A 57671-nucleotide genomic window follows, 5' to 3' on the forward strand; every position below is an offset into this window, starting at 1 on the left:
GTGCGTGTTGACGGTTTTCGCACTCAGGCTCAGGCGCTTGGCGATGTCTTCCTGGCGCAGGCCCTGGGTGAGCAGCAGCGCCACTTCCAGTTCGCGTGGGGACAGGGTGTCGAATGGCGAATGGTTGCCTTCCACGTTCGACAACGCCAGGTTCTGCGCGATGCTGTTGCCCAGGTAACGGCGGCCGAGTGCGGCATCACGCACCGCGCGCAGCAGTTCCTGTGCATCGCAGGCCTTGCCGATGTAACCGGACGCGCCGGCTTCGAGCAGGCGCTTGGGCATCGGGCCATCTTCAAGCACGGAGACGATCACCACGCGGGTGCCGTGATCGCCACGGACCACGCGCTCGGTGACTTCCATGCCACTCACGCCCGGCAGGTGCAGATCGCACAGCACGACGTCGGGCCGCAGGCGGCGGATATCCGGCAGCGCATCTTCACCGCTCTCCGCCTCACCGACTACCTCGATGTCGGTCTCGTTGGAGAGGATCATCTTCATGCCCGTACGCACCAGAGCATGATCGTCCACCAGATACACTCGAATCGTCATCCGCCAACCTCGTCAAACACTGTGAACGGGGGCAAGCCTAGCCGCGGGATGTGTCGATCACAAGGAACCGGGTTCCCCATCATCGCGTTCTGGTCCGCGCATCACAGACATGCTGTCCTGCCCCTCCCCCTGCGCCTCTCATCCTAGCCTGTTCCAAAGGGACAGCCTATCGATGCGGCCGGCCTTCATGCCGTTTTCGGCCAGTTTACCGCCGTAATGCCCTCAGTGGCGGTGCCGCCACGGATGCCGGCGGCGGAACATGACCAGGAAGCACCCTACCACCCACACCAGGGCAGCACACCAGCCGGCCAGGATGTCGGAGGGGTAATGCACCCCCAGGTACATGCGCGAGACGCTCACCAGGACCGCAAAGGTAAGCGCGGCAAGGGCCACCGGCCAGCGCCAGCGGGTGTTCCAGGCCAACAGCATCAGCGTGACGGCCAAGGTCATCGAGCCCATGGCGTGGCCGCTGGGGAAGCTGAAGGTGCTCTCCGGGGCGATGGACTCCCACAGGCTGGGCCGGTCGCGCTGGAAGAAGCGCTTGCTGCCCAGGTTCAACAGGGCCGAGCCGGCAAAGCAGATCGCGACGAAACTGGCCTCGCGCCAGCGTCTGCGCCAGGCAAGCAGGCCCACGATCAGCACGTCGGCCGGAATCAGGAACCACTCGTAGCCCAGCTTGGACAGCAGCACGAAGAAGCGGTCCAGGCCCGGCGAATGCAGCGCGTGCAGCTTCCACAACAACAGGTCGTCGAAGTAGATCGCCTCCAGCTCGTGCACTTCATCGGCCAGGGCCACGAAGCCGGCCAACGGCAGCAACACGCCCACAAACAGCAGCACGAAGCGCCATGCGTTGCGGCCCATCCAGTGGCGGACGCCGGCGGCCGGCTCCGGCGCGGCCAGCACCGCCGGCTTATCCAACGCGTCGGACATAGGTGCGTTCGACGTACTCATCGATCAGCGTGACGAAGTCCTGGGCAATGTTCTCGCCGCGCAGGGTGACCGTCTTCTCGCCATCCACGAACACCGGCGCGGCCGGCGTTTCACCCGTGCCCGGCAGCGAGATGCCGATGTTGGCATGGCGCGATTCGCCCGGCCCGTTGACGATGCAGCCCATGACCGCCAGGGTCATGTTCTCCGCACCCGGGTGGCTCACCTTCCAGACCGGCATTTTCTCGCGCACGTGGTTCTGCACGACCTTGGCCAGCTCCTGGAAGAACTCCGAGGTGGTCCGGCCGCAGCCGGGGCAGGCCGTGACCAGTGGGGTGAAAGCCCGCTGCCCGGTGGTCTGCAGCAGCTCCTGCGCAACGATCACTTCGGCCGTGCGCGACTGGCCCGGTTCGGGGGTCAGCGAAATACGGATGGTGTCGCCGATACCCTCCTGCAGCAGCACCGCCAGCGCCGCCGAGGAGGCGACGATGCCCTTGCTGCCGATGCCGGCTTCGGTCAGGCCCAGGTGGAGGGCGAAATCCGAGCGCTGGGCCAGGTCGCGGTACACCGCGATCAGCTCCTGCACGCCACTGACCTTGGCCGACAGCACGATGCGGTCGCGCGGCAGGCCCAGCTCCACGGCGGTCTCCGCCGAATCCAGCGCCGAGCGGATCAGCGCTTCACGCAGTACCCGACCGGCATCCCAGGGCTGCGCGAGCTTGCTGTTCTCGTCCATCAGGCGCGCGGCCAGGGACTGGTCCAGCGAGCCCCAGTTGGCGCCGATGCGGACCGGCTTGTTGTAGCGGATCGCAAACTCGATCAGCTGCGCGAACTGGGTGTCTTTCTTCTTGCCGAAGCCGACGTTGCCCGGATTGATCCGGTACTTGGCCAGGGCCTCGGCGCAGGCCGGTTCCTGGGTCAGCAGCTGATGGCCGTTGTAATGGAAGTCGCCGATCAGGGGGACATCAATCCCCATCATCTGCAGCTTTTCCACGATCCGCGGGATGGCCGCGGCCGACTCAGGATTGTTGACGGTCAACCGCACCATCTCCGAGCCCGCACGCCACAGTTCAGCGACCTGCTTCACGCTGGAGGCGACATCGGCGGTGTCGGTGTTGGTCATGGACTGCACCACCACGGGATGGCCCCCACCCACGACCACGCCGCCGATACGGACGGGCTGGGTCTGGCGGCGGGCCCACACGGCGGAGTCGGCGGGTTGGGTCGGTCGGGTCACGGCGTCATGCATCCGCCTATTTTAGCGCGCCCAGCGTGCGGGTAGGTGTCCACCGTTGCTTGGCACTCATGTTCAGTGCCGCCCTCGCACCGCCCACCCCGGATGCGGCCTATTGTCGCAGGCAGCTCCTGCCCGGAGCGCATACGATGTGCGGACATGACCGGTACCGACGCCCCCTTTCTCCGCACCCTGTGCAGCCTGCGCTGGCTGGCCGTGGCCGGCCAGGCCGCTACCATCCTGGTCGCTACCTGGGTGCTGGGCCTGGCGCTGCCACAGCTGCCGCTCTGGGCTGGCGTCGCTGCGCTGACCCTGTTCAACCTGTACGCGCAGCTGCGCGTGCAGGACCCGGACACCGCCCCGGTGACGGCCTTCGGCCACATCCTGGTGGATGTCATCGTGTTGACCTGGATGGTCGGCTGGAGTGGTGGCATCGCCAATCCGTTCGGCTCGCTGTTCCTGATCCTGATCGCACTGGCCGCGCTCGCCCTGCCCCTGCGCTGGACCCTCGCCGTGGCGGCCGCCTGCCTGATCGGCTATGCGGCAAGCGGCGTGTTCGGCCTGCCGCTGCCGAGCGGCTATTTCACCGGCGCGCAGATGCAGCAGTGGGGCGTGGTCTGCAACTTCCTGCTGTCGGCCACGGTGGTGCTCGTGTTCGCAACGCGGCTGGCGATCGCCCTGCGCCAGCGCGAACACGAGCTGGCCATGCTGCGCGAACGCTTCGTGCGCAACGAGGGCATCGTCGCGCTGGCCACCCACGCCGCCTCGGTGGCGCATGAACTCAATACCCCACTGGCGACCATGACCCTGCTCGCCGACGATATCGCCGACCAGACTGAAAGCAGCGAGGTCCGCGATGACGTGGAAACCCTGCGCGAGCTGCTGGTGCAGTGCCGGGAGCGCGTGCTCGCCCTCGCCCGCCCGGCCGCCGGCGACGCCCCCGGCCGCGATCCGGTGACGTTGCCGCAGGTGCTGGAACAATGGCGGCTGGTGCGTCCGACCATCGCGCTGAAGCGCAATGAGGACGCCCCGCTCACCCTGCCGCTGGACCCGGGTATCGGGCACCTGCTGATGGTGCTGCTCAACAATGCCGCCGACGCCGGCGAGAAAGCCGACCGCCCACAGGTGGATCTGTCGCTGCGTATCGAAGGCGATGACCTGATCGGCGAAGTGCGCGATTACGGCCACGGCTTCGATGCCCGCCAGGCGGTACTGCCCGGCACCTTGTTCAACAGTGGCAAGACCGACGGCATGGGCGTGGGCCTGGCCCTGTCCCACGCCACCATCGAACGCTTGGACGGCGAGCTGTGGATGCGCCCGGCCAATGGCGCCGGCACGCGCGTCGGCTTCCGCCTGCCCTTGTCCCCACGGGAGACTTCCGCATGACCGCTTTCACCCCCACGCCCGGCCAGGCCAGCCATGGCCTGCTGGTCGACGACGACGAACTGTACCTGCGCACGCTGCAGCGCAGCCTGGCCCGCAAAGGGTTGGAAACCGTCACCGCCAGCGACACCGCATCAGCCCTGCTGCTGGCCCGGCAGCAGCCGCCGGCCTACGCGCTGATCGACCTCAAGCTCGGTACCGAATCCGGCCTTGCGCTGATCCAGCCGCTGCGCGCCCTGCGCGAAGACATGCGGATCCTGCTGGTGACCGGCTATGCCAGCATCGCCACTGCGGTGGAAGCGATCAAGCTTGGCGCCGATGACTACCTGCCCAAGCCGGCCACGGTGCCGATGATCCTGCGCGCGCTCGGCGAGGAAGACGATGGCCCGGCCGATGATGGTGACATGGAGCCACCGGATGCGATGACTCCGATCAGCAGGCTGCAGTGGGAACACATCCAGCAGGCGATGCATGAGACCGGCGGCAACGTGTCCGCCGCGGCGCGGCTGCTCGGCATGCACCGCCGCTCGCTGCAGCGCAAGCTGGCCAAGCGGCCCAGCCCGGAGCGTGATCCAAGCCGGTGAAGCATCATTCGCACCACACGGCATGAGACAGAAACGGCGACCCGAAGGTCGCCGTTTTGGTTTGCCGCATGCAGGTGATCGCGGTTACCAGAACACCGTGTACAACGCGATCAGAATCGCGATCACCGCCGCACCGCCGATGTTGAAACTCATCGGCGTGGCGTAGCGCACGTCATCGGTACGGATCAGATCCTGCCCGGTGCGCGCCGGCTTCCACAGCGAGATCAGCACGGCCAGCACCAGCGCCAGCAGGAACACCAGGCCGACACGGTCGATGAACGGCAGCGACGGCCATGCCAGCTTCAGCGCGATCGACAAGGCGAACGAGCCGATCGCCGCCGCCAGTGCACCGGCTTCGCTGGCCTTCTTCCAGAACAGGCCCAGCAGGAAGATCACCGTGATGCCCGGGGTGAAGAAGCCGGTGAATTCCTGGATGTACTGGAAGCCCTGGTCGAAGCTGCCCAGCAAGGGACGCGCCGTGACGATCGCCACCAGCACCGCCACCGTCGCCGCGATGCGGCCCACGCGCACCAGCGTGGTCTGACTGCTCTGCGGGCGTGCCTTGGCGTAGAAATCCAGGGTGAAGATGGTCGCCACCGAATTGATCTTCGACGCCAGCGACGCCACGATCGCGGCCACCAGCGCGGCGAAGACGAGGCCGAGGATGCCGCTGGGCAACAGGCTCATCATCGCCGGGTAGGCACGGTCCGGCTTGCCCAGATCCGGCGCCAGCACCACCGCCGCGATGCCCGGCACCACGACCACCAGCGGCACCAACAGCTTCAGGAAGGCCGCGAACAGCACACCCTTCTGCGCTTCGCCGATGTCCTTGGCCGCCAGCGCGCGCTGGATGATGTACTGGTTGAAGCCCCAGTAGCTCAGATTCATGATCCACAGCCCGCCGATCAGCACGCTCAGACCCGGCAGGTCTTTGTAGAACGGGTTGTCCGGGTGCAGGATCATCTGGAAGTGCTCCGGATGCTGATCCCACAGTTTCTGGAAGCCGCCGAGGATGCCGGCCTCGCCCCCCACCGCATTGAGGGTCAGCGCGGTCACCAGCAGACCCCCGAGGATCAGCAGCGAGACCTGCACGATGTCCGTCAGCGCCACTGCCTTCAGCCCACCGTACAACTGGTAGAGCAGCGCGAACACGCCGATCAGCACCAGCGCCAGCATCTGGTCCATGCCGGTGACCTCGGTCACCGCGATCGAGCCCAGCCACAGGATCGAGGTCAGGTTGACGAAGACATACAGCCCCAACCAGAACACCGCCATCAGCGTGCGGATGCGGTTGCCGTACCGCTGCTGCAGGAATTGCGGCATCGTGTAGATGCCGTTGCGCAGGAAGATCGGCAGGAAGTACTTGCCGACGATCAGCAGGGTGAGCGCGGCCATCCATTCGTAGGACGCGATGGCCAGGCCGATCGCATAGCCGGAGCCGGACATGCCGATGATCTGCTCGGCCGAGATGTTGGCCGCGATCAGCGAGGCACCGATGGCCCACCACGGCAGCGAGCGCCCGGCCAGGAAATAGTCTTCGGCACTTTTGCTGTGCCCGGCCTTCTCGCGCGAGACCCATTGCGCCAGCACGAAGATGCCGGCCAGGTACACCAGCACGATTGCCACATCGAGTGTTGCCAATCCCACGTCATGCTCCTTATGCAACATTGCACCGTCCCGCGCGCCGGCAAACGCAGCGCGCGGTGGCGATCAGCCCCTGCCGCGGCGGCAGGAGCCCGTGTGGCTCATCGGGTCGCGCAGGCGACCACGGTCTTGGCGTCGTTGCCGGTGCCCAGCGCGATCCGCGACACCGACAGGTCCAGCGCGTTGGAAGACTCCAGCACCGGCAGGCGCTCGACCTTCGACAGGTCCGCGCCGGCCGTGGCGAAACACTTCAACGGCACGCCGATCGTCTGCCATTCGCCCTCGGCGATGCCGCCCAGCGTGGGGGCCAGATCGACCCTGCCTTCGCAGCCCTGGCCGCAGCCGATCGCCAGCCCCACCGGCCCGGCGATCGCGCCGCTCCGGCGCACGGTCAGCAGCAGCTGCACATCGCCATTGCTTTCGCGGGTGAGGTCCAGCGGCCGCGTGGACAGCAGCGCCATGTTCGCCTTGCCACTGCCCGACCACTGCAGGCGACGCGCATCTTCCTGCGCCTTGTGATCGATCGCGGACACCTTGAGGCTGGCGTCGCTGAGCACGGCCGGGAACGTCACTGCCGGCAGTTCCGACTGCTTGACCCCGCTCAGGCGCATGGCCAGACCGGCGGTCGGCTTGCCTTTGTTGAAGTACACACCGGCATCGCCCTGCTCACCGGTGATGCCCGAGACCTCCGGCAGTGCGGCGAGGTTGCCGTTGTCGGCATAGTGCAGGCCGAAGCCGAAGGCGAACTGCGGGTCGTAGTCCTTCTGGCCGACGTTGTTCTGGTACTGCACGGCGGTGCGCGGCCAGGAGAAGCTGAGCGTTCCCTTGAAGTCGTGCTGCACGCTGCCGTCGGGCCTGCGCAGCAGCACATCGGCGATGCCTGCCCCTTCCGAGCCCGGCAGCCATGCTGCAACGAAGGCATCGGACGCATTGATCTCGCGGTTCACCCACAGCGGGCGGCCGCTGAGGAACACCGTGACCACCTTGATGCCCTCGCTCCTGAGCCGCTTGATCAACTGCAGATCGCTGTCATCGCCCGGCTTGTAGGCCAGCGTGGCGATGTCGCCCTGGAACTCGGCGTACGGGTTCTCGCCCACCACCACCACCGCGACATCCGGCTTGGTGCGGTACCTGCCGTCGATCGCCAGCTCGGCACTGCCACCGGCGGCGGTGACCTGCTGCTTCAGCCCATCCCAGATGCTGTCCGCATTCGGGTAATCGGAACGCTTGGTGCCGGTGCCCTGCCAATTGAGCGTCCAGCCACCGGACTGCTTGCCCAGATCATCGGCACCGTCACCGGCGACCAGCACGCGCTGCTTCGGCGCCAGCGGCAGGACGCCGTCCTGGTTCTTCAGCAGCACCAGCGATTCGCGTACCGCCTGGCGCGCGATCGCGCGATGTTCGGGCGCGCCGAGCAGCTCGAACTTGCCACCCAGCGGGCGCGTGGACGGCTTGCCGGCCTCGAACAGGCCCAGCCGCAGCTTGACCCGCAGGATGCGACGCACCGCTTCATCCAGGCGCGCCATGCTGATCACGCCAGACTTCACCGCAGCGACATTGCTCTCATAGATGCCCTTCCAGCTGTCGGGCGCCATCAGCATGTCCACGCCGGCATTGAACGAGGCCGGGCAGTTGTCGTTGGTGCAGCCGGCCACTTTGCCGTGGCCGTTCCAGTCGCCGACCACGAAGCCGCCGAAGTGCATGCGCCCCTTCAACACGTCGGTCAGCATCGGCTTGTGGCCGTGCATGGAGACGCCATTGAAGCTGTTGAACGAGGCCATCACGGTCTGCGCACCGGCCTGGATGGCGGGCGGATACCCGGCGGCGTGCACGTCGCGCATCACCGCTTCGCTGACCTGGGTGTCACCCTGGTCCTTGCCGTGCGTGGTGCCACCGTCGCCGGCGTAATGCTTGACCGAGGCGATCACGTGATGGCCATCGAGGAAGCCCGGCTGGCCCGGCACGCCCTGCAGGCCTTCCACGACCTTGCCGGCGAAGCTGGCCACCACCTCCGGCGCTTCAGAATAGCCTTCGTAGGTGCGGCCCCAGCGATCATCCTGCGGCACCGCCACGGTGGGTGCGAAGGTCCACTCCATGCCGGTGGTACGCGTTTCGACCGCGGTGACCTGGCCGATCTGGCGCATCAGGTCGGGATTGCGGGTCGCGCCCAGACCGATGTTGTGCGGGAACAGCGTGGCGCCGACGATGTTGCTCTGGCCGTGCACCGCATCGATACCGAAGATGATCGGGATGCCGGGGCCGCCGCTGGCGGGATCCATCGAGGCCGCGTAGTAGGCATCGGCAAGCTTCAGCCACGCCGAGGGCGGCGCATCGTACTTGCCATCCGGATCCGAGTTGCCGCCGGCCAGCACCGAGCCGATGTGATACCGGCGCACGTCATCGGGGGTCATGCTGGCGATGTCGCCCTGCACGGTCTGCCCGACTTTCTGCTCCACGCTCATGCCCGCCATCAGCGCATCGATGCGCTTCTCCAGCGCCGGGTCGTCGGCCAGCGGCCAGGTCAGTTCCGGCCAGTCCTGCGGGTGGATGGCGTTGGCATCGGCCTCAGCAGCCGGCGCCGGAGCCTGCGCGGTCGTGGCCGGCGTGTCGCCGCCGCAGCCGGCCAGCAGCAACACCGTGGCCGAGGTGGCCAGCGCAAGGGCGTGGCGGATCGACCGCCGGTTGGAACGAAGCGAAAGCAACGGCATGTACCCTCCCAGGTATTGCACAGGCAGCAGACGGATGGCACGACTCCCCGCGCCATGACGGCCTACCTTTGGCGTTGCGGGCCACGCTGTCAATCCACCGCGCGGCTATGCCGTCGGCGCAGGCTGGTATGGGATTGGGCTATAGCCAAAACCGATGGCCCACCCTGCAATCACGGCGGTTTACGGCATACCTGGGCCGAGTGGCACGGCAATCCGTGTTGCGCTGCAGTATCCCCTGCCGCGTGTACTGCGCAGAACGCGATGCGATCCGGCGGCCACAACGCAGAACCGCCGGACAGGCCGGCGGTTCGTGATGGCACGGCATGAGCCGATGCTCAGCCCTTGAGCCGGCCCAGCAGTTCCAGAGTCACCGGATCGGTGATGGCATGCGCCTGGCCCTGCAGCGCGGGCAGCAACTGGCTGGCCAGCTGCTTGCCCAGCTCCACGCCGAACTGGTCGAAGGCGTTGATGTTCCAGATCAGCGACTGCACGTACACGGCGTGTTCGTACATGGCGATCAGCGCGCCGAGCGACTGCGGGGTCAGCGCATCGAGCAGGATCAGGGTGCTCGGACGGCCACCGGGATACTCGCGATGGGGATCCTCGCTGCCCTGGCCATTGGCCAGCGCCTCGGTCTGCGCCAGCAGGTTGGCCATCAGCGCCTGGTGGTTGACCACGTAGGGATCATCGTTGTGCACGCAGCCGATGAAATCGGCCGGGATCACGCTGGTGCCCTGGTGCAGCGCCTGGAAGAAGCTGTGCTGCACGTCCGTGCCCGCCCCACCCCACCACACCGGTACGGTGTCACTGGCGACCGGACTGCCATCGAGCTGCACGCGCTTGCCCAGGCTTTCCATCACCAGCTGCTGCAGGTAGGCCGGCAGCAGCGCCAGGCGCTGGTCATAGGTCATCACCGCATGCGTGGCATGGCCGAGCAGGTTGCGGTTCCAGATATCGGTCAGTGCATGCAGCACCGGCAGGTTCTGCGCCAGCGGTGCGGTCAGGGCGTGTTCGTCCATCTGCGCCGCGCCCTCGAGCAGCTGCTCGAAACGCGTGAAGCCGATCGCCAACGCGATCGGGAAACCGACTGCCGACCACAGCGAGTAGCGCCCGCCCACCCAGTCCCACATCGGCAGCACGCGGCCGGCGGCGATCGAGAAGGCCTTGGCCGCACGCTCCGGGTTGGCACTGACCGCATACAGGCGCTCGCTGCCGCCCAACCAGTCGTGCAGGATCTGCCCGTTGAGCAGGGTTTCCTGGGTGCCGAAGGTCTTGGAGATCAGGATGCCGGCCGTGGTCGCCGGGTCCAGCGTGGCGAGCGTGCGCTGCATCGCGGCACCGTCCACGTTCGACACGAAATGCACACGGAAGCGCGCCCCGGAGACCGGACGCAGCGCATCGGCGACCAGCCGCGGACCCAGGTCCGACCCGCCGATGCCGACGCTGACGATATCGGTGATGTTGGTTGCTTCCAGCGCGGCGATCAGCTCGCCCATCTGCTGGCGCACCTGCGCGGCGGTGGCGAAGGCCTCACCGGCCACCGGCGCGCCGCTGGCATCGCCGCGCAGCGCGGTGTGCAGCGCCGCACGGCCTTCGGTCACATTGACCGTTTCACCACGGAACAACCGCTGGAAACCGCCGGCGACATCGCGCTCGGCAGCCAGCTGCAGCAGTGCGTCCAACGCCGCGCGGTCGTACTTCTGCCGCGCGAAATTGACGTACAACGGACCGACCCGCAGCCCCAGCGATTGTGCGCGGCCCGGTTCGGCGGCGATCAACGAAGGGATGCTCGCGCCACGCAGGCGCTGGGCATGGGAATGAAGCGGGTCGAATCCGTTGTGCTGTGTCATGCGGCCTGTGTCGGGATCGTGTCGTTGGTGTGGGAGATCTGGTTCTTGCCGTCCACATATACCAACTTCGGCTTGAAGCTGTCAGCTTCTTCTTCGCTCATGCTGGCGAAGGCGGCGATGATGATGATGTCGCCGACCTGCACGTGACGCGCGGCGCCACCGTTGAGCGAGACCACGCCGCTGCCGGCTTCGGCGCGGATGGCATAGGTCGAGAAACGCGCACCGTTGGTGACGTCCCAGATGTGCACCTGTTCGAACTCACGAATGCCGGTCGCAGCCAGCAGGTTGTCATCGATGGCGATGGAACCTTCGTAGTTCAGCTCGGAATGCGTGACGGTGGCGCGGTGGATCTTGGTCTTCAGCAGGGACAGATGCATGGCAACGGGACAACGGTAAAGGAAAGGGAAATTCTAGCACCCGGGGGGCGGACGGCAGCGGCTGGCGCGCGCGCCCATGCCGGGGGCTGCCGGCGGTTCAGCATCGTCACGACCCCACCCGGCCCGGCGTAGAGCCACCCCATGGGTGGCTGCACGTCCGGCATCGCCCAGCAGCCACCCACGGGGCGGCCCTACCCGGCGGGGCGCAGCCCTCAGAACTCCAGGTTGTCGATCAACCGGGTGTTGCCGATCCGTGCGGCGATCAGCGCCACGCGGGTGCCGTCATTGGCATCGGCCGGCTCGGACAGGTCCGGCAGGCGGACCACGGCGTAGTCCACCTGGAAGCCGGCGGCCTGCAGCGCTGCGGCCGCTTCGGCCTCGATCAGGCTGCGGGTCTTGCCGGCGATGAAGCCTTCTCGCATGCCCAGCAGCACCTGGTGGATGGTGGTCGAGACGCTGCGCTGCTCGGCGTTGAGGTACTGGTTGCGCGAGCTCATCGCCAGGCCGTCGTCTTCGCGCACGATGTCGCCGCCGACGATCTGGATCGGGAAGGCCAGGTCTTCCACCATCTGGCGGATCACCGCCAGCTGCTGGAAGTCCTTCTTGCCAAAGGCCGCCACGTCCGGCTGGACCTGGTTGAACAGGCGCGACACCACGGTGCAGACCCCATCGAAATGGCCCGGGCGGTGCGCGCCTTCGAGCAGACCGCTGATGCCCGGCACGTTGACGCTGGCCGCCAGCGCCACGCCGAACGGGTACATCGATTCAACGGTAGGCAGCCACAGCACATCACAGCCGGCCTGCTCCAGCCCGGTGGTGTCGGCTTCCGGCGTGCGCGGGTAACGGGTGAAATCTTCATTCGGGCCGAACTGGGTCGGATTGACGAAGACGCTGGAGACCACGCGGTCGGCGTACTGCCGCGCCAGCGTAACCAGCGAGTAGTGCCCGGCGTGCAGGTTGCCCATGGTCGGGACCAGCGCGACGCGCAGCCCCTCCCGCTTCCAGCCATTGACGACGGCGCGCAGGCGGGACAGTTCGGTGACGGTATCGATCATGAGGCGTAGGCGTGTTCTGCGTCGGGGAAGGAGCCGTCGCGCACGGCGTCGGCGTAGGCACGGACCGCACCGGCAACCGACCCGCCGTCGGCAAGGAAATCCTTGACGAACTTGGGACGGCGATGGCCGCTGTCCAGACCGAGGAAATCATGCAGCACCAGCACCTGGCCATCGCACTGCGGGCCGGCACCGATGCCGATGGTGGGCACGCTGATGTCCGCGGTGACCTGGGCAGCCACCGGCGTGGGCACGCATTCGAGCACGACCAGGCTGGCGCCGGCGGCGACCGCGGCCTTGGCGTCATCGCGCAGCTGCTGGGCGGCATCGCCACGGCCCTGCACGCGATAACCGCCCAGGCGGAGCACCGACTGCGGGGTCAGGCCCAGGTGCGAGCAGACCGGAATCTCGCGCTCGACCAGGTAACGGATGATGTCCAGCTTGAAGCCGGCACCTTCGATCTTGACCATCTCGGCACCGGCCTGGAGCAGCCGCAGCGAGGCATCCAGTGCGCGCTCCGGGGTGGCATCGGCGCCGAACGGCAGATCGGCCACCAGCAGCGCACGCTCCAGCACCCGGGCCACGGCGCGGGTGTGATAGACCATGTCGTCGGTGGTCACCGGCAGGGTCGAGTCGTGTCCCTGCACCACCATGCCCAGCGAGTCGCCGATCAGGATCAGGTCCACGCCGTTGGCATCGAAGCTGCGGGCGAACCCGGCATCGTAGGCGGTCAACATCACCAGCTTCTGCCCCGTGCGCTTGGCCTCCGCCAATGCGGGGACGGTCCAGGGCTTGCTGTCTGCGTGGGTACTCATGAGCTGATAACCGGTGGCGATAAGCCCCCCATTATCCTCCTAATGGGGAGATCCCGCAGGGGTCGACCCGCATCACAGCATCCCGCACGCGGCCATGGCCGGGAATCGCGGCCTCTGGCGCGATCTCGGCCAGGGGCAGCAACGCGAACGCACGTGCATGCAGATACGGGTGCGGCACCTGCAGCTGCGGCAGATCGATCACCTCTTCGCCATACAGCAGCACGTCCAGATCGAGTGCACGCGGCCCCCAGTGCACGGCCGGATCGCGTACGCGGCCGAAGCGGCGTTCGATCTCCAGCAGGGCCGCCAGCAGATCCGGTGCGGGCAACGCGGTCTCCAGCACGGCGGCGGCGTTGACGAACGCCGGCTGGTCTTCGTTGCCCCAGGCCGGCGTGCTGTACAGCTGCGAGCGCGCCCGCAGTGTGGTCTGCGGCAGGGCCGCCAGCGCCTGGAACGCCTCACGCAGGGTCTGCGCGGCGTCCCCCAGATTGGCGCCCAATCCAATACAGGCCAGGGTCACGGCTTACTCGCCTGCCACTCCACCCGGACGACGGCGGCGGCGGCGACGCTTGCGCGGTGCACCGTCTTCGCCCTCACCGTCGGCCTGGGCGGCATCCAGCGCCGAATCCAGCTCGGTGCCGGACTGCAGCTGGGCCTCGCGCCAGAACGCCACGTCGGCCTCATGCTCGCTGGAGGCGACCTGGCGCAGGACCAGGAAGTCGTAGGCGGCGCGGAAGCGCGGATGGGTCAGGGTCCGGATCACGCGCTTGCGCTGGCGCGAGCTGAAGCGGCCCTGCAGCAGCCAGATTTCCTGCATCGGCAGCGAGAAGCGGCGCGGCAGGGCGATCGTGCTCAACTGGTGCAGGGTCACGCGGTCCGCGGCGCGGCGCTGCGCCTCTTCCAGTGCGACGCCCTGCTTCTGCAGGCTGGCCAGGGCGCGGCAGAAGGCCGGCCACAGCAGCAGCGCGAACAGGAACGACGGCGACACCGGTTCATCATTGGCCACGCGCAGATCGGTGTTGTGCAGGCCTTCGATCACCATGCGGCGCAACGCGCCACTGCGGTTGCTGCGCAGGGCGGCGGCACTCTCGGGGAACATGACGTCGAGCAGGCCATACCGCTCCAGGCCCTCGAAGCTGGCCACGCCGTGCCCGGACAGGAACAGCTTGAGCACTTCCTCGAACAGGCGCGCCGGGGCGGCCTCAGCCAGCAGATTGGCCAGGCGCGGCAGCGGTTCGGCGGTCGCGTCTTCGATCTGGAAGCCCAGCTTGGCCGCCAGACGCACCGCGCGCAGCATGCGCACCGGGTCTTCGCGGTAGCGCTGCTCGGGCTCACCGATCAGCTTCATCAGGCGCGCCTGCACATCTTCAAAGCCACCGGTGTAATCGCGGACCGAGAAATCCTCGATCGCGTAGTACAGGGCGTTGCAGGTGAAGTCGCGGCGGATCGCGTCGTCTTCGATGCTGCCGTACACGTTGTCGCGCACGAGCATGCCGTTTTCCATCTCACGGTCGCCGCTGCCATCGTCGATGTTGGCGCGGAAGGTGGCGACCTCGATGATCTCGCGGCCGAACACCACGTGCGCCAGGCGGAAGCGGCGGCCGATCAGCCGGCAGTTGCGGAACAACTGCTTGACCTGCTCGGGCGTCGCATCGGTGGCGACGTCGAAATCCTTGGGGTGGCCGTTCACCAGCAGATCGCGGACGGCGCCGCCGACCAGGTAGCCGGCAAACCCGGAATCACGCAGCCGGTACAGAACGCGCAGGGCGTTGGGGCTGATGTCCTTGCGGGAGATGTTGTGCTGATCGCGCGGGATCACGCGCAGGCTGAACGGTGATGTAGCAGAGGAATTGATGTTGGCGCTTCCGGTTGAGTTTTCGGGATTGCCCAATGGCATCTAGGTCCATATACTAGCGCGCTGCGCAGTTCGCGACAAAGCATGCTCCCTTCGTCTAATGGTTAGGACGTGGCCCTCTCAAGGCTAAAACAGGGGTTCGAGTCCCCTAGGGAGCACCAGTCGCGGTGCAGAAAGTCAAAAACCCCGCCACGGCGGGGTTTTTTGCGTTCAGGGCCCAGAGCCTGCGGCGCCTGCCCTGCCCTGCCAGGCCCGGACCGGGGAGCGCACTCCCCGACCCGGCCCCTGCCCTGCGCGCGGGGCCGTCCGGAGCGGCTCAGCCCTCCATCTGCTCCAGTTCCTTGCCCTTGGTCTCCTTGACGAAGCGCAGCACGAAGAACACCGAGATCACCGCCGCCACCGTATAGATGCCGTAGGCGCCGGCCAGGCCGATGCTGCCCAGCAGGATCGGGAAGGACACGGTGATGGCGAAGTTGGAGGTCCACTGCGCCGCGCCGGCCACCGCCAGCCCCGAGCCGCGGATCTGGTTGGGGAACATCTCGCCCAGCATCACCCACATCACCGGGCCCCAGGACATGTTGAAGAAGATCACGTAGACGTTGGCCGCCACCAGCGCCAGCACGCCCATGTTGTCAGTGAGCTGAAGCTTCCCGGCGGCATCCAGCGAGCCACTGGCGAAGGCAATGGTGACCAGGGCCAGCGAGATCGCCATGCCGACCGAGCCGACCCACAGCAGCGGCTTGCGGCCGATGCGGTCGATCAGCACCACGGTGATCAGGCAGGCACCGATGCTCAGCGCGCCGGACAGCACGTTGATCAGCAGCGCGTCATTCTCCGAGAAGCCGACCGCCTGCCACAGCACCGCGCCGTAATAGAAGACGACGTTGATGCCGACCAGCTGCTGGAACACCGCCAGGCCGATGCCGATCCAGACGATCGGGCGCAGCTTGCCGGTGGTCTTGCTGATCAGATCCGAGAAGGTCGGGCGGTGCTGGTCCTGGGACAGCGAGCCTTCGATCTCGGTGATCTTGGCCTGCGCCTCGGCCGCGCCGTACAGACGGGTCAGCACCGCCAGGGCCTGGTCACGGCGCCCTTTGACCACCAGGAAGCGCGGGCTCTCCGGGATCACCAGCAGCAGGCCCAGGAACAGCAGCGAGGGAATGGCCTGCATCCAGAACATCCAGCGCCACGCCGCCTGCCCCAGCCACAGCTCCTGGGTGGAGGCACCGGCGGCCTTGGCCAGCAGGAAGTTGCTCAGGAAGGCGCAGAACAGGCCGCTGATGATCGCGATCTGCTGCACCGTGGCCAGCCGGCCGCGGTACCGGGCCGACGCCACCTCGGCGATGTAGGCCGGCGACATCACGCTGGCCGCACCGACCGCGAAGCCACCGATCACCCGGGCGATGATGAACACCGTGGAGCTGTGTGCCGCCCCTGCCCCCAGGGCGGAGAACAGGAACATCACCGCGGCGATGATCAGCACGCCGCGACGGCCGAGCCGGTCACCGAGGCGGCCGGCGAAGAACGCACCGATCGCACAGCCGAGCAGCATCGAGGCGACCTCGAAGCCGATCCCGGCCGAACTGGACTGGAACGTGTCCTTCAGGCCGTCGACGGTGCCGTTGATCACGCCACTGTCGAAGCCGAACAGGAAGCCACCGATGGTGGCCACGCAGCTGATCAGGACGATGAAGCCGGTGTTCTCGCCGCTGCCGGCGCGGGTACTGCTGAGCGAAGCACTGGACATGGGAACCCCTGGGTTGAAGGGAAGCTGCTGATCAGCGCAGCAGGTACTGGTTGATCAGGTTCTCATACCTTTCCTGGCGGCCGCTGCGCTGCTGCGGCTCGCCCTGGGCAAGGGCCAGGCTGCGCAGGGCCTCCAGGCTGCTGCGACCGGCGGCGAACTCGGCACCGGCGCCACTGCTGAAGCTGGCATAGCGGTCCTGGCGCCAGCCTTCCAGCGGCGAGCTCTCGATCAGGGCGTGGGCCACTTCCAGCCCGCGCGCGAACGCATCCATGCCGCCGATATGGGCCTCGAACAGGTCTTCCGGCGCGGACGACTCGCGGCGCACCTTGGCATCGAAGTTGAACCCGCCCGGGGCCAGGCCGCCCTGGCGCAGCACCACCAGCATCGCGCCGACCGTGTCGTACAGGTCGGTCGGGAACTGATCGGTGTCCCAGCCATTCTGCGGGTTGCCGCGGTTGGCATCGATGCTGCCGAGCAGGCCGGCATCGGAGGCCACCTGCAGGTCATGGGCAAAGGTGTGCCCGGACAGCGTGGCGTGGTTGGCCTCGATGTTGAGCTTGAAGTCCTTGTCCAGGCCATGCTCGCGCAGGAAGCCGACCACCGTGGCGCTGTCGAAATCGTACTGGTGGTTCATCGGCTCCATCGGTTTGGGCTCGATCAGGAAGTTGCCCTTGAAGCCGATGCTGCGCCCATGGTCGCGGGCCAGTGTGAGGAAGCGCGCCATGTTGTCCTTCTCGCGCTTCATGTCGGTGTTGTACAGGCAGGCATAGCCCTCGCGGCCGCCCCAGAACACGTAGTTCTCGCCGCCCAGGGCCACGGTGGCCTCGAGCGCGGCCTTGACCTGCACCGCGGCGCGGGCGACCACGGCGAAGTCCGGGTTGGTCGAGGCACCGTTCATGTAGCGCGGGTGCGAGAACAGGTTGGCGGTGCCCCACAGCAGCTTGACCCCGGTAGCCTTCTGGCGCTCGCCGGCGATGCCGACCATGTGCTGCAGGTTGGCCTCGTACTCGGCGATGTCGTCGGCGTCCGGCGCCAGATCGATGTCATGGAAGCAGTAATACGGCACGCCCAGCTTGGTGATGAACTCGAACGCGGCATCGGCCTTGGCCTCGGCACGCGCCAGCGGCGTGTTGCCGGCATCCCACGGGTACACCCGGGTGCCCGGGCCGAACGGATCGTGGCCGGTCGCGCAGAAGCTGTGCCAGTAAGCCACGGCGAAGCGCAGGTGCTCGGCCATGGTCTTGCCGCCGACGCGCTTGTCCGCGTCATAGACCTTGTAGGCCAGCGGATTGTCCGAGTCGCGTCCCTCGAACGGGATGCGGCCGATGCCGGGGAAGTATTCCTTTGCGCCGATGTAAACGGAGGTGCTCATTGCTCGGATCCTTGCGGTGGTGACGGGTCGGTACGCAGCAGCGGACCAACCTCGGATAGATGGTGGAGGAAACGCCGGTACTGTTCTGCGTAGCGCGGCACAGTGCGGGGATCGGGTGTGGCCGACAGCGCGTCGTCGAAGCGCACGTGCGCATCGACCGTCGCCGCCAGGCTCGGTTCGCCGCCCTGCCCGCGCTGCGCCGCCCAAAGCGCCTGCAGGGCCGCGCCGAAGGCCGCGCCTTCGGCCTGGGTGGGCACCTTGACCGGCAGATCGAAGACGTCGGCGATCAATTGCCGCCACGCGGCACTGTTGCTTCCGCCGCCGGTAAGCAACACGGTGTCGAACGACAGGCCGGCACTGGTGAAGGCGTCGTAGCCGTTGCGCAGGCTGTACGTGGCGCCTTCCATCGCGGCCCGATAGAAGTGCGCCGGGGTGGTGTTGTGCAGGTCCATGCCGTGCAGGCAGGCACGCGCGTCGGGCAGGTCCGGGGTCCGTTCGCCATTGAAGTACGGCAGCATCACCAGGCCGCCCGCGCCTGGCTCGGTCTGCGCCATCAGCGCCTCGCCACCGCCGCGCGGGATGTTGAACAGTGCGGCCATGCGCTCGGTGGCGACGGTGCAGTTCATCGTGCAGATCAGCGGCAGCCAGCCGCCACTGGAGGAACAGAACGCGGCCCAGCGGCCATCGTCGTCCACCACCGGGTGATCGGCATACGCGAACAGCGTGCCGGACGTACCCAGGCTCATGGTCAACCGCCCCGCGGCCACGTTGCCGGTGCCCAGCGCGGCCATCATGTTGTCGCCGCCGCCGGTGGAGACCTGTACGTCGGCCGGCAGGTCCAGCAGCGCGGCGATCCGCGGATGCAGCGTGAAGGTGGATTCCAGCGGCACCAGCGGCGGCAGCAGCGCGGACAGATCGCGCTCCGGGTCGATCGCCTGCAGCAGCTCGCGCGACCAGCAGCGGTTGCGCACGTCCAGCCAGCCGGTGCCGGAGGCATCACCGTACTCGGCGTAGCGCTGCCCGGTCAGCCAGAAGTTGATGTAGTCATGCGGCAGCAGGATGCCGTCCAGTTCTGCATACGCCTGCGCGCGATGGCGGCGCGTCCACGGCAGCTTGGAGGCGGTGTACCCGGCGAGGATGGGATTGCCGGCCAGCGCGATGCAGGCCGCGGCCCCCCCCACCGCGGCCATGATCGGCGCGCAGTCGGCCGCGGTGCTGGTATCGCACCACAGCTTCACCGGCGCGATCACCTCCCCGCGTGCGTTGATCGGCACGAAACCGTGCTGCTGACCGGAGACGCCGATCGCACGGATGCGGCCGCGCAGTGCCGGGTCCAGTTCTGCAAAGCAGGCGATGATGCCGTCGATCCACCACTGCGCCTCCTGCTCCCGGGTGCCATCGTCGTGGCTGACCAGCTGCATCGGCCGGGCGACCGTGGCGACCACTTCGCCGAGCGACGGGTCATAGGCCAGCAGCTTGACGCTTTGCGTCCCGACATCCAGCCCTACGTACAGACTCATTGCTTCACCAGTTGATTGCCGCGCAGGCCGATGCGCTGCTGGCCACCGGCGCGCAGCGCCACGGTCAGCGTGCTCTCGCCATGCACGAGTTGATAGGTGCCCCCGCGCTCACTGCGCAGCAGGGCCGAGTGCAGCTGGCCATCGCGCCATTGCAGATCCACGCCGGCGGCATTGCGTACGCGCAGGCCGCGCACCTCGCCGTCAGGCCACGCCGACGGCAACGCCGGCAAGAGGAAGATCGACCCGCCCCAGCTCTGCAGCAGCATCTCGGTGATACCGGCGGTGCCGCCGAAGTTGCCATCGATCTGGAACGGCGGATGTGCGTCGAACAGGTTCGGATACGTGCGCTCGGGCGAGAGCAGCATCTTCAGGATCTGCAGCGCATGCTCGCCATCGCCCAGCCGGGCCCACAGGTTCAGGCGCCAGCCGATACCCCAGCCGGTAGCTTCATCACCACGTATCTGCAGCGAGCGTTTGGCGGCTGCCGCCAGTGCGGGAGTATCGCGGAGGTTGATCTGGCTGGAGGGGTGCAGCGCATACAGATGCGAGACGTGCCGGTGATGCATTTCCGGTGCCTCCATGTCCCAGTCCTGCTGCCACTCCTGCAACTGCCCGGCCTTGCCGATCCGGTCCGGCGGCAGTTGCGCGCGCAGCGTCTTCAGCTGCGCGGCGAACGCGGTATCAACGCCGAGCGCCGCGCTGATCTGGATGCACTGTGCGAACAGATCGCGCAGCAGCTGCGAGTCCATCGCCGGCCCGGCGCAGACCGCCGCACCGAACGGATGCTGGTTCTCCGGCGAGATCGAGGGATTGGTGACCATCGCGCCGGTGGTCGGGTCGCGCTGCAGGGTGGCCACGAAAAACTCGGCCGCGCCCTTGAACAGCGGATGGATGCGGCGCAGATAGGCCGGATCGCGGCCATAGTCCCAGCGGTCCCACAGCTGCTGCAGGAGCCAGACGCCGCCCATCGGCCACAGGCTCCACTGGGCACCGTCGATCGGCCCGGCCTGCCGCCAGAGGTCGGTGTTGTTGTGTACCACCCAACCCGGCGCATCGTAGATCCGCCGCGCGGTGACCGCGCCGGTACGGGACAGATCGAACAGCATGTCTTCCAGCGGCTGCACGCATTCGTGCAGCGCATTGGCCTCGCTGGGCCAGTAGTTCATTTCGGTGTTGATGTTGATCGTGTACTTGCTCTCCCACGGCGGGGCCATGAGGTCGTTCCACACGCCCTGCAGGTTGGCCGGCTGCGAGCCGGGCCGCGAACTGCAGATCAACAGGTAGCGCCCGTACTGGTGATACAGCGCCGCCAGCGCCGGATCGTTGCCGCTGGCAAAATCCCGCACGCGTTGATCGGTGGGCAGCTGCGCGGCCGGCGTGCTGCCGAGATCGATCGACACACGACGGAACAGCGTCTGGTGCGCGGCCAGATGGCGCGCCAGCAGCGCCGGATAATCGTGGGCATCGGCCTGCGCCTGGTGCGCCGCGGTGAGCGCCTGCGGATCCCCACTGACATCATCGAAGCGGCGGAAGCTGGTGGCGGCCGTCAGCACCAGCACCAGCTCGTCGGCACCTTCCACATGCAGGCGATCACGCGCCACCCGCAGCGCGCCACCGTGCAGACGCGGCTGCACCCGCAGCGCGAAGCGGAGCTTGCCCTCGATACCGGCAAAGCCCGCGTTGCGCCCTTCAAACAGCAGCCCGTCCGCGTCCGCATGCACCGTCCCCTGCTGCGGGCTGTCCACGCCCAGCCGCAGCGAAATCCGCCCCGGCAGGTCGGCACTGAGCCGCACCACGATGCACTGGTCCGGTTCGGACACGAACACCTCGCGGCGGTGCCAGGCGCCGCCGCTGCGGAATTCAGTGGTCGCCACGGCCGTGTCCAGATCCAGCGACCGGCGATACCCGTCGATGTGATCGGCGCGGTCGAAATCCAGCAGCAGATCGGCCAGCGGCTGGTACGGCATCTGCTTGGCCGGCCGCGACAGCAGCTTGGCGTCGGCCAGTGCTTCGGCCTCGGCGTAGCGTCCGGCGAAGATCAGCGCGCGCACCTCCGGCAGCGCCGCGAGCGCGTCCGGACTGGTGGGGTCATACGGCCCCCCGGCATAAAGCGTGTCTTCGTTGAGGCCGATCCGTTCATGCGCAACCCCGCCCCAGACCATTGCGCCCAACCGGCCGTTGCCGGTCGGCAGGGCCTGCACCCATTCGGTGGCGGGCGCGCGGTACCAGAGCTGCGGGGCGTCCCCCGGCGCCGCAGCCGCGTCGCCCCGCCCTGCAGCCGCTGGCACCGCACCGGCCTGGGACGACCAGCCGGTGGCGGACAGGGTCAGCCCGGCCCCAAGTGCCTTGAACAGCCCGCGGCGGCTCAGCTCCACGGCATTCCCCTGCGCTGCATTGGCGTGCCTGTGCTGCCTGCTGCCACTTCAACGCCCTCCAAGGCGAAATGTCCACCGGTAGTCATCATCATCCTAGGCGATCAGCGCGCGGCTGCCATCTTGCGCTGCGGCACGACTACCGCCTTGCCGTCATAGCGCACGGTCTGATCGATGGCCGGGGCCAGCGCACCGGCGTCGGCACGCGGTCCCTCCACGAAGCGGACCTGGATCGTGCGCTGCGCCTGCATGCCCTTCCACTGACCTTCGCGCTTGCCGATGCGCAGTTCACGTGTGGCCTCGTTCCACTCCAGCGGGATGCGGCTGAACTGCCCCTTCTCATAGCCGTAGCTGCGGCCGTCGTCCTCGTACAGCGAGAACGTGCCGTCGGCACCGGTATAGACCACCACGGTCAGCGGCGCGTCCGGCTGTTCATCCACGTACTGCTGGACCGGGCCGATCGGCATGATCGCGCCGGCCCGCACGTACAACGGGATGCGTTCCAGCGGCGCGGCGGCATCGATGGTCTGGCCGCCCTGCAGGCGCTGGCCGGTGTAGTAATCCAGCCAGGTGGTGCCGGCCGGCAGATACACCTTGCGCGAGGTCGCGCCGAACGTGGTGACCGGGGCGACCAGCAGCGAGGGACCGAACAGGTACTGGTCGTTGATGTCACGGACCGCCGGATCGGACGGGAAGTCCATCGGCAGGCCGCGCATGATGCTGCCGTCGTGGTGCCAGGTGTCGGCGGCCAGGGTGTAGATGTAGGGCAGCAGCGTGTAACGCAGGCGGCTGTAGTACACCATGCTGTCGTAGTACGGCGTTCCTTCCGGCGCGATGTTCCAGATCTCGCGGAACGGGTACTGCCCATGCGAGCGGAACAGCGGTACGAACGCACCGAACTGGAACCAGCGGGTGTTGAGTTCGCGCCACTCCTGCAGGTGCGCCGGATCTTCTTCGGAATAGCGCTTCTCGGTGGAGAAGCCGCCGATGTCGAAGGTCCAGTTGGGCAGGCCGGACATGGCGGTATTCACGCCGGCCGAGATCTGCTCGAGCATGTCGTCCCACCGCGACACGATGTCGCCGCTCCACACCGCCACCGCATTGCGCTGCGTGCCGGCATAGCCTTTGCGCGAAAGGATGAAGACACGCTGGCCATCAGCCGCGCGATCCCCCTCGTACACGCCTTGTGTGTGCGGCAGCGGATAGGAATTGAAGAACTCGGTGGACGGGCCCAGTGCGGTCGGCGTGGTACGTGCCTTGCGCTCGCCGATATCCAGGTTGGAGTGCACATCCGGCTCGTCGGCGTCCATCCACCAGGCATCGAAGCCCTTGCTGTTCAACTTCTCGTTGATCTGGCGCCAGTAGATCTGCTGCGCTTTTGCCGCATAGGGATCGTAGAACGAGTTCTTGTAGCCCTTGCCGATCCAGTCCAGCTCGCCCACCTCGACGTTGCGCTGGTACATGAAGCCGGCCGCGTCCAGTTCCTTGTAGTTGGCCGTGGTCGGGTAGAACTTCGGCCACACCGAAATCATGACCTGCGCGTGCTGGTCATGAATGTGCTTGACCATGCCGTCCGGATCGGGGAAGTGGGTGGAATCGAAGTCGTGCGAGCCCCAGGCATCTTCGGGCCAGTACGACCAGTCCAGCACGATGTTGTCGATCGGCAGCTTGCGGCGGCGGTACTCGTCCAGCACGCCGAGCAGTTCATCCTGGCTCTTGTAACGCTCGCGGCTCTGCCAGAAACCGTAGGCCCACTTGGGCAGCATCACGGCCTTGCCGGTCAGTTCGCGATAGCCGGCGATCACCTCATCGGCATTGCCACCGGCGACCACGTAATAGTCCACCATCTGCCCGGCTTCGGACCACAGCGAGAGATCGGCGGCTTCGGCCTGCGGCAGCGGATCACGGTGCAGCAGCGCGATGTAGCTGGGGTCGATCAGGTCCCACTCGACCTTGATCTGGTGGCGGGTGCCGGGCGTGAGTTCCAGCGCGAATTCGTGATGCCACGGGTTCCAGTTCTGGCGCCAGCGGTCGATCACCAGCTTGCCGTCCACATACAGCTTGATGTACTCGCTGCCGTACAGGGAGAAGGTATGGCGACCGGCGGTCTTCGCCTCGATCGCACCTTCCCAGACCACCTGCGAGCGCCCCCCTTCAGCTCCGTTCTTGCCCTTGGCCGGAAACGCGGTGAGGTCCTTGATGTACTGGTAGTTCACCTCCGGCTCGCGGCGCTCGACGCGGGTCTTGCCATCGACGATGTAGCGGGCGGTCAAGGCGCCGGCCTTGCCCTTGGCATCGAACACCTGCAGCGAGGCCTGCAGCGGCTGCAGCCCGCGCGGGTCGCCCAGCCGGGTGATCGCGTTGTTGTCCCAGAGCAGACCGTAATTGCGGCTGGAGACGATGAACGGCACCGCCATGTCGATGTTGCCCTGGAGCAGCTCGACGTCGCGGCCCTTCTGGTTCATCCAGCCCTGCTGATGCTGACCGAACCCGTAGATCGCTTCATCGCCGGGCGACTGGAAGCGCTGGCGCACGCTGTAGTACGCCTTGCCCTCCACCGTGAGCGGGCTGAAGCTGCGGCCACCGGCGCGCTCGGCCAGCAGCGGCTTGCCTTGGGCGTCACGGAAGCTGACATGGCCATCGGCTTCGGAGATCTCTGCGCTGATGCCGGCCGCGACCAGCCGCACGTTGCCACCGCCCTGCTCCACCGTGAAGCGCGGCTTGCCCTGTACGGGGACGCGCATCAGGCTCGGGGTGCGCGTGAAGTCGCCGTCGGGGTCGGCGCTGACCCGCACGATGTTGTCGTCCACCAGTTCCAGCCGGACCTGGGCCGCGCCGGCCTGGGCCGGCACCACCACCACACCGTTGTCCAGCACGCGGTGGCTCTGGGCCATCGCCGGTGACGCCAGCAATGCCAGCAGCGGCACGCTCAGTACGCTCTTGTAACGCATTCAGTGCTCCCTTTTTACTCGTTGCTCGGGTGCGGACACCCCCGGTTCAATACGTCGCGAGCGTGACCTTGAGCAGCTGCGGCGCAGTGGTGAAGTTCAAGCCGTAGTCGGTCTGGTCGCCGTTCCAGTTGCGCTGGAACTGCCACTGGCCGTCCTTGTAGAACCCCTCTTCGACACGGTCGAGCACCATGTTCGCGGTGGCCTCTCCGGCCGGGTGCAGGGTGACCCGTGCGTGCTGGGCGGTGATCAGGAATTCGTCCGGGCCAAGCTCGGCGATCAGCGCGCTGCCGATCGGCTCGGGATTGCCCGGCGGCTGGCCCTGGAACCAGAACTGCGGCACGCCATAGGTGACGGTGGCGCGCCAGCGCGCGTTGAGCGGCACGTCCTGCACGGCCTGGCCGGCTTCTTCGGCCACGCCATGCAGCTTGCCTTCGGCCGAGGCCTTGGCGAACGGGCGCATGCCCAGGCTGACCAGCTGGAAGCCGGTGGCAAACGGCGCCAATGTTTCCTCGTCGACCTTTTTCGCGCCCAGCGGGTAGTTGCTGTAATGGCTGAAATCGATGCCGAACGTGGACCAGCCGATGCCGTCGTGCCCCAGGGTCGGGAACAGGTAGCGCGCATACGGCGGTGCGTTGCCGGTCTCGGCGACGAACAGCGCGTTGTCCGGCCGCGCATAGCGCTCCAGCACCGTGGTGTACATGCGGTACTCGGGCATGTAGATGTCCGGCGCCAGGAAATCGATGTGCGGACCTGCGGCCTTCCACACATCGAGCACGTTGTCGGTCGGGCCGCCACTGGCGTACTGGCCGGGCTGACCGGGATTGAACGGCCCGCGCAGCGCGCCGTTGACGTACATCGGCAGCGGATACACCGCCTTGCCCGCCTCGGTGACCTGATCGATGAAGCGCCCGATCGACCAGGCGTGGAAGAACTCATCGGCATCGGCGCCGAACACCTGTGCCCAGGTGCCGGGTGACTTGCCGAGTTTCTGCAGCAGTTCGGCCGGCACCGGGCCGTCGAACAGTTGCTGCGCCATCGGCGAGAAATCGCGCACGCTGCCGTAGGTGCCCGGCTCGTTCTCCGGCTGCACCATGATCACCGTCCGCTGGGGGTCAGCCGCTTTGAGGTGCTGCATGAAGGCAACGAACGCCTTGCGGTCCGCCTCCAGCGTGGCCGGCGCATGCGGCGACAGCGAGCCGATACTGCGCCCGTCGCGGGTCACCACCCGCGGGAAACGGGTGTTGTCGGTCTTCACCCAGCGCGGCGCGTAGGCCGGACCGTTGTTCTTCCAGGTCGCGAACCACAGCAGCACCAGCCGCACGTCATGCTCGCGTGCCTGCTGGAGCAGCGTATCGACGAAGGAAAAATCAAACGTGCCCTCCTCCGGCTCGATCTGCTCCCAGGCGATCGGCACCTGCACGGTGTTGGCGCCGATGATCTTCACCGCCGGCCACACCGCCTCCAGCGCGGCCGCGTAGTTGCTGGAGTTGTTGACCTGTGCGCCCAGCACCAGGAACGGCTCGCCATCCACCAACAGCGCGTGCCTGCCGTCCTTGCTGATGAACTGCGGGATCGGCGCCTGCCTGGCGGCGTCGGGCGTCCCCGGTTTGCCGGCCGCGGCCGTAGCCGGCGGCGTGGAGCCCTCGGCCGGTGTCGGTGCCGGTGCCTGCCCACACCCAGCCAGCAGGCAGAGCAAGGCGGCCGGCAGCAGCAGGCGGCGCGGGAACAGCGGAAGCGGGTATGTGGTCGGAGACATGCACGGGGTCCTTGTGGTCACCAGGTATCGCTGCGGAACGGCGAGGCCGGCAGCTGTTGCGAATTGATCAGGTCGGCGTCGGCCGGATTCTCGCGCCAGGCATAGCGCACGGCGACCGGCGTGGCGACCGCCTCGCTGTGGACGATCACGCGATCACCGTCGATCCGCGCCTTCGCCGGGTGGAAGCGCCGGTCGGCACCGGCCACGGTGAAGCCCTGCGGCTGCGTGCCACCGCCGCGTACCGCCAGCGTGCTGCCCATCAGGTCGAAGGTGATCACAGCCTGGCCGTGATCGAAGCGGACGGCACGCTGCACCGGACCGCTGTAGTCCAGCGTTTCGCCATACGCCGCGTGCCGGGCGGCCAGCGCCAGCCGTGCGCCGACATCGCGCTTGTTGCGCGGATGGATATCCGTCGCATTGCCCAGGTCGATGCTGACCGCCTGCGCGGTGTGCGGCAGCGACAGCGCCGCCGATTGCGATTCGCGCAGCACCGCCCATGGGCTCTGGTCTCCGTGATCGGCGCCCGCGCCGAAGCTGGCCAGCTGCACCCAGACAAACGGCAGCGCCGGTGCGCTCCAGTCCTGCCGCCACTGCTGGATCAAGGCCTTGAACTGGTCGCGGTAAGCGAACGCCCCGGTGTCGGTCGCATTGCTCTCGCCCTGGTACCAGATCACGCCCTTGATCGGGAACGGCGGCAGCGGATGGATCATGCGGTTGTACAGCAGCGTCGGGGTCTGGTTCTTGTCATCGTCCAGCGCGACCGTGACCGCGGCGGGGCGGAACCGCCAGCGCTGCAGCGGCAGCTGGCTGCCATCGGCCAGGCGGACGAACAGCTCGGCCGCCTCGCCGTGGATGCCGCCGCCACCGCCCAGGTCCTCGACCCGCACCGCGACCACGTTGCGACCGGCGTGCAGCTGGCCGGCCGCCAGCGGATACACCCGGGGCGTGTTCCAGGCCATGGTCGTCGCGCCGACCTGCACGCCATTGACGAAGGTGCGGTCCGAATCATCGATCCGCCCGACCCCGAGGCTGCCGGACTGCGCTGCCTGCGCGGCACTCAGGGTGAATTCGGCGCGGTACCAGCCGATACCGTCCATGCCGGCATAGCCGCCGGTTTCCCACAGGCCGGGAAGCGTGGCGGCCTCCCAGTCCTTGTCATCGAACGGCGCCGCCGACCACTGCGGCTGCTCATCGAACGTGGTCCAGTGGGCAAGGCGCTGCCGTACCTGCACCAGCGTGCGGGCATCGCGCTCACGCTGCGCCTGCATCCGCGTGGCCAACGTGGCGGCGTCGATGCCCTGGATCGCCGCCGGCATCCAGGCCTCGATGGCGCTGCCGCCCCAGCTGCTGTCGATGATGCCGATCGGCACCCCGGTGTGCTGCCGCAGCTCGCGCGCGAAGTAGTAGGCGACCGCGGAGAAGTTGCCCGCGTTGGCAGGGGTCGCCGGCAGCCAGTGGCCACCGGCCAGCGCCGTCTCCGGCTGCCCGGACCAGGATTTGGGAATCTTGAAATGCCGCAGCTGCGTGTCGTTCGCCGCGGCGATGGCCACCGCGGCGCCCTGCGTATCGTGCAGCGGCCACTCCATGTTGGATTGACCGCTGGCCAGCCAGACATCGCCGAACAGGACGTCGCGCACCTGCAGCGCGCGCCCGTCGCCCGCGATCTCCAGCTGGAACGGGCCGCCGGCCGCGTGCGGCGGTAACACGACGTTCCAGCTGCCGTCCGTACCGACCGTGGTACTGGCGCGCAGGCCGTCGATGCCGACCTGCAGGCGTGCGCCGGGCGTGGCAGTGCCCCACACCGGCAGCGGCTGGTCGCGCTGCAGCACCATGCCATCGGCAAACAACCGCGGCAGGACCGGCTCGGCCTGCACGGCCGCGGTGAACATCGACAGCGATACCGCCAGCGCACATGCTCGTTTCATTGTGGATCTCCATAGACGATGCCGCGTCCACCGGTCGCGAAGTAGACACGCCCGTGCAGGCGCGGATCACCGGTGACGCGTTGAATCTGACCGAACTGGTGCGCGGCGTCATCGATGCGCAGCCACCGGGCACCGCCGTCATCGGAACGGAACAGCCCCTGGATGCCATCGATGGTGCCGGCAATGAACACGCTGGCAACCTCACCACCGGGGGTGCCCTTGCCGACGCCAAGGCTGTGAACCACGTCCACACCCGCCACGCGTTGCAGCTCTCCTTTGCGCCAGCGCAGCAGCCCCTGCGGACCGGCACCGACATACACCAGCCCAGGCCGCCGCGGATCGGCGCGCAGCTCGGCCGTCAGCGCCGGGGCCGGCGCCAGGCGTACGTGGTCGGCCACGAACGAGGCACCCCCATCGTCGCTGCCCAGCAACGCGCCACTGGCGGCGTCGTACGCATACCAGTGCGCAGGCGTGCGGGTGTCCGCGATCACCACGGCACTGTCGGGCAGGCCGCGCACGGCGCGCCAGTGCCGGCCATGGTCATCGGTGTACCAATGGCGGCCGCGCAGCGTGTGCCACAGCACCCGGCCGCCATCGCTGGCGATGCGGATGCGGCCGGCGCCCTCGCCGTCCGGCGGTTCACTCACGAACGTCTGCCACGTGCGCCCGCCATCCTCCGACCAGGCTGCACGGACCTCGTTGTGCAGGCGATGCCGCACGGTGCCGCTACGCACCACGTGCGAGGGTGCCAGCGCCGCAGCGTCGATGCTCTCGCCGTTGGTCAGACGGGGGCCGGCGTACTGCAACGGCGACACCGCCAGGTCATCGTGGCGGAAGCCATCAATGTCGCCCAGTGCGCTGAGCAGGTGCGCGCCCTGCATCGGGCTGACCAGATCCAACGGCACCGTTTCCTCCAGCCCATCATTCTGGAACCACCACTGCACCGGCTGGCCATCGTCGGCGGCGCGGATATCGCGGCTCGCCCAGAGTCCGTAACCAGTGACGAACAGCACCCGGCGCGGGTCGAACGGATCGATCTGCACATCGGCGATCCAGTGCGGGGAGGCGTGCGCGGTCCAGGGCGCGTTGTCGTGTTCGAACCTCGCCCCTGCGATGACCGGCGCCCAGCTGCGGCCACCATCGGTACTGCGGAAGATATCGTCGTGCGGGCCGAAGCGATTGAAGGTGCTGGCCATCACCACGTCCGGATTGCCGGCCTCCACGCTGACGCCGCCCCAGCCGAAACCATCGCCCTGGATGTCACTGGACTGTGGGACCGGCGTGATGTCCTGCCAGCGCCCCTGCGCGGGATCGAACCGCCACAGCGCGCCGTTGCCCATGCTGTCCGGGCCCGGCAGATCCGCATAGGCGATATACAGGCGTCCGTCACTGCCCTGCGCCATGCGGGTGGGGCGCAGGCCACGCGGCTGCCCGGGCAGTGGCTGCCAGGTCTGTCCCGCATCGTCAGAGCGGTACAGCGCGGGGCCGGTCGTGGTCGACACACCGGCATGGATCACCGGCGTGGCATGTCCGGCACGGCCGCTGCGCGCATCGAACTGCACGAATACGATGCCGATCTGCTGCGTGCCGTTCCATGCCGGCGCACTGGCCTGCGCACTGCGCGCGATCGCCGGGAAGCTCGTCACTTCCCGCCAGTGGGCGCCATGGTCGTCGCTGCGCCACAGGCCGTTGCTGCGCGTGCCCAGCAGCAGGATGCGGCCTTGATGCGGATCCACCGCCAACCGTTCGCCATTGCCGCGCGAAAGCTCGTTGCCACCGAGCTTGAACGGAAGATCGGTGCGGGTGAAGGTGGTCCCGCGGTCGGACGAGCGCAGGATCGCGCCGTTGCCGACGCGAGGAGTGGTATAGGTGCCCGCGGCCAGATAGACGCGCTGCGGGTCGCTGGCGTCCACGGCCAGGCTTTCGATGCCGGTGAGGTTGGCATCGTCGCGGCCGAGCCAGTCGGTCAACGCGTTCCAGCGGCCGGTGGTCTGGTCCCACCGGTAGGCACCGCCGACATCGGTGCGTGCGTAAAGCAGGTTCGGCTCGGTCGGATGGAACACCAGCCCGGTCACGAAGCCACCGCCACCGATGGCCACGTTCTGCCACTGGTAGGGGGCTGCCGCGGCGAGGAGCGGAAACACGGCCAGCAACACCACGAGCCACCCTGCCCGGCAGCGGCCAGGATGGGCCGATGCACGCAACGTCCAGATCAGGCAATCGGCGGGGGTCATGCACGGGCCTCCCGGTGGAGCGGCGTGCGGCATCGCGGCCGCACGCCTGGAGCAGGAACTGCGGCCCTGCCCGCTTCGTGGTGGAGAGGAAGATCCACGAAGCAGGAAGGCCGACAGACGATCACGCGCGTTACAGGCTCGCGCGCAGGGTGATGCCGTAGCGACGGTCGTTGATCACGAAATCGCGGTAGCGCGTGGTGTAGCCCAGGTAGCTCTCGTTGCGGGTATCGAGCAGGTTCATGCCATCCAGCGACACCGACCACACGTCGTTGATGTTGAACCGCAGCGAGGCATCCAGCTGGCCGAAGCCCTTGTTGTAGACCGGCAGGTTGCCGGTCCCGTTGCCGGCGGTGGTGATCAGCCAGTCGCTGCGCCAGTTGTAGGCCACACGCGCCTGGAACCGCGGCACTTCGTAGCTGAGGATGACGTTGTAGCTGTTCTTGGACAGCCCCTCCAGCGGCACCACCAGCTGGCTGCCGTTGGTATCGGTGGCGTTCGGGCTGGGCGCCTTGGAATCGACGTAGGTGTAGTTGGTCTGCAGGCCGAAATGGCTCATCCAACCCGGCAGGAAGTCGAAGAACTGGGTGTAGCCCACTTCCACGCCCTTGATCTTGCCGTCATCGCCATTGACCGGGCGGGTGATCTCCCAGTTCTCGCCGGCGTACACCTCGTTGAACACGGCGTTGGCGATGAAGCCGTCAACCTTCTTGTAGAACGCGGTGCCGTACATCATCGAGCCCTGGCCGAAGTACCATTCCAGCGAGGTGTCGAACTGGGTGGCTTCCATCGGCTTGAGGTTGGGGTTGCCCGCCGAACCGGTCCGCCGGGTCACACCGCCACCGGCATCGGCCGCGCTCAGGCTCAGGTTCGGGTTGAGCTTGTCGAAGCCCGGGCGCGAGATGCCCTTGGACGCGGCGAAGCGCAGCTGCAGCTGATCGGTGAACATCCAACGCAGATTGAGGCTGGGCAGCACGTCGGTATAGGACTGCGCCACATTCACCGGCAGCAGGCCGCCACCTTCGATGTCGGTGCCGGTGCGCACGCCGTCGGAGGTGACCTCGGTGCGCACCACGCGCACGCCGACGTTGCCATCGAACGGAACACCCCAATCGTCCGCGCCGAAGCGCAGCACGCCATACGCTGCGTAGGTCTTCTCGCGCTGGTTGTTGATGTTGTTCGGCGAGAATTCCAGCGGATCGGCGCCGAACGCCGCCAGGGTCTGCTCGTAGTTCTCCACCGCCGCGTCGGCCGCACTCAGGGTGGGGCCGAAGGTATAGCTCTTGCCGCGGAAGAAGTCGGTGATCGGGTTCGGCACCAGGCCCACGTTCGGGAAGTCGGCGAACGGCGCACCGAGCCACATGAAGCGCCAAACGTTGCCCTGGTTCTCGGCCTTGCGATCGGTGTAACGCACGCCGGCCTTGAAGCTGCGGGCGAAGCCATCGTCGAACGCCAGATCCATGTCCGAACGCCAGGCGAACTCGGTGCCCTTGTTGTCGTCCTTGTTGTCCAGATGGAATTTCCAGCCGACGTAGTTGGCCGGATCGGTCAGATACCCCTGGTTGCCTGCGGCATCGGTCACGGCCAGGTACGGCAGGTCGCCACTCAGGTCGATCGTGTAGAAGGGCGTGGCATTCATGCCGGTGCCCACGATGTAGCGCGTGCCCTTGGTGGTGGCATCCACATACTGGAAATCAGTGCTCAAGGTCAGGTTCGGGGTCACCGTCCACTTGGCCCCCAACGAGTAGTCGGTGGTGATCGACTTGCGCTGGGTCAGGCTGGTGTTGGAATCGGCCGGGGTGTTCTGGAACACGCCGCTGACCAGTTCGTTGCGGTCGTTGACCACGATGTCGCGCGCGCCCTGCATGGCGTCGCCGCCGCTGTAGGCGAAGAACGAGTAATCCTGCCAGCGGAAATCGTAGTCCGAGCGCAGCACCTGCGCCTGCACTTCGATGTCGTCGCGCGGGCGCCACTGCAGCGCCACCGCACCGGTGCGGCGCTTGCGCTCACCCACGGTGGTATTGATGCCGGCGCCGTGCGGCACGAACACCTCAGTGCCTTCAAAACCGGGCAGATCGGTCTGCGAATACCACGGCTCCAGCGAAATCGTGTCCTGGCGGAATGGGCTGGTCTGCTGCGAGTAGTTCACCAGCAGGCCCACCTCGCCGATACCGGTCTGCCAGCGGTCGCTGAACATGCCCGAGAAGGCCGGCTTGCTGTCATCGGCCAGATCGTAGTGGTTGTACTGCAGGCTGCCGGCGATCTTGCGGCCGTCATAGTCGAACGGCAGGCGCGTACGCAGATCGACGGTGCCGCCGAGGCCACCTTCGATCATCTCCGCCGAGGGATTCTTGTACACGTTGACGCCACCGAGCAGTTCGGCCGACACGTCTTCGAAGCTCAGCCCGCGGCCGTCATTGGCGGTGAAGATGTCACGCCCATTGAGCTCGGTGCGCACCTGGGTCAGGCCACGGATGGCGATGGTGCTGCCTTCGCCGTAGTTGCGCGTGATCTGGATACCGGAGATGCGCTGCAGCGCTTCGGCGACGTTGTTGTCGGGCAGTTTGCCGATGTCCTCAGCCACGATCGAATCGACGATCTGCTCGGCATTCTGTTTGATCTGCTGGGCACGGGTCACGCTGCTGCGGGTACCCGTCACCTGGACGGTGTCCAGCTGGGTCGCGGCATTCGTGTCCTGGATATCGCTCTGCTGGGCCATCACCTGCCCGGCGACCAGCATCGAAACACAGACCGCCAGCGCACGGCGGCGCAACGCGGTGGGGGTACGTGCAGGCACGGATGCGCCTGTCGCCCCACGGCAACAACGTACTGACATGATGTTTCCCTCCCAGGACACATGTGCTGACGGTGGACGACGCCGTTCGGCGCCGCCTGTAACAATCAGGTTGTAAGGTCATGCCCACCACCGGGATGCCGGGGCGGGGTACAACGCGGCCGGTCGTTTCCGGTCGGCTGGCGGGCAGCTTAGGCAGCGGCAGCCATTCCATGCCAATAAAATATTGGGCAGGATGTATTCCTTCGGAGAATACCATTCACGCCACCCATACCAGCCGTGGCCCGGCCCGCTTCAGCCGCTGCCGCGCAGCCCCGGATACAGCCAGCGCGCGGTCGTTCGAAGGGCCAGCAGCATGCGCTCGGCGGCCGGCGGCAACACGTGGCCGCGCCGGTAGATGATCCCGAACGACTCCATGCGCACGCCCACATCGATCGGCAGCACGGTCAGCAGCTTGGCCTGGATGTAGGGCGCCACCGATTCCACCGGCAACGCGGCCAGCAGATCGCTGCCGCGCAGCAGGCTGGTCATCACCGGCAGCGAGCTGGTCTCGATGATGTTCTGCGGAATCGGCAGGCCCTGCTCCAGGAACAGCGCATCCAGCCGCGCGCGCAGCACGCTGTCAGCCGGCGGCAGGATCCAGCCATGCCGGGCCAGATCGGCGTAGTGCAGGTCGTCACGACTGGCCAGCGGATGGCCGGCACGGGCGATCACCGAATGCGGCTCGTCCGCCAGCGCTTCGAAGGTGAGGTCCGCAGCGCCCTCGGGTCCCAGGATGCGGCCGATCACCAGATCCAGCTGGCCATCCAGCAGTCGCGCCACCAGCGGCCGGCTGTAGTCCATCTCGACCCGGATCAGGATGTCCGGAAACTCGCGCTTCACCTCGGCGATCGCCTGCGGCACCAGGTTGGTGCCCGGGTTGACCACGGTACCGATCGAGACCTGCCCCATATGCCCGCTGCGCAGCGCGGCGATTTCTTCGGTCGCCCGGCCGATCTCCGACATTGCCGAGCGCGCGCGCCGGATCAGCACCTGCCCGTACCAGGTCGGCTCCACGCCGCGGGCGTGCCGCTCGAACAGCTTCACCCCGAGCATGTCCTCCATCTCCGCCAGCAATTTGGAGGCAGCCGGCTGGGTCATGGCGGCGGCTTCGGCGGCACGCAGCACCGAGCCGTGTTCGTGCAGGTGCAACAACAACATCAAATGCCGGGTCTTGAGCCGGGAGGCATTTGTCCAAGGGCCAGGTGCGGTCGTCATCACACATCCGTTCTGCGTTGATCGCCGCATTGAATCACGGTATTCGCCGGGGGAATAGATATCCCGAAAAATTTCATTTGATAAGAATACCTTCGCACGCAACCCTGACCGTATGGCTGCGCCGCCCCGGCTGCCAGCCCGCCAGCGCCCCCCGCGCCCGCCGATTTCTGGAGCCTGCTTTGTCCGCATCCGCTTTGTCGTACCGTCTGCCGTTGGCTCCGTCCCTGGACACACTGTTCGATGAGTAAACGACTGCAGGACAAGATCGCGCTGGTCACCGGCGCGGCCAGCGGCATCGGCGCGGCCACCGCCGCACTGTTCGCCGAGCATGGCGCCCGGGTGATCGGGCTGGATCTGAACCCGGCGCGTGCGCCTGACGTGCGGATCGACCACCGCCTGGCCGACATCACCGATGCCGAGGCGATTCGCACGCTCGTGGAAACGGTACGCGCCGAGCATGGCCGCGTGGATGTGCTGGTCAACAACGCCGGCGCCGATGTCTTCGCCGACCCGCTGCAGCTGGAAGACGCGCAGTGGGAACGCTGCCTGGATCTCAACCTCAAGGGTGCCTGGAACCTGTGCCGGGCGGTGCTGCCGGCGATGCTGGCGCAGCAGGCCGGTTCCATCGTCAACATCGCCTCGGTGCATGGCCACCGGATCATCCCGCATGCCTTCCCCTACCCGGTCGCCAAGCACGGCCTGATCGGGCTGAGCAAAGCACTCGGCATCGAGTACGCGGCGCAAGGCATCCGGGTCAACTCGATTTCACCTGGGCTGATCCTGGTACCCCGCATCGAGGCCTGGTTCGCCAACAGCGCCGATCCGGCCGCCACGCGCCACGCGCAGGAGCAGCTGCTGCCCTGCAAGCGCATCGGTGAGCCCAGCGAAGTGGCGCACACCGCGCTGTTCCTGGCCAGCGACGAAGCCCGCTTCATCAATGCCACCGACATCCTGATCGACGGTGGCCGTTCCCAGCTTTACCACGAGTAATCATGAGCGCCCCGATCTTCCAACTGCCCCTCGTCGCGATCCTGCGCGGCATCACCCCCGATGACACCCTCGCCCATGTCGGCGCGCTGGTGGAGACCGGCTTCGATGCGATCGAAGTCCCGTTGAACTCGCCGCGCTGGGAAGACAGCATCGCCCGCGCGCAGCAGGCCTTCGGTGCGCACGCCTGGATCGGCGGCGGTACGGTGTTGCGCGAGCAGCAGGTGGATGCGCTGGTGCAGATCGGTGCGCGCTTCATCGTCACCCCCAACACCCGGCCCGCACTGATCCGCCACGCGGTGGATCGCGGCCTGCAGGTGATGGCCGGGTTCGCCACCGCCAGCGAGGCGTTCGATGCGATCGACGCCGGCGCGCAGATGCTCAAGCTGTTCCCAGCCGCCACTTACGGTCCCGGCCACGTGCGCGCCCTGCGCTCGGTGCTGCCGCGCGAGCTGCCATTGTACGTGGTCGGCGGCGTGACCCCGGATTCCCTCGCCAGCTACCTCGCCGCCGGTGCGGTCGGTGCCGGCATCGGGGGCGATCTCTATCAACCCGCCCAGCCGCTGCAGCGTACCCGCGAGCAGGCCCAGGCGTTCCTCCAGGCCTACCGGACTACGCACGGATGAAGATCACCCGACTGGTTACCTATCACGCCGCACCGCGCTGGCTGTTCCTGAAGATCGAGACCGACGAGGGCATCACCGGCTGGGGCGAGCCGGTCATCGAGGGCCGCGCGCGCACCGTGGACGCGGCCGTGCATGAGCTGTCGGAGTATCTGATCGGGCAGGACCCGACCCGGATCAACGACCTGTGGCAGACGATGTATCGCGGCAGCTTCTACCGCGGCGGCGCGATCCTGATGAGTGCCATCGCCGGGATCGACCAGGCGCTGTGGGACATCAAGGGCAAAGCGCTCGGCGTGCCGGTGTACCAGTTGCTCGGCGGTCTGGTGCGCGACCGCATGAAGACCTACCGCTGGGTCGGCGGCGACCGCCCGGCCGATCTGGTCGAGCAGGTGCATCGCTACCGCGAGCTCGGCTTTGATACGTTCAAGTTCAACGGCACCGAAGAAATGCAGCTGCTGGACAGCCCGCGCCGCGTGGATGCCGCCATCGCCAAGGTGGCCGCGCTGCGCGATGCATTCGGCGACAGCATCGATTTCGGCGTGGACTTCCACGGCCGGGTCGGCGCCCCGATGGCGCGCGTGCTGCTCAAGGAACTGGAGCCGTACCGCCCGTTGTTCGTGGAAGAACCGGTGCTGCCCGAACAGGCCGAGTACTACCCGCGCCTGGCCGCGGCCACCTCGATTCCGCTGGCGGCCGGTGAGCGCATGTACTCGCGCTTCGAATTCAAGCAGGTGCTCGCCAACGGTGGGCTGTCGCTGCTGCAGCCTGATCTCTCGCACGCGGGGGGTCTCACCGAGTGCCTCAAGATCGCCGCAATGGCCGAGGCCTACGATGTCGCGCTCGCACCGCACTGCCCGCTCGGCCCGGTCGCACTCGCCGCCTGCCTGCAGCTGGATTTCGTCTCGCACAACGCGGTGCTGCAGGAACAGAGCATCGGCATCCACTACAACCAGGGCGCCGACCTGCTCGATTACGTGTTGAACAAGGACGACTTCCACTGCGACCATGGCAGCATCGCCGCCCTGCCCAAACCCGGGCTGGGCGTAGAAATCGACGAGGAGCGCCTGCGCCATGCCCATGAGAATCCGCCTGACTGGCGCAACCCTGTCTGGCGCCACGCCGATGGCTCCGTTGCCGAGTGGTGAGCCGCGATGAGCGTTGAACTGGCCCCGGCCACGCTGGCGGTGGACAGCCGCTGCACCCATGGCGAAGGCGTGCTTTGGTGCGAACAGCGGCAGAGCGTGCTGTGGATCGACATCGCCGAACGCCGGCTGTGGGAACACCACCCCGAGCGTGGCACCACCCGGCATTGGACGCTGCCGGACCGGCCCGGCTGCATCGGCCTGTTCGAGGATGGCACGCTGCTGGTGGCGCTGGTGAGTTCATTGCACCGCGCCGATCTGGCCACGGCCACCGATGATGCGCTGCCGCTGCAGTGGCTGGCCGACGTGGACCCACTCAACGCCTACACGCGCAGCAACGATGGCCGCGCCGACCGCGACGGCAACTTCGTGTTCGGCACCATGAACGAGCACCCCGGACGCGCTGCCGATGGCCGCTTCTACCAGTACTCCACCCGCCACGGCCTGCGCGAGTTGCCGCTGCCGGGCATCGTCATTTCCAACGCGATCAGCTTCAGCCTCGATGGCCGCACGATGTACTGGTGCGACTCGGTATCGCCGCGGATCATGGCCTGCGACTACGACCCCGAGCAGGCCCGCACCACCAACGTGCGCGAATTCACTGCGCTGGCCAATACCGCCGCCGAACCGGATGGCTCGGCCGTGGATGCCGCCGGACGCGTGTGGAACGCGCAATGGCGCGCACGCCAGGTGAGCTGCTATGCACCCGATGGCACGCTGCTGCAGGTCCAGCCGGTCCCGGTCAAACACCCCACCTGCGTCGCCTTTGGCGGGAGCGATCTGCGCACGCTGTATGTCATCAGCTCACGGCTGGACCATACGCCGGAGGAACTCGCTGCGAGCACGCACGCCGGCAGCCTGTTCAGCGCACGCCAGGCGCAGCCTGGCCTGCCCGAGAGCCGTATCCGCGGATGATCGCGGTCGACTGGGGCAGCAGCAGCCTGCGCGGCTATTGGCTGGATGATGCCGGCGCGATCATCGAGCAACGCGCCAGCGGGCGCGGCATCCTGCACTGCGAGGACAACTTCGCCGACGTGCTGGCCGAGCTGATGGATGGCTGGCCGGACCGTACGATCCTGCTCAGCGGCATGATCGGCAGCCGCAGCGGTTGGATCGAGCAGGCCTACCTGCCCTGCCCGGCCAGACTCGCCGATCTCGCTGCGGCCCTGCACCTGCATCACGACGAACGGCTGCCCGGCCGCGATATCTGGTTCGTGCCGGGCGTGGCCGTCCAAGGTGCTGGGGGGACGCCGGATGTGATGCGCGGCGAAGAGACGCAGTTGTTCGGTCTGGACGCCGGTGCCGGCGTGGCGCAGGCCTGCCTACCCGGTACCCACTGCAAGTGGGCAATGCTGCACGATGGAGCGATCACCGGTTTTGCGACCGCCATGACCGGCGAGCTGTTCGCCCTGCTGCGCCAGCACAGCCTGCTTGGCCGCCTGATGGACGACGGCGACAGCTTCGACGCCACCGCCTTCGCGCAGGGCGTGCAGCGCAGCGGCGAGGCCGGCGGCCTGCTGCACCACCTGTTCGGCGTGCGGGCGCTGGGCCTGTTTGAACGGTTGTCCGCCCTCGCAGCGCCTTCTTACCTCTCCGGGGTGCTGCTCGGCCATGAAATCCGTGCGCTCGCCGATGCCAGCGCCAAGGTCCACCTGGTGGGCAGTGCCGCGCTGACGGCGCGCTATGGCCACGCCCTGCAGCTGCTCGGCATCACCCCGGTGAATGCCCCTGAAAACCTTGCAGCACGGGGCCTGTACCGCCTTGCGCGGCAGCGCGGCCTGCTCGACTGAGCGCACCGCTCCAGCATTCAGGCACAACCTGTTCTAGAATTACGCGGCTTAACGCCGGATTTCCCCATGCCTTTCGTCGTCACCGAAAACTGCATCAAGTGCAAACACACCGATTGCGTGGAAGTGTGCCCCGTGGATTGCTTCCACGAAGGCCCCAACTTCCTGGTGATCGACCCGGATGAGTGCATCGATTGCACCCTGTGCGAACCGGAGTGCCCGGTCAACGCGATCTTCCCCGAAGACGATGTGCCCGCCGGGCAGGAAGCGTTCGTCGCCCTGAACGCCGAGCTGGCCCAGGCCTGGCCGGTGCTGACCGTGCGCAAGGACCCGCCCGCCGATGCCGGCGAATGGGACGGCAAGCCGGACAAACTGAAGCTTCTGGAACGCTGAGCCCACGGGCTCTGGCGGCAACGAAAAAGGGCGCCGAGGGCGCCCTTTTTGCTTCTCTGACCCGCAGCTTCGGTAGTGCCGGCCGCTGGCCGGCTGCTGCCCGCTCCAACGCCATCCAGGTCGCACCTGGACGGCATGCTGTGCGTGCCTGCCCGGCCAGCGGCCGGGCCTTACCGCTGGCGCTTCAGGGAGCCAGCTTCGCCTTCAGCTCACCCAGCAGCTTGGTCGGGGCGGCGGCGGTGGCCGGCATGCCACGCGGATCCACGGCCGAGACGTACGCACCGGCATCGACCGCAACGACGCGGACCAGGAAGTCGCTGCCTTCGAAGGCCACGTCGTAGGAACCCAGCAGCTGGGCCTTGCTGGCGATCTTCACGCCGTCAACGGTCTCCAGGGCGGTGCCGACCTTGGCGAACACCTCTTCCTTGGTGCCCGGCACGGTGAAGCCGGCGTTGTTGGCGGCGGCCGGATTCGCGGCCGGGGCCGGACGCGCGGCCTGCGACGCCAAGGTCGAACTGGCGACGGCGGCGGTGGCAGCGGCCTGGCCAGCCGGGACGTTCAGATCCGGCGGCACTTCCAGCGGACGCACTTCCGGGGCCAGGGCATAGTCGCCCTTGGCCCCACGCTTGAAGCAACCGGTGGTGCCGACGAGGGTGGCGGTGGCCAGGATCGCGAAGGACAGCACGCGGAAGGCGGAAACGGATTGACGCATGGGAATCTCCTGAGTGACCACTGTGATCAGTGGTTGGATAGTGCTTCCAGCGCACCGATATCGGTGGCCAGGTGTTCGGCAGCGGCGTGATGGGCCGCGGACAAGGGCAGCAGCGGCAGGCGCAGGCCGTCACCAATGCCGATCCGGCGCAGCAGGTCCTTCACCGGAATCGGATTGGACTCCACGCCGCAGAATTCATGGAACGGTTCCAGGCGGGCATCCCACGCCTCGGTCGCCTCGCGCTCACCGGCCGCCGCCAGATCGCACATCCGGCGATACGCGCCCGGCAGGGCGTTGGAGCCCACCGAGATCAGGCCATCCACGCCGGACAGGATCGAGCGCGCGGCCGTACCGTCGTCACCGCTGAGGATGGCGAAGTCCGGCGAACGCAGCGCCAGCAGGGCATTGACGCGGCCCACATCGCCGACCGCCTCCTTGATGCCCACGATGTTCGGGTGCCGGGCCAGTTCGGCCACGGTCTCGGGCAGCATGTCGCAGCCGGTGCGGCCGGGCACGTTGTACAGGATGACCGGCAGGCCGCCCTGGTCGGCCACGGCGCGGTAATGCGCGATCAGGCCAGCCTGCGTGGGGCGCACGTACGGCGGGGTCACCACCAGCGCATGGGTGGCGCCATTGGCGGCCGCCCGGCGGGTCTGCTCGATGGTTTTGGCCGTCCCCGACAGCCCGGTCCCGGCCAGCACCGGGATGCGCCCGGCGACGGTTTTGACCGCACTGCGCAGCAACTGGTCGTATTCGTCGTCGGACAGGGCCGCGGCTTCACCGGTCGAACCGGCCACCACCACCCCGTGAACACCACCCTCCAGTTGCAGGTGCAGCAGGCGCTGCCAACCGTCGGGATCCAATGCGCCGTTCGCCTGGAAGGGCGTCGCCAGCGCGGTGATGAGACCGGAAAGGGACAAGGACATCGTGCTCGGAAGAAAGGGGGCACCCCGCCTGCGTAAACGCCGGCCAGATGTATGTTGCATGTTACTTGCGGGTCGAAAGCGCGGGCAAGTATGCTGGACTCCGGCGAACGTGCCGTCGTCCGGCCGTTCAGACTCACCTTGCATCACCCGGAACCATCTTGACCGACACCACGCCGCGGCCTGCGCCGACCGAAAACCACCTCCTGATCAACGCCTATACGACGCATCCGGAGTCCCCCCTGCTGCCTGTGACCCGGCGTATCGCCGACAGTGGCTGCAATCTGGTCGATGCCCGCCTGGCCACGGTCGGTCGCGACGTGTCCGTCACCGCCCTGGCCACCGGCTCGTGGGACTCGGTGGCCAAGCTGGAAGCGATGCTGACCCGGCTGGAGCGCGAGGAAGGCCTGAAGCTGGTCTGGTATCGCACCGGAGCCAAGCAGGCCCAGTCCAACCTGCTGCCCTACATCGTGGAAGTGATCGCGGCCGACAAGCCGGGGATCCTGTTCCAGCTGGCCGATTTCTTCGACCGCCAGGGCATCACCATCGAAAACCTGCAGAGCACGCGTTACCGCGCGATGCAGACCGGTGCGGAAATGTTCTCCGCGCAGGTGACGATCGGGGTGCCGGCGAACATGCACATTGCCGCGCTGCGCGATGATTTCCTCGAGTTCTGCGATCACCTGAACCTCGATGCGATCATGGACCCGATGAAATTCTGATGTTTCGCGCGTTCGTCACGGGCGCGCGGGGTTTCATGCAGTTGTAGTAGATCTACCCCAGGATCCGGAAAGGAACCCATGAACGACGGCGACACCCTGGACAGCACCACCCTCGCACTGCCGCTGGCGTTGTCCGGCGGCGAGACCACCACCCTCGGCGATCTGGCCGGCCAGTGGCTGGTGCTGTACTTCTACCCCAAGGACAGCACCCCGGGCTGCACCACCGAGGGCATCGATTTCAACGCGCTGCTCCCGCAGTTCACCCAGGCCGGCGCCCGCGTCTTCGGCGTCTCCCGCGATTCGGTCAAATCCCACGACAATTTCTGCGCCAAGCAGGGCTTCGCCTTCCCGCTGATCAGCGATGGCGATGAAGCGCTGTGCACCGCCTTCGACGTGATCAAGCTGAAGAACATGTACGGCAAGCAGGTGCGTGGCATCGAGCGCAGCACCTTCCTCATTTCGCCGGACAGTCGTATCGTGCAGGTGTGGCGCAAGGTCAAAGTGGCCGGCCACGCAGACACTGTCCTTGAAGCCCTGAAGGCCGCGAAAACCCAGTGATCAACCCGGCACCCCCAATGGCCATCACCCTGCCCCGCAGGTTGTGATGGCTTGTCCCTGTTCTGCCACCAGGAATTGACGATGACCCGAGGCAAGCGCATCTACGTACTGGATACCAACGTGCTGATGCACGATCCGACCGCGCTGTTCAAGTTCGAGGAGCATGATGTCTACCTGCCGATGCAGGTGATCGAAGAGCTGGACAACGGCAAGAAGGGCACCACCGAGGCGAGCCGCAATGCGCGCCAGGTCAGCCGTTTCCTCAATGAGCTGGTGCAGGCCTCGGGCCTGGACAACCTGGCCGATGGCATCCCGCTGCAGCGCCCGAACGGGCTGCAGCTGCGTGGCAAGCAGAGCGTGGGCCTGCTGCGTTTCCAGACCAGTCACTTCGATGCGGGCAAGAGCTTCGGCGCGGTGATTCCGGACAACGCCATCCTCGGCGCGATCCTGGCGCTGAAGGAACAGGTGCCCGAGATTCCGGTGGTGTTCGTGTCCAAGGACATCAATCTGCGGATCAAGGCGGCGATTGCCGGCATCGTTTCCGAGGATTACGAGAACGACCGCGCGCTGGACGATTTCAGCCTGCTCTACACCGGCGCCACCGAGCTGCCGGAAGACTTCTGGAAGAAGCACACCGACAGCCTGCGCAGCTGGAGCGACAAGGGCCGCACCAGTTACGAAATCATCGCCAGCGAAGACGAGAACTGGCACCCCAACCAGTACGCCTACCTGCCGGGCGACGATGAAGTCGAACTGCGCGTGGCCAAGGTGGACGGCGACAAGATCACCCTGTCGCTGGTCAACGATTTCCGCCACGGCAGCCACGCGGTGTGGGGCATCAGCGCGCGCAACCGGGAGCAGAACTTCGCGCTCAATGCGTTGATGGACCCGGAGATCGATTTCGTCACCCTGCTCGGCACCGCCGGCACCGGCAAGACGCTGCTCGCGCTGGCCGCCGGCCTGGCCCAGACCATGGACCAGCAGCGCTACCGCGAGATCATCATGACCCGTGCGACGGTCAGCGTCGGCGAGGACATCGGTTTCCTGCCCGGTACCGAAGAAGAAAAGATGACCCCGTGGATGGGCGCGCTGACCGACAACCTGGAAGTGCTCACGCATACCCAGGAAGGCGGCGCATGGGGGCGTGCAGCCACCAACGACCTGATCGCCAGCCGGATCAAGATCCGCTCGCTGAACTTCATGCGTGGCCGCACCTTCCTGTCGCGTTATCTGATCCTGGATGAAGCGCAGAATCTCACCCCCAAGCAGATGAAAACCCTGATCACCCGTGCCGGCCCGGGCACCAAGATCATCTGCCTTGGCAACGTCGAACAGATCGATACTCCATACCTCACCGAGACCACCTCGGGCCTGACCTACGCGGTGGACCGTTTCAAGAACTGGCCGCACAGCGCGCACGTCACGCTGCGCCGTGGCGAGCGTTCGCGCCTGGCCGATTACGCTTCGGAGGTGTTGTGAGCCGTTCCCTGTCCCGTGCCGTCCTGCCGCTGGCGCTTGCTGCGCTGGCGGCGGCCTGCACGCCCGCCAACACGCGTCCGGGCGCCAGCGTCCCGACCGCAATCAAGACCGGCCAGTCCTGGGTGGTGACGCGACCGATCGTCGCCGCCCAGGTGCTGGATACCTGCTCGCGCGACAGTCCCGGCCGCGAGGCCGGACGGGTCACCGGTTACTGGGCGCCCAGCCGCAAGGATGTCGAGCAGCTCGAAGCAGCCTTGCCGACGCTGGAGGCGCAGGTGCCAAAGGCCGCCGATTTCGATCGCCAGTACGTCGGCATCGAGATGAACGCGCGCAAGCTGATCTACCTCAACGCCTTCCATCTGCCTGACGATGCCGACATCGATCCAGCGCGTGATGCGATCCGGGTCTGCGATGGGGGCGCGCAGTTCTGGGGCGCGGTGTTCGATCCGGGCAGCGGCAGTTTTTCGGATGTGCAGTTCAACGGCCCGCCCGCGGGTCGTTGATCGTGCCGTGACCACCCCTACGCACGCCGGATGAGCATCCGGCTGCCCACCTGGGTCTGGATCGGGGCGATCGCCCTGTCCTGCGTCGCCGGGATGGTCAACGTGGTCGGCTTCCTGGGCTTCGAACACCAGGCGGTCAGCCACATGACCGGCACCACCAGCCAGCTCGGGATGGCCCTGGCCCAGCGCGACTGGCGCGTGGTCGGTCACCTGTGGGGCCTGCTGATCGCGTTCTGCGTGGGCGCCACGCTCAGCGGCGTGATCATCCAGGACAGCGGCCTGCAGCTGGGCCGTCGCTATGGTGTGGTGCTGGCGCTGGAATCGCTGTTGCTGCTGATCGCGATTCCGCTGTTCAAACAGCAGCAGATATGGGGCGCACTGGCCGCGGCGATGGCCTGCGGCCTGCAGAACGCAATGGCCACCACCTTCAGTGGCGCAGTGGTGCGCACCACCCACCTCAGCGGCATGTTCACCGACCTGGGGATCGGGCTGGGCCATCTGCTGCGCGGGCTGCCACTGCCGATCCGACGGCTGACCCTGAGCGGCTTGATCGTCAGCGGCTTCCTGGCTGGCGGCGTGATCGGCGCCCTGCTGTTCCTGCGCTTCGGCTACGACGCCCTGCTCGCCCCCGCGCTGCTGACCGGCGGCACCGGGCTGGGCTACGTGCTGTACCGGCAGTGGCTGCTGCTGCGGGCGCGCTGACGGCGCGGCAGCACTGCCGCGGCAAACATTGCACAATCGGGCTATGACGCCCTCCAGCCCCGTTTCCGCCCTGACCATCGCCGGCTCCGATTCCGGCGGTGGCGCCGGCATCCAGGCCGACCTGAAGGCCTTCGCCGCCCATCGCGTGCATGGCCTGTCCGCGATCGCCGCCCTGACCGCACAGAACACCCGCGGCGTTACCGCCGTACACGTGCCGCCGCTGGCCTTCCTGCAGGCGCAGATCGATGCCTGCTTCGCCGATTTCGATATCCATGCGGTGAAGCTGGGCATGCTGGCCAATGCCGAGGTGATCGGCCTGGTCGCCGACGCGCTGGAAAAGCACCGCCCACCGCACGTGGTGCTGGATCCGGTGATGGTCGCCACCAGCGGCGCCAGGCTGCTCGAAGCCAGCGCACTGGAGGCGATGCGCACGCGCCTGATCCCGCTGGCCACGCTGCTGACGCCCAACACACCCGAAGCCGAACTGCTGCTCGGCCGCCGCATCATCACCGCCGAGGATGCCGAAGATGCCGCCGACGCGTTGCTTGAACTGGGCGCCGGCGCGGTGCTGCTCAAGGGCGGCCATCTGGACGAAGGCAGCCGCGTGATCGATCGCTACTTCGACGGCGTCACCCGCGAAGAGTTCATCCATACCCGGCTGCCAGTGGATGCGCACGGCACCGGCTGCACGCTGGCCTCGGCGATCGCTGCACAGCTGTGCCAGGGGCTGTCACTGCCCAATGCCTGCGAAGCGGCCATCGACTACGTCGCGCGCGGCCTGCAGAGCGGTTATTACCCGGGCCGCAGCGAAGTACTGGTGATCGACCACTTCGGCGCGGCACGCCCGGCATGATCGACGCCTCGCCCCTGCCCGTGCAGACCGGCGATGGCCATCGCGTCGAACTGCTGGCGCGCGTGCCCACGCAGCCGCGCGCACGTCTGCTGTGGCTGCCGGCGCTGGGCGTGGCCGCGCGCCATTACCTGCCCTTCGCCGAGGCGCTCGCTGCGCGCGGCATCGCGGTGTACCTGCACGAGTGGCGTGGCAACGGCAGCAGCAGCCTGCGCCCGTCGCGCACGCAGGACTGGGGCTACCGCGACATCCTTGAGCAGGACCTGCCGGCGAGCCTGGCAAACGTGCCCGCAAACGTTGAAACACCCGTGATCATCGGCGGCCACAGTCTCGGCGGTCAGCTGGCCTGCTGCTTCGCCGGGCTGCATCCGCAGCGCTTCGCCCGCGTGTGGCTGGTCGCCAGTGGCACGCCGTACTGGCGCACCTTCCCGGCCCCGCGTGGCTGGATCCTGCCGCTGGTGTATCGCTTCCTGCCCTGGCTGGCCCAGCGCCAAGGGGTCCTGCACGGCAGGAAGCTTGGCTTCGGTGGCACCGAGGCGCGCGGGTTGATCCGCGACTGGTCGCGCGTTGGCCTCAACAACCACTACGCGGCCGCTGGCATGGCGACCGATCTGGAGGCCGGGATGCGCGAACTACGCGGCCAGGCGACCGCCGTGGTGATGGACCACGACTGGTTGGCACCGACGGGCTCGATGCAGGGCCTGCTGGCCAAGATGCCGGGCATGCGTGCGCAGCTCAGCGTAGTCAGTGCGCAGATGCTGGGTGCGCGTGCCGATCACTTCGCCTGGATGAAAACGCCGGAAGCCGTGGTGGAGCAGCTTCTTCGTTCATTTGAATGAAGACCTTCACAAAAACCGTTGACGAATGCGGCGCCGATCCGCATAATTCCGCTCCTGTTGACGCGCCCGTAGCTCAGTTGGATAGAGTACCTGGCTACGAACCAGGCGGTCGGGAGTTCGAATCTCTCCGGGCGCACCATCAACAGGGTATCGATTTCGCCGTCGGTATCAGTAATGAAAATTCGATGTAAATGCGCCCGTAGCTCAGTTGGATAGAGTACCTGGCTACGAACCAGGCGGTCGGGAGTTCGAATCTCTCCGGGCGCACCATTACATCGAACGGCAAGCCTGCTTGCCTTCCCGTCGAACGTGGCGACACGCGCGGCAGGACACACAACCAGACAATGCAAATGCGCCCGTAGCTCAGTTGGATAGAGTACCTGGCTACGAACCAGGCGGTCGGGAGTTCGAATCTCTCCGGGCGCACCATTGCATCGACGAAGACAGCAACCCCGGTTGCTGTTTTTTTTTGCGTTGGCGCCAGCTGCCACCAGGCAGTGCCGGCCGCTGGCCGGCTCTCATGGATGCTGGACGATCGCGTGGCGCCGGCCAGCGGCCGGCACTACCGGGAGGTCATCCCTGCGGTGCGTGGGCCTGGGCTGCCTGCATCGCCACCAGGTCGGCTTCGCCCGGCAGTTCCGGCGCCGGGCAGTCGCCACCGGCATGGGCGTCATGGGCCAACCAGTCATCCACCACGCCGCCCAGCAGATCCACGCGCAGCGGCAGGGTGATGTGGTCTTCGCCACGCATTTCGATGTAATGCACGCGCGGGCTGGCGGCAGCCAGACGACGGCCCTGCCCGACCGGCACATGCTGATCATCCTGGCCATGCAGCAGCAGTACGCAGGTACGGCTGTCGGCCAGCGCGCGGGTGACGTCGACGCGATCCAGGTCCAGATCCAGACGCTGACTGGCGGCGGCGATCACCTGGTCGATATCCTGCCCGCCGTAGCGCCAGCGCCCATAGGCGGCCATGGCCTGCGCCTTCCACGCCGTCGGCTGCAGCGACATCAGGTGCGGGATCATGCTGCGGATCGCATCGCCGGCATTGGCGAAGGATTCCATCGCCACCACGCCGGTGACCTGGTCGCCGAGCTTGTCGGCGGCGAACAGCGCGGTGGCTGCGCCGTAGGAAACGCCGAACAGATACAGCGGCCCGACCACCTCCCCGCGTCCCCTCAGCGCAGCGATGACATCGACCACATCATCCGATTCGAACGTGCCGTAGCCGGACGGGCCGGCGCCGGAATGGCCATGGTTGCGCAGGTCGATGGTGACCACGCGGTAGCCCGACTGCGCCAATTGCAGCGACCACGGCAGCATCGCATCACCGTTCATCATCCAGCCGTGCAACAGCACCACCGTGCCGCGCGGCGCCTGTGGCTGGAAGGGATGCGGCAGGTCCAGCGCCATGCCGGTGCGCAGCGGCTCGCCGTTGTCATGGTGCTGGGGCAGGTAGTGGTAGCGCACCCCGTACTGGCCCGGGTCGAAGGCCCGCCAGAAGATCGGCACGCCCGCGCGGCCGGTCACCCGCCCATGCCGGTTGGGGACGCTGTCCACCGCTTCGGCGATGCGCGGCATGTCCAGCAGGGTGGACACACCACCGGGCGCGATCAGCCGATCACTCAACGAGGTCGAGGCGGCGGTGGAGGTCAAGGAGGAGCAGGCAGCCAGCCACAGGCCAGCCCCGGCCAGCAGCAACAGCAGCAAGCGCTTCATGGGCAGAGTCGGAAAAACCAATCGAGTCGGGCAGGTTACCGATCCGCTCCGCCCCGCTCTATCGCATCCGTATGACCATCCGATGACAGCGAGGCCAGGATTCAGGTTGGCCCCAGCGGCTGGCTAGCCCAGCCAGCCTTCCATCGTCGGCCACCAGCCCGCCAGTACCTCCGGCCGCTGCATGCGCTCACGCCACCATCTCAGCGCGGCCCCCTCCTCGCCAGTGCGCCAGGCCAGCCAGAACGTCTCGTCCGGTTTGGGCTCCTCGACCTGCTTGATCACCAGCCGGCCATCGCGCACCGCCTGCTGCACGTACGGCTCGGGCAGGAAACCGAAACCGAGCCCGGCACATTGGAGGCGGAACTTGCTGACCATGTCCGGCACGGTCACGGTCTCCTGCCCCATCAGCAGCCCGACCGTGCGCGGCAGCATCCGCCGGGCCGAATCGGCCACGGCGATCGCGCAGTGGGTGGCCAGCTGCTCACGGCCCAGCGGCTCGGACGCGGCCGCCAGCGGATGCGAGGGCGCCACCGCGAACACGAAACGCACCACACCCATCGGCTCGACCACATAGCCCCCGCCACTGGGGCCCTCGCCCGCCGCGCCGACCAGCAGGTCCGCGCGCCGGTCGAGCAGTGCCTCCCAGGTGCCGGACAGCGATTCACTGATCAGCCGCATCCGGGTCTGTTCGGCCACTGCATTGAAGGCGCGCACGTCCTCGGCCAGCAGCGCCGGCACGAACATCGAGTCGACCGCCACGGTCAGCTCGGCCTCCCAGCCGGACGCCACCCGCCGCACCCGCATCTCCAGCTCCCGCGCCGCCCGCAGCAGATGGCGCCCCTCCTCCAGCAACGCTTCCCCGGCCGGGGTCAGGTGCGCGCGCGGGCCCACCCGATCGAACAGCTGCACGCCCAGGTCCTCTTCCAGCTTGGAGACGGTATAGGAGATGGTCGAGGGCACCTTGTGCAGGGCCTTGCCGGCCGCGGCGAACGAACCGCGGCGGTCGATGGCATCCAGGATCTGCAGGGCGTCGAGGCTGAGCTTGAGCATTCGAATTTTTCGATGATGGCTTGCGAAACTATCCGTTTTTCAACGGGCCGGAGCAAGCGGATACTGGCCGCAACAGGAAAGGGAACGGCAGCGACCGCCCGGACCGCCATCGAAACCATCGAACACCGAGGAGATTCACCATGCTGCAGATCCGCAAGAGCAACACCCGTGGCAAGGCCGACCATGGCTGGCTGAACTCCATGCACACCTTCTCCTTCGCCAATTACTACGACCCGCGCTATACCAGCTTCGGACCGCTGCGCGTGATCAACGAAGACCGCGTGCAGGGCGGCCAGGGTTTCGGCACGCACAGCCACAGCAACATGGAGATCATCTCCTACGTGCTCGGCGGCGCGCTGGAGCACAAGGACTCGATGGGCACCGGTTCGGTGCTGCGCTACGGCGATGTGCAGCGGATGAGCGCCGGCAGCGGCGTCAGCCACAGCGAGTTCAACCACTCGGCCGACGAGGCGGTGCACTTCCTGCAGATCTGGCTGTTCCCCGATCAGGAGAACATCACCCCGAGCTATCAGGAAACCCACTTCGCCCCGGAGACCAAGCGCGGCCAGCTGCGCCTGATCGCTTCGCGCGATGGCCGTGACGGCTCGCTGTTGATCCACCAGGACGCGAACATCTACGCCACGATCCTGGACGGTGACGACCGCGTCCACCTGCCGCTGGCCCCGCGCCGCGGCGCCTATGTGCAGGTGGCCCGCGGGCAGCTGCAGGTCAACGGCATCACCCTGGAGACCGGCGATGCGCTGCAGGTCAGTGACGAGGCGCAGCTGACGCTGGAAAACGCCAACGACGCGGAAGTCATCGTGTTCGAGCTGGCGCTATAACCCCCCGACCTCAAACGCAGACACCCCGGTTGCCCGGGGTGTCGTTCGTTGCGTGGATCAGAACCGGTAGTTCAGCGTCAGCCGCACGTTGCGCGGCTCGCCCCAGGTGTAGGTGCTGTACCAGCTGAAGATCGTGTAGTAGTGCTTGTCCAGCAGGTTGTTGACGTTGAGCGTTGCCGACAGCTGATCGTTGAACTGGTAACGCGCCATGGCATCGAGCAGCCAGTAGGGCTCGGTGCGGTGGAGCTGGCTTCCGCCAGTGGCCGGATTGGTGATGGTGCCGAACGTGCTGCCCTGCCAGCGCGCGCCGCCGCCGACGCTCCAGCCGTCAGCCGCACCGGTGAGGCGGTAGCTGGTGTGCACGCTGAACTGATCTTCCGGTTCCAGCGTGGAGACCTTGGTGGACTGCTGCCGCGCGATCTTGTGCGCGTAGCCACCCTGGATCTGCCAGCCCGGCGCAAGCTGGCCGGATACCTCCAGCTCATAGCCCTTGGTACGCACCCCCATCAGGCCTTCATAGGCGATCCCGCCGCTCGGTGTCCTGCCGCCGGTCGGCTGCGCGTAGTTGTCCTGTTCCAGCTGGAACACCGCCGCGCTGGCGTTGAGGCGACCGTCGTAGAACTCCGCCTTCAGGCCCGCTTCGTAGCTGCGCCCTTCCAACGGATCCAGCACCCGGCCCTGTTCGTCCTGGTTGCCCTGCGGCTTGAAGATGGTGCTGTAGCTGGCGAACACCGAGACATTGCGGTTGAGGTCGTACACCAGGCCGGCGTAGGGCACGACCACACCGCTCTCGTCGGTATCCGGAGATGTATAGTTGGCGATGCGGCTGCCGACGATCAGCTTGAGCGGATCGGCCAGGTCGAAACGGCCCACCACGTAGGCACCGCTTTCGCGCGTGACCTGGTTGTCACCGTAGCCCCACTGCCAGTCCGGCTCGGGCACATCGCCGGTCCAGGCGTAGTAGTTGGCGACGTCACTCACGTAGCCCGGCTGCGGCGAGTAGCCGTTGTTGACCCAGCGTTTGCGCGACACGCTGCCACCGACCACCAGTTCATGCTGGCGGCCGAACCACTCGAACTTGCCGCTGACGTACAGATCGGCCGCGTTGCTGGTGGTCTTGCCGATGTACTGGCCCAGCCACATGCTCACGCCCTCACCGGTCACCGGATCCGGATTGCCACCGGCCGCCGCGCCCAGCGAGGCGTCATAGCCGTTGACCTGGTGGTTGAGCTGCAGCTTGGCGACCCAGTCATTGGCGAAGGTGTGCTCCAGCGTGGCGAAGCCGGTGCGGGCGTACTGGCCCCAGCGGCTCCAGCGCGCGCCGTTGTTGAACGAGCGCGGCATGTCGTTGAAGTTGCCTGCACTGTCCAGCAGGGGAATACCGCCCCAGCTGGAGCCTTCCGGATCGCTGTCCTGATAATCGGCACCGACGGTCAGCAGCGTGCTCTCGCCGAGGTCGGCTTCCAGAATGCCGTAGAACACCCCATTGCTGCGCTGGTAGTGGTCGACATTGGAATGCTTGTCCTGGTAGGCGCCGACCACGCGGCCGCGCACGCGGCCACTCTCAGTCAACGGCCCGCCGACATCGACTTCGGCGCGATAGCTGTCCCACGAACCGACACCCGGCGTGGCGCTGCCGGCCAGCTCCCGGGTAGGCTTCTTGCGCACCAGGTTGATGGTCGCGCCCGGGTCGCCCATGCCGGTCAGCAGCCCGGTGGCGCCCTTGAGCACTTCCACGCGATCGTAGATGGCCATGTCACTGAGCGTATTGCCGGCCGAGTACGCCGAATCGCGCGCCATCGGGATGCCGTCGTACTGGAAGTTCTGCACCGCGAAGCCGCGCGCGTAGTACTCGGTGCGCTCGCTGTCGTAAGTGACGATGCTCACGCCGGGCGTGACCTTCATGACGTCATCGATACCGTTGAGCCCGAAGTCGTTCATTTCCTGCCGGGTGATCACGCTGATCGACTGGGGGGTCTGGCGCGGGCTGAGCACCAGGCGGGTGGCCGTGGCGATCGTGCCGGGCGTATAGGAATCACTGCCTTCGGTCACGGTGCCGAGCTGGTTGGCGGTGACCTGCACGGTCTGCAGGGTCTGTGCGCCGTCCTTGGCAGGTGCGTCACCCGCCGGCGCCTCTTCGGCCTGCACCGCCGAGGCGGACAGCGCAAGGCCGAGCACGCAGGCCATCGCCTGCATCAATGGGGAGAACGCGGGAACAGCACGACGGCGACCCGAATGGATCGGGGCTACACGGAACGGAACGACGGACACGGCAATGCCTCCAGGCAGGAAGGGACTCCTCTGGCGGCGGCTGGAGGGAACGAATGGGCGGCATGATGCCGCATCCTGGGCTATAGCGAAAGACTACCGCGGCAGGCGACCGGGTGGAGAGCCCTGCAGACAGGCGACGCTCCGGCTGCAGCCGGGGCGCCGCAGGGTCATTGGCCGGGGGCGATCAGGTCAGGTGATCCGCCGGTCCACCGACCGGATCAACCACGGGGCACCGGCGCATCCGAGGCAATCAGCTTCTCCTGCTTGAGCTCGGCCCAGAAGGCCCCCGGCACCGCCACCGACATCGACGCGACGTTGGCCAGGACCTGTTCGGGCGTGCGCGCGCCCGGAATGACCGCCGATACCACCTCGGGTGCATCGGCGAACTGCAGCGCCGCCGTGCGCAGGTCCACACCATGGCGATCGCAGATGGCCTGCACCCTGGCGCGCTTTTCCGGCGCCCAGGACGGCACCTTGCCGTCATAGAGATACCGGTCCCGCCCGGCCAGGTAGCCCGCCAACAGCGGCGACCCGACCACCACCGACGCGCCATGCGCGGCGATCTTCGGGAAGGTGTCATGCAAGGCCTGCTCGTGATCCAGCAGCGAGTACTGGCAGGCCAGCAGGAAGATGTCCGGGTCGGACTCGGCCACCGCACGCAGCGCCGGCTCGGGTCGATTGACGCCAAACCCCCAGGCTTTGATAAGCCCCTCCTCACGCATGCGTGTCAGCGCCGGCATCGCGCCCTTTGCGGCCTCGGCGAAGCGCTGCTCCCACGGCATCCCGAGGTCTTTTTCGTTGTCCGGTGACAGATCATGGATGAACACCACGTCCAACTGCGATACGCCGAGCCGGTTGAGGCTGTCCTCCACCGACCGCCGCGTGCCGTCGGCAGAGTAGTCGTAGCGGTAGTGGAACGGCGACGGGTCCTTCCACATCACGTCCTGCAGCTCACCGGCGGTGGCCGTCAGGAGGCGACCAACCTTGGTCGACAGCGTGTACTCACGCGCGGGATGGTTGTGCAGATGGTGGCCGTAACGGCGCTCGCTCAGGCCAAGCCCGTACCACGGCGACGTATCGAAACAGCGCACCCCGGCCGCATAGGCGGCGGCGAGGGTGGCTTCGCTCTGCGCATCGGTCGCGGCCGCGAAACCATTGCCGATCGCGACACCGCCCAAGCCCAGACGGGTCTGCGGACGATAGCGCCTGCCCTGCCGTGCGGGGTTGCCCGGCAAGGGCTTCGCCGAGGCCTGGCCGCGGGTGGGCAGGACACTGCCCGGCCCAGCCGACTGCGCCATCAACGGCGAGGCGGCGAACGCGGCGGTACCGGCGGCGGCAACGGAGAGGAAGTGGCGACGTGTGTTCACGGCGACTCCTGTTTCTGCGGGGGAAGCGCACACCTTCTCAGAGGGGCGGTGCAGAGCATGCCTGTGGCGCGTCAAGGCGGCGGCAACATTGCCCTTTCCCACCCTGCGGCTGCTCAGCCCTGCCCAGCGCCTGCGGCGAGAAGCAGCGTCTCGATCTCGCGGTAACCGCGCTGGCGTGCATGCTGCAGCGGGGTGACGCCTTCGCCGTCAGGCAGGGTCACGTCGGCCCCGGCCGCGAGGAGCTGACGGACGATCTCCACATGTCGTGGGCCACCATCGGCCAGGATGATCGCCTCCAACAGCGCGGTCCATTGCAGGTTGTTGACGTGATCCACATCGACACCGGCTGCGATGAGTGTCGCCACGGTCTCCACGTGACCGCGTTCGGCCGCTGGAATGAGTGCGGTGCCACCGTAGCGGTTGGTGCTCTTCAGGTCCGCACCGGCAGCCAGCGTCGCGCGCAGGATCTCGAGATGCCCGCGGGCACCGGCATAGAGGTAGGGGCTGTCCTGGATCGCATCCTTGGCATTGACGTCGGCACCGGCCTGGATCAGCGCAAGCGCGGCCTCTACGTGGTTGCGGTGGGTCGCGACCAGCAACGGGGTCGCCTTCGCCGCGCCGCGCGCATCCACCTGTGCACCCTGCCCCAGCAGCGTGCGCACCGCGCTGGCATCGCCCTTTTCCGCCGCACGATGCAGGCGCTCATCCAACGACGCCGCACTGACCGGCATGACCATGCCCATCAGCATGCTCAAGACCACCCAGCCACGCAGTGACCTCCGTCCCATCGACATGTTCCTGCTCCTTACACGGATGGCGCCCGGTGGGACGCCGCTGGACAACGACCGTAGCCGAGCCGCCGCGTCGGCACCAATGAAGATTGGGGATCGACTGCATGCGCCATCCGAATGCGTCGGCCGGCGCGCCGCCCGCCTGTTTCATGCGACGCTGCGCGCGACATTCGACACGGACGCACCTCACCATGCTGCATCACATTTCCTTGGGCGTGCGCGATCTTGCGCGTGCCGCCGCCTTCCACGATGCCGCGCTCGGCGCGCTGGGCATGCGTCGCGTCTTCGAAGACGACGAGGCCATCGGCTATGGCTATGTCGAGGACGAGGATCTGCTGTGCCTGAAACTGCGGGCCGATGCGTCGCCGCCGGGCGCGGGATTCCACCTGGCGTTCGGCGCACCCTCGCGCCAGGCCGTGGACGCGTTCCATCGCAACGCACTGGCGGTTGCCGGCACCTGCAACGGGGCGCCGGGGCTGCGCGAGGACTATGGCGATCACTACTACGCGGCCTTCCTGATCGATCCGGATGGGCATCGGATCGAAGCGGTGTGCAAGTCGGTCGTTTGACCCGGATCGCACAAAGAAAAAGGCCTCCGTACTTGCGTACGAAGGCCTTTTCTACAACTGGCGGAGCGGGAGGGATTCGAACCCTCGATAGAGTTTTAAGCCCTATACTCCCTTAGCAGGGGAGCCCCTTCAGCCACTCGGGCACCGCTCCAGTGTTCTTGGTCCGCCGCTGCGATGAATCATCTCAGCGGGGGCGCGAATAATAACGTTTTCCGCGCCCTCAGGTAAAGCCTTAATCCGAAGAATTTTCACTTCCGGATGCATTCGGCTCATCACCGCGCTGGATCCGCTGGTAAATCTCTTCGCGGTGCACGGCCACGTCCTTCGGAGCGGTGATACCGATACGCACCTGGTTGCCCTTGACGCCGAGCACGGTCACGCTGACCGAGTCACCGATCATCAGGGTTTCGCCTACACGGCGAGTCAGGATCAACATTTGTTCAAGTCTCCAGGGGAACCGGTGGTGGCATTTCCCCACCGGCTTGGCGCCCCGGCAAGAGCGCCCCACGACAACGGGAAAAGATTCGCCATAGTACCGTCAGGCCTCCCGCCCCTTCAAGGAGCAGAAGGCCTCAGGCTGTTCAGATACGGGGGGTGACCCAGTCGACGACCGCGGCCAGTGCAGAAGCAAGGGCGGGCCCGTCCTCACCACCACCCTGGGCGAGGTCCGGGCGGCCGCCGCCCTTGCCCCCGATCTGACTGGCGATATGGGCCAACAGTTCCCCGGCCTTGACCTTGCCCATTGCGCTGCCGTTCACGCCCGCGACCAGGGCCGCCTTGCCGTCCTGGGTACCGGCCAGCACGATCACCGCATCACCGAGCTGCTGCTTGAGGCGGTCGATCGCATCACGCAGCGCCTTGGCATCGAAGCCTTCCAGACGCGCGGCCAGGATCTTGATGCCGTTGACCTCGACGGCGGCGCCACCGAGATCGGCAGTCGCACCGGCAGCCTGCTTGGCCTTCAGCGATTCCAGCTCACGCTCGAGCTTCTTCTGGCGCTCGCCCAGCTGACGGATCTTGTCGACCACGTCGCCGGCATTGCCGCCAAGCAGTGCAGCGGCTTCGCCCAGCTGCGCTTCTTCGTGGGCCACGTAATCCAACGCGCCCTGCCCGGTCACCGCTTCGATACGACGCACGCCCGAGGACACGCCGCCTTCGGAGGTGATCTTGAACAGGCCGATATCGCCAGTGCGCGACACATGCGTACCGCCACACAGTTCGGTGGAGTAATCGCCCATCTTCAGCACGCGCACGTGCTCGCCGTACTTCTCGCCGAACAGCGCCATCGCGCCGAAGTCGAGCGCTTCCTGCATGCCCATGTTGTGGACTTCAGCGGCGTTGTTGGCACGCACCTGCTCGTTGACCTTGCGTTCGATGATCGCCAGGTCCTCGGCACTGATCGGCGCGAAGTGCGAGAAATCGAAGCGCAGGCGATCAGGCGCGACCAGCGAACCCTTCTGCTGCACGTGGGTGCCCAGCACTTCGCGCAGGGCGGCATGCAGCAGGTGGGTGGCCGAGTGGTTGAGGATGGTCGCGCCACGGCGCTGGCCATCGACCTGGCCGGACAGCACATCGCCGACCTTCAGGCTGCCCGCCGTGAGCTTGCCCACGTGGCCGTGGAACTGGCCCGCGAACTTCTGGGTGTCGCTGATGTCCACCTGCACGCCCGCGCCGGACAAGGTGCCGTTGTCACCGACCTGGCCGCCGGACTCGGCGTAGAACGGGGTCTGGTTGGTCAGCACGATGACGTCATCGTCAGTCTGAGCGCTCTCCACCGGGCGGCCGTCCTTGAGGATGGCGACCACGGTAAGGTCGTCGGCCTGCAGGCGGTCATACCCGAGGAACACGGTCGGCTTGAGCGTGGCGACCAGATCGGCCGACAGGGTCACGCCGCCGCCGAACTTGCCGGCCGCGCGCGCGGTCTCGCGCTGGGTGT

At 67.1% G+C, this 57671-nt stretch carries 46 protein-coding genes, 5 tRNA genes and 1 pseudogene (2 of these 52 only partly in view); 21 read left to right on the top strand and 31 right to left on the bottom strand.

The genetic code is table 11. The features are described 5' to 3' along the window. The 3 genes from K4043_RS17270 to ispG all read right to left on the bottom strand — a co-directional run. Positions 1 to 549 carry the 5' portion of a response regulator gene (locus tag K4043_RS17270; protein WP_123728958.1) on the bottom strand. The gene continues 99 nt to the left of window position 1, outside the view, so the window shows 549 of its 648 coding nt (coding positions 1–549); the start codon lies at positions 547 to 549; its stop codon lies beyond the left edge, outside the window. Between the two features lie 222 nt (positions 550 to 771). Then, positions 772 to 1479: a phosphatase PAP2 family protein gene (locus tag K4043_RS17275; RefSeq protein ID WP_123728957.1), complete on the bottom strand. Its 708-nt coding sequence runs from the start codon at positions 1477 to 1479 to the stop codon at positions 772 to 774. Continuing rightward, positions 1460 to 2725 (bottom strand): flavodoxin-dependent (E)-4-hydroxy-3-methylbut-2-enyl-diphosphate synthase, encoded by a 1266-nt coding sequence (ispG, locus tag K4043_RS17280; RefSeq protein ID WP_123728956.1) that lies wholly within the window; start codon positions 2723 to 2725, stop codon positions 1460 to 1462. The genes K4043_RS17275 and ispG overlap by 20 nt, the downstream gene beginning before the upstream one ends. Before the next feature lie 144 nt (positions 2726 to 2869). Here ispG and K4043_RS17285 point away from each other — a divergent pair, with 144 nt between their 5' ends. Further along, positions 2870 to 4096 (top strand): ATP-binding protein, encoded by a 1227-nt coding sequence (locus tag K4043_RS17285; protein ID WP_265310058.1) that lies wholly within the window; start codon positions 2870 to 2872, stop codon positions 4094 to 4096. Continuing rightward, positions 4093 to 4677, top strand: a complete 585-nt coding sequence (locus tag K4043_RS17290) for a response regulator transcription factor (RefSeq protein WP_123728954.1) — start codon at positions 4093 to 4095, stop codon at positions 4675 to 4677. Before K4043_RS17285 ends, K4043_RS17290 begins: the two co-directional genes overlap by 4 nt. Before the next feature lie 84 nt (positions 4678 to 4761). Here the strand turns inward: K4043_RS17290 and K4043_RS17295 are convergent, their stop codons facing one another. From K4043_RS17295 to pcnB, 8 genes are all read right to left on the bottom strand, one after another. After that, positions 4762 to 6324, bottom strand: a complete 1563-nt coding sequence (locus K4043_RS17295; protein WP_265310059.1) for a sodium/sugar symporter — start codon at positions 6322 to 6324, stop codon at positions 4762 to 4764. 98 nt (positions 6325 to 6422) lie between these two features. Next, complete coding sequence (locus K4043_RS17300; protein ID WP_265310060.1) at positions 6423 to 9029, bottom strand: exo 1,3/1,4-beta-D-glucan glucohydrolase; 2607 nt, start codon at positions 9027 to 9029, stop codon at positions 6423 to 6425. 335 nt (positions 9030 to 9364) lie between these two features. Next, positions 9365 to 10879 (bottom strand): glucose-6-phosphate isomerase, encoded by a 1515-nt coding sequence (gene pgi / locus K4043_RS17305; protein WP_265310061.1) that lies wholly within the window; start codon positions 10877 to 10879, stop codon positions 9365 to 9367. Then, on the bottom strand, positions 10876 to 11256 hold the full coding sequence (gene panD, locus K4043_RS17310; RefSeq protein ID WP_019183273.1) for an aspartate 1-decarboxylase: 381 nt from the start codon (positions 11254 to 11256) through the stop codon (positions 10876 to 10878). The genes pgi and panD overlap by 4 nt, the downstream gene beginning before the upstream one ends. A gap of 212 nt (positions 11257 to 11468) precedes the next feature. Next, the gene (panC, locus tag K4043_RS17315; RefSeq protein WP_265310062.1) at positions 11469 to 12311 is read right to left on the bottom strand and encodes a pantoate--beta-alanine ligase; all 843 of its coding nucleotides are present in this window, start codon (positions 12309 to 12311) and stop codon (positions 11469 to 11471) included. Next, complete coding sequence (gene panB / locus K4043_RS17320; protein WP_123728949.1) at positions 12308 to 13123, bottom strand: 3-methyl-2-oxobutanoate hydroxymethyltransferase; 816 nt, start codon at positions 13121 to 13123, stop codon at positions 12308 to 12310. Before panB ends, panC begins: the two co-directional genes overlap by 4 nt. Before the next feature lie 31 nt (positions 13124 to 13154). Then, positions 13155 to 13643 carry a 2-amino-4-hydroxy-6-hydroxymethyldihydropteridine diphosphokinase gene (gene folK / locus K4043_RS17325; RefSeq protein WP_123728948.1) on the bottom strand — a complete coding sequence of 163 codons (489 nt, stop codon included), beginning with the start codon at positions 13641 to 13643 and terminating at the stop codon, positions 13155 to 13157. 3 nt (positions 13644 to 13646) lie between these two features. Then, on the bottom strand, positions 13647 to 15014 hold the full coding sequence (gene pcnB / locus K4043_RS17330) for a polynucleotide adenylyltransferase PcnB (RefSeq protein WP_123728947.1): 1368 nt from the start codon (positions 15012 to 15014) through the stop codon (positions 13647 to 13649). Positions 15015 to 15064: 50 nt separating this feature from the next. Between pcnB and K4043_RS17335 the strand changes: the two genes are divergently transcribed. Beyond that, positions 15065 to 15139, top strand: a tRNA-Glu gene (locus tag K4043_RS17335). Positions 15140 to 15294: 155 nt separating this feature from the next. Here the strand turns inward: K4043_RS17335 and K4043_RS17340 are convergent. From K4043_RS17340 to K4043_RS17385, 10 genes and pseudogenes are all read right to left on the bottom strand, one after another. Then, a complete protein-coding gene (locus K4043_RS17340) occupies positions 15295 to 16725 on the bottom strand; it encodes a sugar porter family MFS transporter (protein WP_123728946.1) in 1431 nt (476 codons plus the stop codon). 31 nt (positions 16726 to 16756) lie between these two features. Then, the gene (xylA, locus tag K4043_RS17345; protein ID WP_123728945.1) at positions 16757 to 18097 is read right to left on the bottom strand and encodes a xylose isomerase; all 1341 of its coding nucleotides are present in this window, start codon (positions 18095 to 18097) and stop codon (positions 16757 to 16759) included. Continuing rightward, positions 18094 to 19617 (bottom strand): xylulokinase, encoded by a 1524-nt coding sequence (gene xylB, locus K4043_RS17350; protein WP_265310063.1) that lies wholly within the window; start codon positions 19615 to 19617, stop codon positions 18094 to 18096. Before xylB ends, xylA begins: the two co-directional genes overlap by 4 nt. Continuing rightward, positions 19614 to 21992 carry a glycoside hydrolase family 95 protein gene (locus tag K4043_RS17355; RefSeq protein WP_265310064.1) on the bottom strand — a complete coding sequence of 793 codons (2379 nt, stop codon included), beginning with the start codon at positions 21990 to 21992 and terminating at the stop codon, positions 19614 to 19616. Before K4043_RS17355 ends, xylB begins: the two co-directional genes overlap by 4 nt. 101 nt (positions 21993 to 22093) lie before the next feature. Continuing rightward, the gene (locus tag K4043_RS17360; RefSeq protein WP_265310065.1) at positions 22094 to 24940 is read right to left on the bottom strand and encodes a TIM-barrel domain-containing protein; all 2847 of its coding nucleotides are present in this window, start codon (positions 24938 to 24940) and stop codon (positions 22094 to 22096) included. Between the two features lie 46 nt (positions 24941 to 24986). Continuing rightward, a pseudogene (locus K4043_RS17365) lies at positions 24987 to 26591 on the bottom strand (DUF5597 domain-containing protein); the annotation flags it as partial. 122 nt (positions 26592 to 26713) lie between these two features. Beyond that, a complete protein-coding gene (locus tag K4043_RS17370) occupies positions 26714 to 28621 on the bottom strand; it encodes a sialate O-acetylesterase (protein WP_265310066.1) in 1908 nt (635 codons plus the stop codon). Next, positions 28618 to 30855, bottom strand: coding sequence for an exo-alpha-sialidase (locus K4043_RS17375; protein ID WP_265310067.1), 2238 nt, complete (start codon positions 30853 to 30855; stop codon positions 28618 to 28620). Before K4043_RS17375 ends, K4043_RS17370 begins: the two co-directional genes overlap by 4 nt. Positions 30856 to 30985: 130 nt before the next feature. Continuing rightward, positions 30986 to 33592: a TonB-dependent receptor gene (locus K4043_RS17380; RefSeq protein ID WP_265310172.1), complete on the bottom strand. Its 2607-nt coding sequence runs from the start codon at positions 33590 to 33592 to the stop codon at positions 30986 to 30988. A 348-nt stretch (positions 33593 to 33940) separates the two neighbouring features. Next, the gene (locus tag K4043_RS17385) at positions 33941 to 34903 is read right to left on the bottom strand and encodes a LysR substrate-binding domain-containing protein (protein WP_259260318.1); all 963 of its coding nucleotides are present in this window, start codon (positions 34901 to 34903) and stop codon (positions 33941 to 33943) included. 240 nt (positions 34904 to 35143) lie between these two features. Between K4043_RS17385 and K4043_RS17390 the strand changes: the two genes are divergently transcribed. The 6 genes from K4043_RS17390 (at position 35144) to fdxA (ending at position 39838) form a co-directional block, all read left to right on the top strand. Beyond that, complete coding sequence (locus K4043_RS17390) at positions 35144 to 35893, top strand: SDR family oxidoreductase (protein ID WP_265310068.1); 750 nt, start codon at positions 35144 to 35146, stop codon at positions 35891 to 35893. Between the two features lie 2 nt (positions 35894 to 35895). Next, entirely contained in the window at positions 35896 to 36516 is a 621-nt protein-coding gene (locus tag K4043_RS17395; RefSeq protein ID WP_265310069.1) for a 2-dehydro-3-deoxy-6-phosphogalactonate aldolase, read from the top strand. Next, positions 36513 to 37661: a galactonate dehydratase gene (dgoD, locus tag K4043_RS17400; RefSeq protein WP_123728935.1), complete on the top strand. Its 1149-nt coding sequence runs from the start codon at positions 36513 to 36515 to the stop codon at positions 37659 to 37661. The genes K4043_RS17395 and dgoD overlap by 4 nt, the downstream gene beginning before the upstream one ends. A gap of 6 nt (positions 37662 to 37667) precedes the next feature. Then, on the top strand, positions 37668 to 38573 hold the full coding sequence (locus K4043_RS17405) for an SMP-30/gluconolactonase/LRE family protein (RefSeq protein WP_265310070.1): 906 nt from the start codon (positions 37668 to 37670) through the stop codon (positions 38571 to 38573). Then, positions 38570 to 39448, top strand: a complete 879-nt coding sequence (locus tag K4043_RS17410) for a 2-dehydro-3-deoxygalactonokinase (RefSeq protein ID WP_265310071.1) — start codon at positions 38570 to 38572, stop codon at positions 39446 to 39448. The genes K4043_RS17405 and K4043_RS17410 overlap by 4 nt, the downstream gene beginning before the upstream one ends. Positions 39449 to 39514: 66 nt before the next feature. Continuing rightward, positions 39515 to 39838 carry a ferredoxin FdxA gene (gene fdxA / locus K4043_RS17415; RefSeq protein ID WP_123728932.1) on the top strand — a complete coding sequence of 108 codons (324 nt, stop codon included), beginning with the start codon at positions 39515 to 39517 and terminating at the stop codon, positions 39836 to 39838. Between the two features lie 184 nt (positions 39839 to 40022). On the opposite strand, the gene K4043_RS17420 is transcribed toward fdxA, so the two are convergent. Further along, positions 40023 to 40550, bottom strand: a complete 528-nt coding sequence (locus K4043_RS17420; RefSeq protein ID WP_123728931.1) for a hypothetical protein — start codon at positions 40548 to 40550, stop codon at positions 40023 to 40025. A gap of 26 nt (positions 40551 to 40576) precedes the next feature. Further along, positions 40577 to 41470, bottom strand: a complete 894-nt coding sequence (dapA, locus tag K4043_RS17425; RefSeq protein WP_123729709.1) for a 4-hydroxy-tetrahydrodipicolinate synthase — start codon at positions 41468 to 41470, stop codon at positions 40577 to 40579. Between the two features lie 164 nt (positions 41471 to 41634). Between dapA and K4043_RS17430 the strand changes: the two genes are divergently transcribed. The 10 genes from K4043_RS17430 to K4043_RS17475 all read left to right on the top strand — a co-directional run bounded on the left by K4043_RS17430 (position 41635) and on the right by K4043_RS17475 (position 47555). Then, complete coding sequence (locus K4043_RS17430; RefSeq protein WP_019183297.1) at positions 41635 to 42195, top strand: glycine cleavage system protein R; 561 nt, start codon at positions 41635 to 41637, stop codon at positions 42193 to 42195. 78 nt (positions 42196 to 42273) lie between these two features. Continuing rightward, positions 42274 to 42753: a peroxiredoxin gene (locus K4043_RS17435; RefSeq protein ID WP_265310072.1), complete on the top strand. Its 480-nt coding sequence runs from the start codon at positions 42274 to 42276 to the stop codon at positions 42751 to 42753. A gap of 81 nt (positions 42754 to 42834) precedes the next feature. Beyond that, a complete protein-coding gene (locus tag K4043_RS17440) occupies positions 42835 to 44232 on the top strand; it encodes a PhoH family protein (RefSeq protein ID WP_265310073.1) in 1398 nt (465 codons plus the stop codon). A gap of 23 nt (positions 44233 to 44255) precedes the next feature. Then, positions 44256 to 44735: a hypothetical protein gene (locus tag K4043_RS17445; RefSeq protein ID WP_265310173.1), complete on the top strand. Its 480-nt coding sequence runs from the start codon at positions 44256 to 44258 to the stop codon at positions 44733 to 44735. Positions 44736 to 44765: 30 nt separating this feature from the next. Further along, entirely contained in the window at positions 44766 to 45437 is a 672-nt protein-coding gene (locus K4043_RS17450) for a YoaK family protein (protein WP_123728928.1), read from the top strand. A gap of 43 nt (positions 45438 to 45480) precedes the next feature. Then, complete coding sequence (gene thiD, locus K4043_RS17455; protein ID WP_265310074.1) at positions 45481 to 46290, top strand: bifunctional hydroxymethylpyrimidine kinase/phosphomethylpyrimidine kinase; 810 nt, start codon at positions 45481 to 45483, stop codon at positions 46288 to 46290. Next, complete coding sequence (locus K4043_RS17460; protein WP_265310075.1) at positions 46287 to 47126, top strand: alpha/beta fold hydrolase; 840 nt, start codon at positions 46287 to 46289, stop codon at positions 47124 to 47126. Before thiD ends, K4043_RS17460 begins: the two co-directional genes overlap by 4 nt. A 62-nt stretch (positions 47127 to 47188) precedes the next feature. After that, positions 47189 to 47265: transfer RNA gene (locus K4043_RS17465), tRNA-Arg, on the top strand. 54 nt (positions 47266 to 47319) lie between these two features. Continuing rightward, a tRNA-Arg gene (locus K4043_RS17470) sits at positions 47320 to 47396 on the top strand. A gap of 82 nt (positions 47397 to 47478) precedes the next feature. Continuing rightward, positions 47479 to 47555, top strand: a tRNA-Arg gene (locus K4043_RS17475). Positions 47556 to 47699: 144 nt separating this feature from the next. Here K4043_RS17475 and K4043_RS17480 read toward each other — a convergent pair. Continuing rightward, entirely contained in the window at positions 47700 to 48845 is a 1146-nt protein-coding gene (locus K4043_RS17480) for an alpha/beta hydrolase (RefSeq protein ID WP_265310076.1), read from the bottom strand. A gap of 123 nt (positions 48846 to 48968) precedes the next feature. Further along, on the bottom strand, positions 48969 to 49895 hold the full coding sequence (locus tag K4043_RS17485; RefSeq protein WP_265310077.1) for a LysR family transcriptional regulator: 927 nt from the start codon (positions 49893 to 49895) through the stop codon (positions 48969 to 48971). Positions 49896 to 50035: 140 nt separating this feature from the next. Between K4043_RS17485 and K4043_RS17490 the strand changes: the two genes are divergently transcribed. Continuing rightward, complete coding sequence (locus K4043_RS17490) at positions 50036 to 50737, top strand: pirin family protein (protein WP_265310078.1); 702 nt, start codon at positions 50036 to 50038, stop codon at positions 50735 to 50737. 57 nt (positions 50738 to 50794) lie between these two features. Here the strand turns inward: K4043_RS17490 and K4043_RS17495 are convergent, their stop codons facing one another. The 3 genes from K4043_RS17495 to K4043_RS17505 all read right to left on the bottom strand — a co-directional run bounded on the left by K4043_RS17495 (position 50795) and on the right by K4043_RS17505 (position 55190). After that, complete coding sequence (locus K4043_RS17495) at positions 50795 to 52933, bottom strand: TonB-dependent siderophore receptor (RefSeq protein WP_265310174.1); 2139 nt, start codon at positions 52931 to 52933, stop codon at positions 50795 to 50797. Positions 52934 to 53226: 293 nt separating this feature from the next. Beyond that, positions 53227 to 54375 carry an aldo/keto reductase gene (locus K4043_RS17500; protein ID WP_265310079.1) on the bottom strand — a complete coding sequence of 383 codons (1149 nt, stop codon included), beginning with the start codon at positions 54373 to 54375 and terminating at the stop codon, positions 53227 to 53229. Positions 54376 to 54488: 113 nt separating this feature from the next. Continuing rightward, the gene (locus K4043_RS17505) at positions 54489 to 55190 is read right to left on the bottom strand and encodes an ankyrin repeat domain-containing protein (RefSeq protein ID WP_321160156.1); all 702 of its coding nucleotides are present in this window, start codon (positions 55188 to 55190) and stop codon (positions 54489 to 54491) included. A 167-nt stretch (positions 55191 to 55357) separates the two neighbouring features. Here K4043_RS17505 and K4043_RS17510 point away from each other — a divergent pair, with 167 nt between their 5' ends. Continuing rightward, positions 55358 to 55735 carry a VOC family protein gene (locus tag K4043_RS17510; protein WP_265310081.1) on the top strand — a complete coding sequence of 126 codons (378 nt, stop codon included), beginning with the start codon at positions 55358 to 55360 and terminating at the stop codon, positions 55733 to 55735. A 58-nt stretch (positions 55736 to 55793) separates the two neighbouring features. On the opposite strand, the gene K4043_RS17515 is transcribed toward K4043_RS17510, so the two are convergent. From K4043_RS17515 to alaS, 3 genes are all read right to left on the bottom strand, one after another. Then, positions 55794 to 55886: transfer RNA gene (locus K4043_RS17515), tRNA-Ser, on the bottom strand. Between the two features lie 81 nt (positions 55887 to 55967). Next, positions 55968 to 56171 carry a carbon storage regulator CsrA gene (gene csrA / locus K4043_RS17520; RefSeq protein WP_019183311.1) on the bottom strand — a complete coding sequence of 68 codons (204 nt, stop codon included), beginning with the start codon at positions 56169 to 56171 and terminating at the stop codon, positions 55968 to 55970. A gap of 145 nt (positions 56172 to 56316) precedes the next feature. Then, on the bottom strand, positions 56317 to 57671 hold the 3' portion of the coding sequence (gene alaS / locus K4043_RS17525) for an alanine--tRNA ligase (RefSeq protein ID WP_265310082.1). It continues 1294 nt past the right edge of the window; 1355 of the gene's 2649 nt are visible here — the last part of the coding sequence; the start codon falls outside the window, past its right edge — the gene reads right to left on this strand; it ends in the stop codon at positions 56317 to 56319.

The organism is Stenotrophomonas sp. SRS1 (assembly GCF_026130205.1).
Classification (GTDB): Bacteria; Pseudomonadota; Gammaproteobacteria; order Xanthomonadales; family Xanthomonadaceae; genus Stenotrophomonas; species Stenotrophomonas rhizophila_B.

What these genes read in the sequence shown, in the direction of transcription:
- K4043_RS17275 (WP_123728957.1), bottom strand. Translation starts at nt 1,479, where the DNA reads ATGTCCGACGCGTTGGATAAGCCGGCGGTGCTGGCCGCGCCGGAGCCG.
- ispG (WP_123728956.1), bottom strand. Translation starts at nt 2,725, where the DNA reads ATGCATGACGCCGTGACCCGACCGACCCAACCCGCCGACTCCGCCGTG.
- K4043_RS17285 (WP_265310058.1), top strand. Translation starts at nt 2,870, where the DNA reads ATGACCGGTACCGACGCCCCCTTTCTCCGCACCCTGTGCAGCCTGCGC.
- K4043_RS17290 (WP_123728954.1), top strand. Translation starts at nt 4,093, where the DNA reads ATGACCGCTTTCACCCCCACGCCCGGCCAGGCCAGCCATGGCCTGCTG.
- K4043_RS17300 (WP_265310060.1), bottom strand. Translation starts at nt 9,029, where the DNA reads ATGCCGTTGCTTTCGCTTCGTTCCAACCGGCGGTCGATCCGCCACGCC.
- pgi (WP_265310061.1), bottom strand. Translation starts at nt 10,879, where the DNA reads ATGACACAGCACAACGGATTCGACCCGCTTCATTCCCATGCCCAGCGC.
- panD (WP_019183273.1), bottom strand. Translation starts at nt 11,256, where the DNA reads ATGCATCTGTCCCTGCTGAAGACCAAGATCCACCGCGCCACCGTCACG.
- panC (WP_265310062.1), bottom strand. Translation starts at nt 12,311, where the DNA reads ATGATCGATACCGTCACCGAACTGTCCCGCCTGCGCGCCGTCGTCAAT.
- panB (WP_123728949.1), bottom strand. Translation starts at nt 13,123, where the DNA reads ATGAGTACCCACGCAGACAGCAAGCCCTGGACCGTCCCCGCATTGGCG.
- K4043_RS17340 (WP_123728946.1), bottom strand. Translation starts at nt 16,725, where the DNA reads ATGTCCAGTGCTTCGCTCAGCAGTACCCGCGCCGGCAGCGGCGAGAAC.
- xylA (WP_123728945.1), bottom strand. Translation starts at nt 18,097, where the DNA reads ATGAGCACCTCCGTTTACATCGGCGCAAAGGAATACTTCCCCGGCATC.
- xylB (WP_265310063.1), bottom strand. Translation starts at nt 19,617, where the DNA reads ATGAGTCTGTACGTAGGGCTGGATGTCGGGACGCAAAGCGTCAAGCTG.
- K4043_RS17360 (WP_265310065.1), bottom strand. Translation starts at nt 24,940, where the DNA reads ATGCGTTACAAGAGCGTACTGAGCGTGCCGCTGCTGGCATTGCTGGCG.
- K4043_RS17370 (WP_265310066.1), bottom strand. Translation starts at nt 28,621, where the DNA reads ATGAAACGAGCATGTGCGCTGGCGGTATCGCTGTCGATGTTCACCGCG.
- K4043_RS17375 (WP_265310067.1), bottom strand. Translation starts at nt 30,855, where the DNA reads ATGACCCCCGCCGATTGCCTGATCTGGACGTTGCGTGCATCGGCCCAT.
- K4043_RS17380 (WP_265310172.1), bottom strand. Translation starts at nt 33,592, where the DNA reads ATGCTGGTCGCCGGGCAGGTGATGGCCCAGCAGAGCGATATCCAGGAC.
- K4043_RS17385 (WP_259260318.1), bottom strand. Translation starts at nt 34,903, where the DNA reads ATGACGACCGCACCTGGCCCTTGGACAAATGCCTCCCGGCTCAAGACC.
- K4043_RS17390 (WP_265310068.1), top strand. Translation starts at nt 35,144, where the DNA reads ATGAGTAAACGACTGCAGGACAAGATCGCGCTGGTCACCGGCGCGGCC.
- K4043_RS17395 (WP_265310069.1), top strand. Translation starts at nt 35,896, where the DNA reads ATGAGCGCCCCGATCTTCCAACTGCCCCTCGTCGCGATCCTGCGCGGC.
- dgoD (WP_123728935.1), top strand. Translation starts at nt 36,513, where the DNA reads ATGAAGATCACCCGACTGGTTACCTATCACGCCGCACCGCGCTGGCTG.
- K4043_RS17405 (WP_265310070.1), top strand. Translation starts at nt 37,668, where the DNA reads ATGAGCGTTGAACTGGCCCCGGCCACGCTGGCGGTGGACAGCCGCTGC.
- K4043_RS17410 (WP_265310071.1), top strand. Translation starts at nt 38,570, where the DNA reads ATGATCGCGGTCGACTGGGGCAGCAGCAGCCTGCGCGGCTATTGGCTG.
- fdxA (WP_123728932.1), top strand. Translation starts at nt 39,515, where the DNA reads ATGCCTTTCGTCGTCACCGAAAACTGCATCAAGTGCAAACACACCGAT.
- K4043_RS17420 (WP_123728931.1), bottom strand. Translation starts at nt 40,550, where the DNA reads ATGCGTCAATCCGTTTCCGCCTTCCGCGTGCTGTCCTTCGCGATCCTG.
- K4043_RS17435 (WP_265310072.1), top strand. Translation starts at nt 42,274, where the DNA reads ATGAACGACGGCGACACCCTGGACAGCACCACCCTCGCACTGCCGCTG.
- K4043_RS17440 (WP_265310073.1), top strand. Translation starts at nt 42,835, where the DNA reads ATGACCCGAGGCAAGCGCATCTACGTACTGGATACCAACGTGCTGATG.
- K4043_RS17450 (WP_123728928.1), top strand. Translation starts at nt 44,766, where the DNA reads ATGAGCATCCGGCTGCCCACCTGGGTCTGGATCGGGGCGATCGCCCTG.
- thiD (WP_265310074.1), top strand. Translation starts at nt 45,481, where the DNA reads ATGACGCCCTCCAGCCCCGTTTCCGCCCTGACCATCGCCGGCTCCGAT.
- K4043_RS17460 (WP_265310075.1), top strand. Translation starts at nt 46,287, where the DNA reads ATGATCGACGCCTCGCCCCTGCCCGTGCAGACCGGCGATGGCCATCGC.
- K4043_RS17480 (WP_265310076.1), bottom strand. Translation starts at nt 48,845, where the DNA reads ATGAAGCGCTTGCTGCTGTTGCTGCTGGCCGGGGCTGGCCTGTGGCTG.
- K4043_RS17485 (WP_265310077.1), bottom strand. Translation starts at nt 49,895, where the DNA reads ATGCTCAAGCTCAGCCTCGACGCCCTGCAGATCCTGGATGCCATCGAC.
- K4043_RS17490 (WP_265310078.1), top strand. Translation starts at nt 50,036, where the DNA reads ATGCTGCAGATCCGCAAGAGCAACACCCGTGGCAAGGCCGACCATGGC.
- K4043_RS17495 (WP_265310174.1), bottom strand. Translation starts at nt 52,933, where the DNA reads ATGCAGGCGATGGCCTGCGTGCTCGGCCTTGCGCTGTCCGCCTCGGCG.
- K4043_RS17510 (WP_265310081.1), top strand. Translation starts at nt 55,358, where the DNA reads ATGCTGCATCACATTTCCTTGGGCGTGCGCGATCTTGCGCGTGCCGCC.
- csrA (WP_019183311.1), bottom strand. Translation starts at nt 56,171, where the DNA reads ATGTTGATCCTGACTCGCCGTGTAGGCGAAACCCTGATGATCGGTGAC.